The sequence below is a fragment of the Niallia sp. Kr1 genome (assembly GCF_050389805.1).
Classification (GTDB): Bacteria; Bacillota; Bacilli; order Bacillales; family Cytobacillaceae; genus Bacillus_BD.
Genome location: NZ_CP130945.1, coordinates 1523701 through 1567500, shown reverse-complemented (window position 1 = coordinate 1567500; position 43800 = coordinate 1523701). Strand labels below are relative to the sequence as shown.

General features: G+C 36.6%; 48 protein-coding genes and 3 pseudogenes (1 of these 51 only partly in view). 17 read left to right on the top strand and 34 right to left on the bottom strand.

Features of this window, described 5'->3' with window-relative positions:
• Positions 1 to 218, bottom strand: partial view of a hypothetical protein gene (locus Q5760_RS07885; RefSeq protein ID WP_428911649.1) — the 5' portion only. The gene continues 454 nt to the left of window position 1, outside the view; the window shows 218 of its 672 coding nt (coding positions 1-218); it begins with the start codon at positions 216 to 218; its stop codon lies off the left edge, out of view.
• A 468-nt stretch (positions 219 to 686) separates the two neighbouring features.
• On the opposite strand from Q5760_RS07885, the gene Q5760_RS07880 reads away from it, so the two are divergent.
• Positions 687 to 959, top strand: coding sequence for a hypothetical protein (locus Q5760_RS07880; RefSeq protein WP_428911648.1), 273 nt, complete (start codon positions 687 to 689; stop codon positions 957 to 959).
• 257 nt (positions 960 to 1216) lie between these two features.
• A complete protein-coding gene (locus Q5760_RS07875) occupies positions 1217 to 1750 on the top strand; it encodes a hypothetical protein (protein ID WP_428911647.1) in 534 nt (177 codons plus the stop codon).
• 108 nt (positions 1751 to 1858) lie between these two features.
• Here Q5760_RS07875 and Q5760_RS07870 read toward each other — a convergent pair whose 3' ends face one another.
• The 4 genes and pseudogenes from Q5760_RS07870 to Q5760_RS07855 all read right to left on the bottom strand — a co-directional run bounded on the left by Q5760_RS07870 (position 1859) and on the right by Q5760_RS07855 (position 6559).
• Entirely contained in the window at positions 1859 to 2947 is a 1089-nt protein-coding gene (locus tag Q5760_RS07870) for a UvrB/UvrC motif-containing protein (RefSeq protein WP_428911646.1), read from the bottom strand.
• Positions 2948 to 3343: 396 nt separating this feature from the next.
• Positions 3344 to 3950 (bottom strand): annotated as a pseudogene (locus Q5760_RS07865) (peroxiredoxin).
• 236 nt (positions 3951 to 4186) lie between these two features.
• Positions 4187 to 5086 (bottom strand): hypothetical protein, encoded by a 900-nt coding sequence (locus tag Q5760_RS07860; protein ID WP_428911645.1) that lies wholly within the window; start codon positions 5084 to 5086, stop codon positions 4187 to 4189.
• Between the two features lie 24 nt (positions 5087 to 5110).
• The gene (locus Q5760_RS07855) at positions 5111 to 6559 is read right to left on the bottom strand and encodes an OmpA family protein (protein ID WP_428911644.1); all 1449 of its coding nucleotides are present in this window, start codon (positions 6557 to 6559) and stop codon (positions 5111 to 5113) included.
• Positions 6560 to 6978: 419 nt separating this feature from the next.
• Between Q5760_RS07855 and Q5760_RS07850 the strand changes: the two genes are divergently transcribed.
• Both Q5760_RS07850 and Q5760_RS07845 read left to right on the top strand, forming a co-directional pair.
• Complete coding sequence (locus Q5760_RS07850; protein WP_428911643.1) at positions 6979 to 7167, top strand: hypothetical protein; 189 nt, start codon at positions 6979 to 6981, stop codon at positions 7165 to 7167.
• A 143-nt stretch (positions 7168 to 7310) separates the two neighbouring features.
• Positions 7311 to 8540, top strand: coding sequence for a translocation protein TolB (locus tag Q5760_RS07845; protein ID WP_428911642.1), 1230 nt, complete (start codon positions 7311 to 7313; stop codon positions 8538 to 8540).
• A gap of 338 nt (positions 8541 to 8878) precedes the next feature.
• Here the strand turns inward: Q5760_RS07845 and Q5760_RS07840 are convergent, their stop codons facing one another.
• The 9 genes from Q5760_RS07840 to Q5760_RS07800 all read right to left on the bottom strand — a co-directional run bounded on the left by Q5760_RS07840 (position 8879) and on the right by Q5760_RS07800 (position 14266).
• Positions 8879 to 9079 carry a cold-shock protein gene (locus Q5760_RS07840; RefSeq protein WP_338473001.1) on the bottom strand — a complete coding sequence of 67 codons (201 nt, stop codon included), beginning with the start codon at positions 9077 to 9079 and terminating at the stop codon, positions 8879 to 8881.
• A 606-nt stretch (positions 9080 to 9685) separates the two neighbouring features.
• A complete protein-coding gene (locus tag Q5760_RS07835; RefSeq protein WP_428911641.1) occupies positions 9686 to 10150 on the bottom strand; it encodes a hypothetical protein in 465 nt (154 codons plus the stop codon).
• Positions 10151 to 10203: 53 nt separating this feature from the next.
• Complete coding sequence (locus Q5760_RS07830) at positions 10204 to 10653, bottom strand: DUF5412 family protein (RefSeq protein WP_428911640.1); 450 nt, start codon at positions 10651 to 10653, stop codon at positions 10204 to 10206.
• A gap of 55 nt (positions 10654 to 10708) precedes the next feature.
• Positions 10709 to 11098: a thiol-disulfide oxidoreductase DCC family protein gene (locus tag Q5760_RS07825; protein WP_428912523.1), complete on the bottom strand. Its 390-nt coding sequence runs from the start codon at positions 11096 to 11098 to the stop codon at positions 10709 to 10711.
• A gap of 127 nt (positions 11099 to 11225) precedes the next feature.
• Positions 11226 to 11525: a hypothetical protein gene (locus Q5760_RS07820; RefSeq protein WP_428911639.1), complete on the bottom strand. Its 300-nt coding sequence runs from the start codon at positions 11523 to 11525 to the stop codon at positions 11226 to 11228.
• 45 nt (positions 11526 to 11570) lie between these two features.
• A complete protein-coding gene (locus Q5760_RS07815) occupies positions 11571 to 12200 on the bottom strand; it encodes a class I SAM-dependent methyltransferase (protein ID WP_428911638.1) in 630 nt (209 codons plus the stop codon).
• 60 nt (positions 12201 to 12260) lie between these two features.
• Positions 12261 to 12632, bottom strand: a complete 372-nt coding sequence (locus Q5760_RS07810) for an iron chaperone (protein WP_428911637.1) — start codon at positions 12630 to 12632, stop codon at positions 12261 to 12263.
• A 109-nt stretch (positions 12633 to 12741) separates the two neighbouring features.
• On the bottom strand, positions 12742 to 13446 hold the full coding sequence (locus Q5760_RS07805; protein WP_428911636.1) for a hypothetical protein: 705 nt from the start codon (positions 13444 to 13446) through the stop codon (positions 12742 to 12744).
• A 4-nt stretch (positions 13447 to 13450) separates the two neighbouring features.
• Positions 13451 to 14266 carry an ATP-binding cassette domain-containing protein gene (locus tag Q5760_RS07800; protein ID WP_428911635.1) on the bottom strand — a complete coding sequence of 272 codons (816 nt, stop codon included), beginning with the start codon at positions 14264 to 14266 and terminating at the stop codon, positions 13451 to 13453.
• 302 nt (positions 14267 to 14568) lie between these two features.
• On the opposite strand from Q5760_RS07800, the pseudogene Q5760_RS07795 reads away from it, so the two are divergent.
• The 4 genes and pseudogenes from Q5760_RS07795 to ndk all read left to right on the top strand — a co-directional run.
• Positions 14569 to 15036, top strand: a pseudogene (locus tag Q5760_RS07795) (CBO0543 family protein); the annotation flags it as partial.
• A 72-nt stretch (positions 15037 to 15108) separates the two neighbouring features.
• A complete protein-coding gene (locus tag Q5760_RS07790; protein WP_428911634.1) occupies positions 15109 to 16209 on the top strand; it encodes an NAD(P)-binding protein in 1101 nt (366 codons plus the stop codon).
• 104 nt (positions 16210 to 16313) lie between these two features.
• A pseudogene (locus tag Q5760_RS07785) lies at positions 16314 to 16562 on the top strand (DUF3231 family protein); the annotation flags it as partial.
• Positions 16563 to 16852: 290 nt separating this feature from the next.
• Positions 16853 to 17314, top strand: coding sequence for a nucleoside-diphosphate kinase (gene ndk, locus Q5760_RS07780; protein WP_428911633.1), 462 nt, complete (start codon positions 16853 to 16855; stop codon positions 17312 to 17314).
• A 491-nt stretch (positions 17315 to 17805) separates the two neighbouring features.
• Here the strand turns inward: ndk and gerQ are convergent, their stop codons facing one another.
• Together gerQ and Q5760_RS07770 are read right to left on the bottom strand one after the other, a co-directional pair.
• On the bottom strand, positions 17806 to 18270 hold the full coding sequence (gene gerQ, locus Q5760_RS07775) for a spore coat protein GerQ (RefSeq protein ID WP_428911632.1): 465 nt from the start codon (positions 18268 to 18270) through the stop codon (positions 17806 to 17808).
• A 56-nt stretch (positions 18271 to 18326) separates the two neighbouring features.
• Entirely contained in the window at positions 18327 to 18749 is a 423-nt protein-coding gene (locus tag Q5760_RS07770) for a cell wall hydrolase (protein WP_428912522.1), read from the bottom strand.
• A 636-nt stretch (positions 18750 to 19385) separates the two neighbouring features.
• Here Q5760_RS07770 and Q5760_RS07765 point away from each other — a divergent pair.
• On the top strand, positions 19386 to 20369 hold the full coding sequence (locus tag Q5760_RS07765; protein ID WP_428912521.1) for an acyltransferase family protein: 984 nt from the start codon (positions 19386 to 19388) through the stop codon (positions 20367 to 20369).
• A gap of 46 nt (positions 20370 to 20415) precedes the next feature.
• On the opposite strand, the gene Q5760_RS07760 is transcribed toward Q5760_RS07765, so the two are convergent.
• From Q5760_RS07760 to Q5760_RS07750, 3 genes are read right to left on the bottom strand one after another with little or no spacing between them, the layout of a single operon-like run.
• Positions 20416 to 22470: a CocE/NonD family hydrolase gene (locus Q5760_RS07760; RefSeq protein ID WP_428911631.1), complete on the bottom strand. Its 2055-nt coding sequence runs from the start codon at positions 22468 to 22470 to the stop codon at positions 20416 to 20418.
• A gap of 16 nt (positions 22471 to 22486) precedes the next feature.
• Positions 22487 to 23182: a TetR/AcrR family transcriptional regulator gene (locus Q5760_RS07755; RefSeq protein WP_428911630.1), complete on the bottom strand. Its 696-nt coding sequence runs from the start codon at positions 23180 to 23182 to the stop codon at positions 22487 to 22489.
• Between the two features lie 17 nt (positions 23183 to 23199).
• The gene (locus tag Q5760_RS07750; protein WP_428911629.1) at positions 23200 to 24732 is read right to left on the bottom strand and encodes a BCCT family transporter; all 1533 of its coding nucleotides are present in this window, start codon (positions 24730 to 24732) and stop codon (positions 23200 to 23202) included.
• A gap of 644 nt (positions 24733 to 25376) precedes the next feature.
• Here Q5760_RS07750 and Q5760_RS07745 point away from each other — a divergent pair.
• The gene (locus Q5760_RS07745; RefSeq protein WP_428911628.1) at positions 25377 to 25679 is read left to right on the top strand and encodes a DUF2651 family protein; all 303 of its coding nucleotides are present in this window, start codon (positions 25377 to 25379) and stop codon (positions 25677 to 25679) included.
• Positions 25680 to 25732: 53 nt separating this feature from the next.
• On the opposite strand, the gene Q5760_RS07740 is transcribed toward Q5760_RS07745, so the two are convergent.
• From Q5760_RS07740 to Q5760_RS07725, 4 genes are all read right to left on the bottom strand, one after another.
• Complete coding sequence (locus Q5760_RS07740; protein ID WP_428911627.1) at positions 25733 to 25990, bottom strand: hypothetical protein; 258 nt, start codon at positions 25988 to 25990, stop codon at positions 25733 to 25735.
• A 38-nt stretch (positions 25991 to 26028) separates the two neighbouring features.
• On the bottom strand, positions 26029 to 26733 hold the full coding sequence (locus tag Q5760_RS07735) for a hypothetical protein (RefSeq protein WP_428911626.1): 705 nt from the start codon (positions 26731 to 26733) through the stop codon (positions 26029 to 26031).
• Positions 26734 to 26912: 179 nt separating this feature from the next.
• A complete protein-coding gene (locus Q5760_RS07730; RefSeq protein WP_428911625.1) occupies positions 26913 to 27539 on the bottom strand; it encodes a fumarylacetoacetate hydrolase family protein in 627 nt (208 codons plus the stop codon).
• 216 nt (positions 27540 to 27755) lie between these two features.
• Entirely contained in the window at positions 27756 to 28094 is a 339-nt protein-coding gene (locus Q5760_RS07725) for a hypothetical protein (protein ID WP_428911624.1), read from the bottom strand.
• A 641-nt stretch (positions 28095 to 28735) separates the two neighbouring features.
• Here Q5760_RS07725 and Q5760_RS07720 point away from each other — a divergent pair.
• From Q5760_RS07720 to Q5760_RS07710, 3 genes are all read left to right on the top strand, one after another.
• Positions 28736 to 29302, top strand: a complete 567-nt coding sequence (locus tag Q5760_RS07720; protein WP_428911623.1) for a permease — start codon at positions 28736 to 28738, stop codon at positions 29300 to 29302.
• 224 nt (positions 29303 to 29526) lie between these two features.
• Positions 29527 to 30456, top strand: a complete 930-nt coding sequence (locus tag Q5760_RS07715; RefSeq protein ID WP_428911622.1) for an ABC transporter ATP-binding protein — start codon at positions 29527 to 29529, stop codon at positions 30454 to 30456.
• A 2-nt stretch (positions 30457 to 30458) separates the two neighbouring features.
• Positions 30459 to 31571 (top strand): ABC transporter permease, encoded by a 1113-nt coding sequence (locus Q5760_RS07710; RefSeq protein WP_428911621.1) that lies wholly within the window; start codon positions 30459 to 30461, stop codon positions 31569 to 31571.
• Positions 31572 to 31616: 45 nt separating this feature from the next.
• Here the strand turns inward: Q5760_RS07710 and Q5760_RS07705 are convergent, their stop codons facing one another.
• From Q5760_RS07705 to Q5760_RS07675, 7 genes are all read right to left on the bottom strand, one after another.
• Complete coding sequence (locus Q5760_RS07705; protein ID WP_428911620.1) at positions 31617 to 32024, bottom strand: hypothetical protein; 408 nt, start codon at positions 32022 to 32024, stop codon at positions 31617 to 31619.
• Positions 32025 to 32533: 509 nt separating this feature from the next.
• Complete coding sequence (locus tag Q5760_RS07700; RefSeq protein ID WP_428911619.1) at positions 32534 to 32683, bottom strand: hypothetical protein; 150 nt, start codon at positions 32681 to 32683, stop codon at positions 32534 to 32536.
• 164 nt (positions 32684 to 32847) lie between these two features.
• Positions 32848 to 34275, bottom strand: a complete 1428-nt coding sequence (locus Q5760_RS07695; RefSeq protein WP_428911618.1) for a sensor histidine kinase — start codon at positions 34273 to 34275, stop codon at positions 32848 to 32850.
• Entirely contained in the window at positions 34272 to 34997 is a 726-nt protein-coding gene (locus Q5760_RS07690; RefSeq protein ID WP_428911617.1) for a response regulator transcription factor, read from the bottom strand. The genes Q5760_RS07695 and Q5760_RS07690 overlap by 4 nt, the downstream gene beginning before the upstream one ends.
• Positions 34998 to 35025: 28 nt before the next feature.
• Entirely contained in the window at positions 35026 to 35754 is a 729-nt protein-coding gene (locus Q5760_RS07685) for an ABC transporter permease (protein ID WP_428911616.1), read from the bottom strand.
• An 11-nt stretch (positions 35755 to 35765) separates the two neighbouring features.
• Positions 35766 to 36512, bottom strand: coding sequence for an ABC transporter permease (locus tag Q5760_RS07680; protein WP_428911615.1), 747 nt, complete (start codon positions 36510 to 36512; stop codon positions 35766 to 35768).
• Positions 36509 to 37423: an ABC transporter ATP-binding protein gene (locus Q5760_RS07675; protein ID WP_428911614.1), complete on the bottom strand. Its 915-nt coding sequence runs from the start codon at positions 37421 to 37423 to the stop codon at positions 36509 to 36511. The genes Q5760_RS07680 and Q5760_RS07675 overlap by 4 nt, the downstream gene beginning before the upstream one ends.
• A gap of 204 nt (positions 37424 to 37627) precedes the next feature.
• On the opposite strand from Q5760_RS07675, the gene Q5760_RS07670 reads away from it, so the two are divergent.
• Positions 37628 to 38209, top strand: coding sequence for a glucosaminidase domain-containing protein (locus Q5760_RS07670; RefSeq protein ID WP_428911613.1), 582 nt, complete (start codon positions 37628 to 37630; stop codon positions 38207 to 38209).
• A gap of 121 nt (positions 38210 to 38330) precedes the next feature.
• Here the strand turns inward: Q5760_RS07670 and Q5760_RS07665 are convergent, their stop codons facing one another.
• Together Q5760_RS07665 and yiaA are read right to left on the bottom strand one after the other, a co-directional pair.
• Complete coding sequence (locus Q5760_RS07665; RefSeq protein ID WP_428911612.1) at positions 38331 to 39170, bottom strand: YitT family protein; 840 nt, start codon at positions 39168 to 39170, stop codon at positions 38331 to 38333.
• Positions 39171 to 39608: 438 nt separating this feature from the next.
• Positions 39609 to 40079, bottom strand: coding sequence for an inner membrane protein YiaA (yiaA, locus tag Q5760_RS07660; protein WP_428911611.1), 471 nt, complete (start codon positions 40077 to 40079; stop codon positions 39609 to 39611).
• A 388-nt stretch (positions 40080 to 40467) separates the two neighbouring features.
• Between yiaA and Q5760_RS07655 the strand changes: the two genes are divergently transcribed.
• The 3 genes from Q5760_RS07655 (at position 40468) to Q5760_RS07645 (ending at position 41784) form a co-directional block, all read left to right on the top strand.
• Positions 40468 to 40575, top strand: a complete 108-nt coding sequence (locus tag Q5760_RS07655; RefSeq protein ID WP_428911610.1) for a YjcZ family sporulation protein — start codon at positions 40468 to 40470, stop codon at positions 40573 to 40575.
• Between the two features lie 311 nt (positions 40576 to 40886).
• Complete coding sequence (locus Q5760_RS07650) at positions 40887 to 41492, top strand: FUSC family protein (RefSeq protein ID WP_428911609.1); 606 nt, start codon at positions 40887 to 40889, stop codon at positions 41490 to 41492.
• Between the two features lies 1 nt (position 41493).
• Positions 41494 to 41784: a hypothetical protein gene (locus Q5760_RS07645; protein ID WP_428911608.1), complete on the top strand. Its 291-nt coding sequence runs from the start codon at positions 41494 to 41496 to the stop codon at positions 41782 to 41784.
• Between the two features lie 98 nt (positions 41785 to 41882).
• Here the strand turns inward: Q5760_RS07645 and Q5760_RS07640 are convergent, their stop codons facing one another.
• Positions 41883 to 42686, bottom strand: a complete 804-nt coding sequence (locus Q5760_RS07640) for a histidine phosphatase family protein (protein ID WP_428911607.1) — start codon at positions 42684 to 42686, stop codon at positions 41883 to 41885.
• A 154-nt stretch (positions 42687 to 42840) separates the two neighbouring features.
• On the bottom strand, positions 42841 to 43515 hold the full coding sequence (locus Q5760_RS07635; protein ID WP_428911606.1) for a TerC family protein: 675 nt from the start codon (positions 43513 to 43515) through the stop codon (positions 42841 to 42843).
• Between the last annotated feature and the right edge of the window lie 285 nt (positions 43516 to 43800).

Here is a 43800-nt window from a genome sequence, read left to right as displayed (position 1 = left end):
AGCGCCCATTTTTCATTTCTTTTCATTTTAATAAAAGTTCCAATTCTCAGGTCCAGCTCATCATATACTTTTTCGTTTGTATCTACGGTTCGCGAGATATAATGGATTTTTTCTTCTTCTAACTTTTTAAACCAGCCATAAACTGTGTTCATATGTAATTTTTCTTCATTTAACGTTTTCTTAATTTCTTCAACAAAATCACTTATTTTCCAATACAAAATGTCACCCCTCATATAGAACATATATGGATCACACTATCCATGCGGACTACAATATGTTGAGTATATGTAGTTAACATTCTACATATGGAGCTCATTTCCTTTTATAAAAACACATTTAAAAGAAGTTCCGAATGACATCAACATTTATTTATTATTCTTTTTAAACTACAAATGACCTTGGTTTTTTATAGTTCCCAACTGGGTACGACTACTAGATTCAGAAAATAAAAGAAGTCGAATGTTACCTAAATGTCTAAAATTTCGTACATAGCTATTATTAATTCATTTTATACATTAATTCAAATGATTTCTTACGCAAAAGGATATTCATTATTTAAAATAACAACACCGTTTTTTGTTAACCTTCCTTTAAGGAAAGTTGACTTAAGTTTTATTTTATGGTAAAGTAAAAATTTAATGTAAAATTCACCCAATAAATATTTACAAGAAATAGGGGGTATGAAAATGAAAATAACTGAATACTGTGGCAACATTGAATTTTCTATTCTGCATTTCATATTTTCCTTAACTGATGAAATAAGCGAGAAAATTGCCCAAAAGAAGTTATTTTATAAAGAGCAAATTAAACGCTATATTCGGAAACAAATTGATTTCTTCTTCAGAGCATTCAAGTTAAAAAAAGCTCTTTTATACACTTACAAGTACGAAACGTATAACACGATTATGTTTAAATTAAAAAGCACTTTAAAAGAACATAACGTCTTCCAATGTGTATAAAATTAGGTAATCCTACAAAAAACGAAAAATATCCACTTCAAATTTATCCCTAATAAGTATCATGAATTTTATAACGAAAATGTTAATCAGAATCCATGCTTCGTCAGAAGAGTGGATTCTTTCCTTTAGATGGTTAATCGTGTTATGTTCACTCGTAAAGTTAGGTTCTTTTTTCTAAGATGTTTTCTTTCACCTTTTATCTAGCCATCTTATCTGGCAAAGAGGTACAATATACCTAAAACAAAGAGGCGATTCTTATGGGATATTTCATATTCATTTTAGTTGTTATTGCACTCATTTACTTAATAAAAAGATTTGATCAGACAGATCCTATCATTATGGAAAATGAAAAGCCCGGATTACCTACCGAACTAGAATCTAACGGTACATCAGTAATCACATCTCCAATTGTTGTTCCAAATTCTATCACTTCACATCCTCAAAGATATGAGGACAGAAGATTAATAGAAAGACGACGCATCCATCATAATCGTAAAGAGTTGCATAAGGTAACACAAATCAAAAATTATGAGAGAAAGAAGGATGAGTGTGTAGTTGGAACCCCATATTTTTCTGGACTTTATCTTAAATCGAGGCATGATGAGTCGTTGGACGGGTTAGAAGAGAAGTGGGATTTCAACCGTTATGAAAACGAAAGAAATTCTACTAGTTTCGATGATATCGATTGTTTTGAATATGACAAAGATTCCCGTGTTTCTGACTATGATTATTGTGAACAGGATCGTTTTGAATATGAAGATACTATTTATCAGGATAGGGATAACTATTAAATATTTAGCAGACCAAAACCACAAGAACCTTTTCTTGTGGTTTTGGTCTGATTAATCCTTAATCGTCAGGAACTCAATATAAGTAGGTTAGAAGAGGAAAGTTCCCCATCATACACTCGCAGTCAAAGAACTCACAAGACGCAAGACCGCCTGCTCCATCTTATTCATCCTTTTTGAATTCAGCCATTGGTCAGGAATGATGATACATTCACGATCATGGCTATTCATATAACGATAAATAATGGCTGCCTCGTCAATTTCATCTTTCTTAATCTTCTTCATAGACTGTTTAGGCTGTGAAAAATAGGAAAGAATCTCCGATTTTATTTGTTGAACTAATTTTTCCAAGTTGGTATGGTCTAATCCATATACTTTAGAAAACAATATCTGATTACGTCTTATGAGGAACATTTTTACGCGATTGTCCCCAATATATTCCATCATGACGATATTTTGATCTTCTTCGATAAATCGAATCACTTGTTCTTTTTTCAATAAAGATTGGACCCATTCGATTCGATCTCTAACCTTAGCTGCCTCTTCAAAGTCAAACTGACTAGAAGCCTGAATCATCCTTTGCTCCATTTCCTCAAGGAGGCTACTATCGGTTCCCTCTAGCAATCCAATGATTCTATCAATCATATGATGGTATTGTTTTAGGGCTGAAGGATCAAAACACATTCCCATACACAAACCTAATGAGTAATTTAGACATGGGCTGTTCTTTGTAGTCGATTGATTGCAATCTAGTTTAAACATTTCTTTCAAGCCTTGAATGGCTTTTTCCGTTGTCCCTATGCTTGAAAAGGGACCAAAATATAGATGACGATCCCCTTCCTCCATCTCATGGACGAATTCAATACGTCGGTAGCTTTGATCCCTTTTGACGCTTATATAGCTATAAGATCGAGGATTTTTCATCATCCGATTATAAAGAGGTTGAATGTCTTTTATTAGCTTGCACTCTAGCATAAAAGCTTCAAATTCTGTATCCGTATGAATAATGTCAAAATCCTTTAAATGATGAACCAGTTTAATCACCTTATTGGAATGTTGACTAGAATGTTGAAAATAAGAGCTTACTCGACTTTTAAGATTTTTCGATTTACCCACATAGATAATGCTGCCATGGGAATCTTTCATTAAATACACACCAGGGGTTGATGGAAGTTGTTTGGCTTTATCTATCAGATTCAACGATGTCACCCCTATCACTTTTTCACACTTGTCTTCATTATACCTCACTCTCTCCTTTTAGAGGGGGTGGTATTTTTCGACATGAATCAATCTTAGTACCATTCACAAAAAACTCTCAGCACATAACCCAATTATTTACAATCCCCTTTTAAATAATCATGATATTTCTGCAGATGGGATAAATCTCTACTTTTAATACGAACGATATTAACCATCGTATTTACTTAAAAACAGTCATGATTCCTGTAAGATCAATGCAGATGGTGTTTTTTAAAAAAAAAGATGTAGGAGACACTCATAATGTTTAGCAGTATTGGGGACTATGGAGATTCACACCATTACACTAGCACTAACGAAGAAAAATCCACCTATAGTAAGTGGATTCTGATATTAGTATTAGAACGACAGAACTTTAATTCTACCAATGTACTTCGGATCGCGAACAATTCTAGGTTGACCCGGTAACCAATTGGCAGTGATTCCTTCTCCAGTTCCTCTACTATATTGGATGCCTTGAACGACTCTTACGATTTCATAAACATTTCGCCCTACTTCCGGAGGATTTACAAACCTTGAAACAATTGTACCTTCCGGATCGATTATGATGGTTGCTCTATATGTTGCCCCGTTTTTTCATTTAGCACCCTATACGCTTTGCTAATCTGTTGGGTTCGGTCACTTAATAGAGGAAACATCACTTGGGATTCAGAAGGAGAAATTTTAGTAAAAATTTTATGGGCATATACACTATCTGTACTTATGGCAAGTACTTCTATATTATTAGACCTTAGTTGCGGATAAATAGCAGCGACCGCTGCCAACTCTGTCGGTCAAACAAACGTAAAATCACTACCATAAAAAAATAAAATCACCCATTTTCCACGAAAACTTTCTAAGCGAATCTCCTTCATTTTCTTTTCCACATTGTCGAAAGCTTCCGCCACAAAAGCGGTGCTTTATCATTTGTTTGTGCGCAAAATGGTTGCAAACAGTCATCACACATATACATTTGTCCTCCGTTCAAAAAGTTCAACACATTTATCCATATGTGTTACAGGAAAAGTTTGTGTTAAGTTTTTGTATCCTTAGTGCAGAAGACTTAAAAAATTGGGAGAGACGATTGAAATGATGTCAAACTAGTAAAAGGAAATAACTTGTCCAGCTCATTAAACCATTTATGACACATAGTCCATTCTTTCGCAAAAAAAGAACGCCAAAATTTCAGCGTTCTTTAATAAGTTATTCGTTTTCCCAAGGAATGATCTTTTCGATTGTTTGATTTTTCGAGTATTGATTCGTTACTACAAGATCTCCAACGAGTTTTTGACCTTCACTACCGTAAGCTTCTTGAATTTCGTCCCATTGATATTGCGGATTAAAGGTAATCTCAAAATCTTCGTTTTCTTTGTATCGATACTTGATTTTCAAATCAAATGTACCATCTGGTTTAATTTGCGTTTTCTCTGTATTTGAAGCAAAGGACCCTTTAATCTCAGCCCCTTCTAGAAGATTACTTTTCCCGCTAAGGTAATAAAATTCACCATCTTCCGTAATCTCATCGACTTCAATCCAAACTCGAGGTTCCCCGTAATCTTCAGGACGTTTTTCCCATTGTGGCTCTTTAAATACAAGATCTGTTTCTTCATCTGGATGATACGTTAAGCTAACTTCAGCTTTTTTATTGATATCTCCTAGTACTTCATGTTTATAGATGTACGGCCCTTTCAGCTTTTGCCCTCTTTCTCCATAATGTCTTTTAATCGGATCATCTTGAGCGGATTCAAAATCAAAGCGGACTACAAATGTTGCTTCCCCATATTGATGGTGGTCAAGTTCCATTGTAAAGCTGCCATCTTCTTCGACCAATTCGGTTGTATCCGTATATAGTTCATCCTTAGATACCCATAATTCTCCTACCACTCTCGAACCTGGAATCAAGTTACTCTTACCTTCAATTACAAACTTATCATCCTGTTCATCAATTTCTCCACCAAGCACAATCTGGTAATCTCCTAATTCACTTTTGGACTTTATCTCTTGCTTCGTTTCTGTTGAAGCTGCTTCATTCTCCCCGCTTCCGCATCCTGTCAAGAGCAGCCCTAAAGATAACCCACACGCGATCCAAACCTTTTTCTTCATGGTTTTCTCCTTCCCCCTTATCCTTTATTTCTTTAAATCGATAACAATTTCGACTCGTCTGTTTTTGGCTTGTCCAGTTTCATCGTCATTAGACGCAATCGGCTTTGTCATTCCGTATCCTTTTGTTGTGATTTGAACCTTAGAAAAATCACCTTGTGTGGTTAAGAAGTTTTTCACTTCATCTGCTCTTTTTTGTGACAATTCTAGATTATATTGCTTGTCACCTACATTATCCGTATGTCCATTGATTTCAATATGAATATCTTTCTCATACGATTGAATTGTTTGAGCAATATCTTGCAACATGGTCTTTGATTCTTCTTTTAACTGATACTGGTCAAAATCAAACATCAAATGATCCGGAACAAGCATAGTAACCTCTGTTCCTTCAATTTTTACCTCAACATTGTCAGGAACTTTGATTTCAGTAGAGTTTAGCTTTTCTACCTTTTCAATATACAAATTATCGGAATAACGATTTTGGACAACGAGGTCCCCGACTAGCTTTTGACCTTTTTCCCCGTAGGTTTCCTTAATAACATTCCATTGATAATAGAGGGACGGATCAAATTTTAACTCAAATTCAGCATTTTCCTTGTATTCATACTTAAATTTCATATTAAACGATCCGTCTGGAAGAACGCTTGCTTGGTCATTATCAAATACAAAGCTCCCATGTAAGATACTGCCTTCAAGTAGATTACTTCTTCCATGCAGATAGTAGTAATTTTCATCATTTTTAATCTCTTCGATTTCAATCCAAACCCGTGGCTCTCCCATATCCTCTGGAATCTGATACCAGCTCGGTTCAGAAAATTGCCGGACCGCCATTTCTTCACCCTGATCAAAGGTTACTTCCGTTTTCGCCATTTTATATATGTTTTGTGGATCTCCTCCACCTACTTTTCCTTTATGAGTATAAATATAATTGCCTGTTAATTTCTGACCACGTTCTCCGTAATTTCTTTTGATCGAATCATCTTGTTGACCATCAAAGTGGAATTTAAGAGCAACCTTTGTGGTTTCATCCAAGTCATGATGATCAATCTCCATTGTGAAAGATCCATCTTCTTGTACGATTTCAGTCGTATCAGCAAAGAACTTTTCATCGTCCACTAACACTTCTCCTACGACTCGTGAACCAGGAAGTAAGTTACTTTCTCCCTTAATTGTAATTTTCCCTTCTGTTTCAATCATCTCTCCACCAAGAAAAACATTGTAATCCCCTAAAGTGACTCCATTACTCTTTTCTTCTGAGCTACTTTTGGCTATTTTTTTCTGTTCTTCCTCAGAAGAATTAGTCTGCTCGGTATCCTTCACTTGAGTTTCATCCTTCTTTTCTCCCTCAGTCTTTTTCTCTGATTCTTCTACTTGGGATGATTCCTCTGCATTATTGTTCGTTTCTTGATTACATCCTACTAGTAAAAATAAACAAAGAATAAAAGCCATCATACTTAAGGTTTTCCCTTTCACCGATCGTACCTCCTCTTTTCGTAATCAAAACAAACCTGTCTTTATGTCACATTTAGGACATAATTCACCAATCCTAATGCTAACAAAGACCGAAAATTTGAAAAGTGTAAATTTTCCTACACCGATGAAGTCAAAAATTGACCCGTAATCATCGATTGGGGTTAAAAAACATTCATTTTTTAGGAAGAAACTCCTCTATACAAAAAAACAACACATTCTTTAGAACTATCTATAATGGACTAAGGTTTCGTTCGTCGTTCTACAAAAAAAGGATCTAATACCCAAAAGTAACTAAAATAAGTAGTTTGATATAGCATTTTTTTCCAATTTATGGGTGGTGCCTGTCACCCAGGTTTCATATAATAGATTGAGAAAGGATGATGGTAATGGAACGGATTATATTTTGGGTTTTCTTCGTTGTGATAGTAGGGACTATCTTAATCGGAGTCTTCCGTCAAAATAAACACACACACACTCGCAGTTCTGATGCCTCGAATGATCAAAGTAGTTGGTGGTGGTTTCTCAGTGCCTCCGACTCAGGAGATCATAGTAATAATTATTCTAGTGGTAGCGACAGTGGTGGAGATGGCGGTGGTGGCGGAGATTAATAAGTTTTGTGAAATTAATTCCTGCCTAAAAAGTACTCATTCTACTTGAATAGGACCTTTCCCTCTAGTTTGAAGAAGTATTACCTTGTTCAAAGGATGATCTAGAATCTTTTAGGAGAATCTAATGAGTAGGAGGGAATGCCGTGCCTAAAAAAGTTTTACTATTTATATTACTTTTCTTTTTTCCGTTTATTCCTGTGACAAAAGCAGAACTTCCCTTGACAGCAGCGTTTGTTCGTGACCATCAATTATGGATCAAAGAGGGAGATCAAGAAATACAATTGACAAAAGATCAATATGTATCCTCTCCCAAATGGTCCTTTGATGGACGATTTATTGCCTATATCGACGGCGATGAGCAGGGAGAAAAATCGAATCTATGGATTTATGATACAAAGAGGCAAGAAAACTATGAACCATACTCTAGCATTGATACTTCTTCTTTTAGTTGGTCCCCTGTCGCAAATGAACTGGCTTATACTTCTGGGTGGGTTTTAAATGTGACAAAGACGAAGGATGGCAAACCTTATGGGTTTGAAAATGTGGCATTAGGTGTTAGTAGCTTTGAATGGTATCCAAATGGAAAAGATCTTATAGTGTCTGCGACCTCAAACCGAATACCTACAGGCTGGGAGCCGATCAAATTGTTTCGTATTCCAAAGGATATGAATCTTAATGAAAACAAAGCGAAGCTACTATACTCCATCCCCATCGATGAAAATGATTTATTTGCTGTTACTGTTGGTGACTTTAAGTGGAGCTATGACGGCAAATGGGTCAGTTTTCTTGGAACCCCAACACCTTCTTGGGCAATGGACAGTAATCCTTTATGTGTTTTATCTTCAGATGGAAAAGTGTTCAAGGACCTCGGTAGAATGTTAGGCTATCGTGACTGGTTCAAATGGGCTCCGCAAGCCGACCAACTAGCTTACATTTCAGGAGAAGGACGATTCTTTGTTGAAAATAAGATAATGAAGATTGCGGATTTAGAGGTATCTACCAAGCAGGTAGAATATACACCGAAAGGATATGTTGATCTAGATTTGGAATGGGTGTCACCTTCCAAAGTGATTGTCGCACGGTCACTGGAAAATAAATCCTGGAAAGAAGGACCAGTTCCAACCATGCACACCTCTCTATATGAGATCGATTTGGGCTCAAGCACACAGACTCCAATCACATTTCCAAAAGAAAATGAATTAGATGTTGATCCTCAGGTCACTGGACCTTATCTCACATGGGTGCGTAAACAAGTAGAAACGAACAAAGGTGATGTATGGATTAAACAAGATAAGCAACAAGAGGCAACCATATGGATTGAAGATGTAGACGTTGCACCTGTTTTATTGTATAAAGGGAAAATCACGAATTGAGACCCTTTACTTTGTTACATAAGAAATACTGTAAAGAACCTTAAAACGTAGGATAAGCACAAAAGATATCCATTTTTAATTGTAGAAGAAAAAAACATAAAAATGTTTAACTAGGAATTACTACTACTGTGTGCTATATTTAGTCTACCATTTGTACGATTACTGTTTGTGTTTCATGGTTATTACAGAAGCCCTATTCTTTTTTTGAATAGGGCTTCATTCATTTTGTTGATAAAGGTATCATCTTGAATGGGTAATCCTACTGTCCCTTCATACAGATAAAATCAATTTAGGCACAAAAAAACAGACCCTCTATTAGGGTCTGCCTCTAGCCATTATTAAGCTTTTTGAACGTTTGCAGCTTGTGGTCCACGTTGACCTTGTTCAACTTCAAAAGTTACACTTTGACCTTCGTCTAAAGATTTGAAGCCTTCGCCTTGGATAGCTGAGAAATGTACGAATACGTCTTCTCCTGCTTCACGCTCGATGAATCCAAAACCTTTTTCTGCATTAAACCACTTAACTTTACCTTGTTCCATAATTGTTGCCTCCTCGTGTGGGTTTTCCACACATTATGTTACTATCCTTGCTCAAATACCTTAGACGAAAACCAAAATCTATTCTCAATCTGAAAAAAGAACAAAAATAATTCTTCCTAAGAATAACAGATCTATCATAAAAAAGCAAATGGTATAAATTTTATTGTTCTTGAAGACGTTTTTATCTCATATTATTGTGCACAATATGACCTGATTGTTTAATAAGGTAAACAGATCAAACCTCAACAGAACTGCTTTTTCGTTGAATCTTTAAAAGAAACAAGAACAATTACCATGACGGTTCCTGTTGTTGTGTAACTAATGCAGTTAGCTCAATAAGGATTTTTTGAATATAGATATAAATAAACGAAAGATATCATTGCAATTAATATAAGAACAGTTGCAGATGATACTATCCATGTTTTAATTTTCTTTGCTATTCCGTTTCTTATTCCCATTAATGCAGCTATCGAAAGAATAATAAACAGAACCATACCACTTCACTCCATTATTTAAAAAGTAATGTTAAAGGAATGTCTTTTTCTACAAAGTCATTGGAGAACTTTTGAAGTGACTCCTTCTTCCGTTTTTTCAAGTAGTACAAAATTACTTAATAACAACATTCCCTACATATTGAGCACTGCCGGCTGAATTAATAAATTCAACTTCTAAAAAATAATTCCCTTTGTCTGTTGGAAAATGAAATCCTCTAGTTTCATCCAATACAAGCTCGGTTCTTTCTCCATTCTTTAGTAAGGCAACGGTGATCTTTGGATTAGTCCAAATATCCCCACCATTATCTTCGTTCTCTTTAAATTCCAAGAACACTTTTTGACCTGAAAAAACCTGTATTTCATCAAGTGATGATGCGTATTTTTCAATATCTTTTATTGAATTCTGCACATCTTCACTTTCGGTATTCCAACGAATATTCGCTTCAGTTAATTGCACCGATGAAGTATCGAGAGATATGTGAGCTGTTGGAACTCCTACATCGTAATCTTCGCCAATACAACCAGTTAGTGCAAAAGCAAAGATCAAGACTATAAATATTTTAAAAAATATTTTCATATCACACCTCATTTATTTTATCTTTCACTTTACTATCATTAATTGATCAAGAATTATTCGTTTTGATAACAAGTTTCAAACTCGTTCTTCATGATCCAACTATCACAAACCCGTCCACTCTCATCATAAACTTCCTTCCCAATTTCTAACTCTATACTTCTATCAGAATCTGGATATTCCGGACCCTCGTCATTTCTAATATAGATGACGTTATCATCCTTCCATTCCATAGAAAAGTTGCTTTTCCCGTTGCTATAATAGATATTTCGAGCTTCGCTGTTCTCGTTATTCGTTATTTCTACCCAGATATGAGCACCTCCAGTTGCACCGCCCCACGTTTTATAATAAGAATCTGCCGTATATTTTCCATTTGGAGAATATACAGGTCCTTTGTAATAGATTCCTTGACCGAGATGTTCAAGCGTAAAGAAATATTTTTTATATCCCATTACCAATAGAACTGTAATGAAAATTAGTATGAGTAATTGATATCTCTTCTTCAAATCATCATCCTCACTTGATTAGTTATAACAACTATTTATATGTATATCGTCCATATTATAAAAACCTTTTTCTTTCCTCTGGAGAAAGCAACTTACAACTTTCTTTTTTTCCAAACCATTTATATCTATTTTTGGCGATAAACTCATAAAATAGGTCTCTGAAAGATTTTGGAATAACAAATAGGATATACAGCAACTTCCACGCTCCGGTTAAGTTTCTACAAACTCGAAGGGCTGCTGAAGACTTAACATAACAATGATTACCTTCTATAAGTACGAAACTATCGAGGTCCTCTGCAACATGATGCTTATTCAATAATTCTTTACCCATATCACTTTGCAGGGAAGCGAATTTAAAATGTCCAATCGGGTCTCTTTTAATGATGAATTGCACGCTTCGGTCGCAAAAATTACAATCTCCATCAAATAGAACAATTCTTTCTATTCCAATCGCACCTTTCTTTTTATTATCGTAAAACTCCTAATCTGCTTAAGTAGAATAAAGACCGCCATTTTGAATCTTTTAGCATCCTAAATTGAATTTCCATGAAATACTTTAATTGACTTCTCCATTATTTTGGGAGATCCTTTTTTAAAATAAAGGGATAGTTTAAAATAAGGATAGATAGACCAAAGACCAATAAAAACAGATTAAATGACACTGGGTCCCCCACCATATTATTTTCATCCGCTGTAATCCCTATATCCCACATGGTTTTTGCAGAAGTGATGGTGCAAATTAAAGACATCATACTCATCGCTACCCCAATAATGAATTTGTGTTTCCCTTTATAAAAAATAGAAACGAACAAACAAACAAATAAAAAGACAATAAACGTAAATAAAATAGGTCTAAAATCATCAACGATCATCAAGTTCCCCTCCCTTAAAATTTAATTCCTAAAAAAAGTGGTTATTCATGCTCCCTCTTTCTTACATGTCACCATCAAAAATTTTATGGATGGTTTGTTCTTCTTGTCCTTACTTGGCTCGTCTATTTCTGAAACGTCTACAAGTCCATATTTTCCAAAGTCTTGTTTGATTGTGTCTTCATCATAAAAAAACATTTTGACGCCTTCCAAGGTCTCATAATAATCCGTATCCAATTGCTTTCCCTTCCCATACATGGGAGCTTCTTTTGACACGGTTGTCAAAATCATATATCCATTTGGTTTTAACTGATTATAGCAATCATGAATAAACTTCTCTCTCTCATGATGATCTAACAAGTGAAGAAGGGCATGTGAAAAGACTCCGTCATAAAGCTTTTGTTCAAAAGGCATGTCAGCTACGGAACCATGAAAAATATCTATATCCAGTCCATTCTTCCTCGCCAACTCAATTGCTGTTTTTGAAATCTCAATACCTGTCACATCTATACCATTGTCAAGAAATACCTTTGCATTTCTACCATATCCAATGCCTGGTATGAGGATATCATTTATATTCTTTTCGAGAAAAAAATCCTTTGTTAAGATGGCGGAGTCTGTAGGTTCGAATCCCCACATCGTTTGTTTTTCACTAAAACTTGATTCCCAAAATTCCATAGTATTTCTTCTCCCTTTTGCTTAATTCCTTATGATGCTACGATTTATGAAAATAAATGATTACTTTTTATTTTTTTCTTCTGCTTTCCTTTTATTTTCTTCAACCCTAAACTTGACAATTTGACTGATTAAATCATAGGGAAGTGGTTTGTCTATAGGAAATTGAACAGCTCCTTTTGACGTTTTGTATCCCGCTAATTCTTGTTTAAACATGTCGATTCCACTTGGAGTCGGATAAAATCCGATATGTTTTTTATATGCCGCAAAATGGACCAAATTTCTATGGTAAACAAAAGTAGGCATTCCATAACTGATTTTTTCCTCAGCCTCAGGTGCAGCCTCTTTAATCACATGTCTTAAGTTCGTCAGGACTTGTTGCACATCAAGTGGAAATTGTTGAATATATTCATCTATTAATGGTTCAGAACCCATTCGGTTTCTCCTTTCACAACTATAATCTACTTTTGAATTTTGCTTCTAAACAAGGATTCCCATTCATGAAAAATCGTATGTATTGGATCTGTTTCCTTTCATTTGGTTGCTAACTTTCCTTTTTTAAATAAAGAAATACTAAGATGGCAGCACCGATGATTACATAAAAGACTACAAGAGCATTATCAATTACGAAAGCTGAATGGATGAGTACATGATCATCGGCTTCCATATACTCAATCACCTTGAACACTGGCGGGAAGATCCATAAGATCCATTTAAACCACATAGAAATTTCGATTATGGATTTTGAGGCAAGCGAAACAACGATGACAAATACCGCCGATAACCAGGCATACTTTTTTGTTGCCAGTTTAGTAGCCGAAAACAAGTTCCCTACTAATATCCCAAAAACCGAAAAAATCACATGACTGTAAAACGCAAAAGCATATAGCGTAATTGACACTCCCTCTTTGAAGCTATCTGTGATAATGGGGAAAAAGATCGCAAACAAAAGCAATGGAATCATCACGACTAAAATTGTTAGCCATTTGCCAAATAAGTACTTCACTTTTTTTCCAAGATGGGCCATTAATATATGCTTTTCGCTTTCTTCATCTTGAGTAAAAATTGACATGGTGATCCAAGTCATGGTTAAGTACAAGGCAATTGAAGATACGGCATAACTACTAAGAATTGGCACATTTTTGTAAGCGTATAAAATAAACACCCATGCCAAAAATAGAAATACGGGTGGAATAAATTTTAATGATCGAATATGGCTAATGCATTGATAACGGACAAAAGCTGTCACCTTCCTACCTCTTCTCTATTAATTCTAATACGGAACATTTTCTTTCAAGCAACATGATCAAAACCCGATCAGACTCTCTAGCGGAAACGGTTATTTCCACAATATCCTCCTCTACCCATTTATGTCTAACGGATGGAATCTCACCCATCATCTCTTTTCTTGGGATTTTAGCTTTTATCGTTCTCTCTTTCTCTTTTTTGGTTGTTGCAACATCAGAAACAATTCTCCCACTCTCGATTGTTAATACTCTATTAGCCAAGCCTTCAATAAGCAGCGGATCATGCGCAGTAAAAATTATCGTCTGATCCCGGTCGAGTGAATGTAGCGTATTTAAAAGTTCCTTTTTCGACTTGTCATCTAACCCAGTAAGCGGCTCGTCTAATAGAAATAAATCGGGATTCTGTAGCAAGACCTGAATAATTCCAACTTTCTGCTTTGTCCCTTTTGAACATTTTTTTAAAGGAGTATGTAGAAATTCTGAAATCGCAAACCCTTCTGTGTAATCCTCCATTCTTTTTAACCATTTTGGATCCGTATGGGAAGACATGTTTCCCAATAACCTTAAATATTCAGAGACAGTAAATCGAATATTTTCCGGAAAGAGTTCTGGGACATAGCCTATTTTTACTTGAGCTCGTTTTACCTGCCCTTCCGTTTCTCTATAAATACCCCCAATCAGTTTCAACAGGCTACTTTTCCCTGAACCATTTTTTCCAGTGATCGCCATTTTTTCTCCCTTGGCAATATGGATCGAAACGTCTTTAATAAGCATTTTACCATTCATTTTCTTACAAGCATGATTTGCCTCAAATATGTTCATGAAAACCTCTTCCATTGTTTTAAAATAAATTCTAGTGAATAAGCAACTTCGTATTTTATCTATTATACAATAATTCCAATTTTTTCTTTTGTCTTTACGATGAGATTATTTAATGATAGTAGAAAATTAGGGAATCTTAATTTTTAAATATTAAACCATTTATAGAGGTCCATCATGATTCGAAAACATAAGAAAATCAGAATGTGGCACATCATCATATTTCTGATCACGATTTTAATGAGCCTTAACTCGTGGCGTGGGATCCCCCAATTTTATAAAAATATGATTATTCAACTTCCTTTAATACTCTTTATTATGTACTGTGTAGAAGACATTTGGTTTGGGAATTTGTCCCTGCTGGCATTCATTGGAAGTTCATCCGGTTCCTGTATGTGGTCGTTGTAACGCCATTATTAACTCTTACCTTTTTATCCAAATACCCTAAGCACCTTTTGAATCAGATTGTATATATGATTCAATGGGTCGCCACCGCTTCTTCCTTTGAATATGTCGCACATAAGAAGAAGTTAATTCGCTATGCCCATGGTTGGAATGGGTATTGGTCAAGTGTCATCTATACATTGATGTTTACCTTTAGTATCCTCATTACGAAAAAAACGATTATTACGCTGTTTTTATCTCTGTGTTCAACTGTCTTTTTTATCGTTATATTTAAAGTTCCCATGAAGCGAAAACATCTTTCCAGCAAAGTAGAACCGCTTGTGGACCTTTACTACCATACCTTTTTGAAAAATCTATATATCCGTTAAAAAAGTCAGTACATAGATTGTATTGCCCAAGCGAATACTCCTGTTGTAGAACATGTAGAAAGAAGGTTAAAAATGGACATTGCGATTATGGGGGCGGGATTATCTGGTTTAGCCTGTGCGATTACGCTGGAGAAAAATGGAATTACCCCGAAAATATTCGAAAAACGAGGAAGAGTTGGAGATCGGTTTGTAAATGGTGAGGTTCTGTTATCAATCTTTTCAAGACCCGTTCATGACTGTATTGCCTCCCTGTCAGAAGACTTTGGCATTTACCTCAAACCCGCTTCCAACATCCAAAAAATGGAACTTTTTTCAAAAAACGAAAAAGCGATTCTCGAGGGTCAACTTGGTTTTACCAATATTCGCGGCAGGGAACAGGATTCATTTGAGTCCCAATTACATCGACAGGTTCAGTCACCGATCCATTTTCATTCCGAACATACATATGAACAGCTGCTGAGTCAATTTTCGCATGTTGTTATGGCCACTGGGGACGGAGCCTACGCTAAAGAGACGAGGAACTTCAGAGAAGATTTAACCGTTTCAATTAAAGGAACCACAGTGGAAGGTCAGTTTGATCGATATACGATCATGGCTTGGGTTGATTATACAATTGCACCCTATGGGTATGGTTTTCTCATTCCTTATTCAGAAAAAGAAGCCGTGATCTCCATAGCGATACCAGACTATCCGAATATAGGGCATTCAATGGACCAACTATGGGATCTTTTTTATCAAAAAGTTCGTCATCAGTTAAATCAAGATTTACCGGTAACGGATCAGTTTCAAATAACGGAGTATCCCATTGGCATCTGTCGGTCGGCACGAATAGGTAATACATTTTATGTAGGAAATTGTTTTGGAAGCATGATGCCGTTCATGGGCTTTGGACAGTATGCCGCTCTTTTAAGCGGCGTGTATGCGGCGTACGATCTATGCGGTTTGGGAAAATATGAGGAGTTAATGGAACCCTTGCGTCAAAGCTATGACCATTCACTTGTTTTACGAAGGGCAATCGAGCAACTATCCGATGAAGGAATTGATCGAATTGTACGAGCCATGCAAGGTTATTGGGGTGAAAAATTATTCCAAACGAAAACCGTTAATCCATTAAAAGTGGCAAGCTATTTACTTCGACCTTATGTAAAAATAAAAAAAGGAGTTACGTCATAATGAGAAATCAAAAGTCCATTGCCGTTACAGCATCCGAACTTGGTTATCTTTGGACTGGCTATACCATTAATCAAATGTCCCAATGGTATTAAACCGCTTTTCAGGAACAAACAAGGGACAAAGACATTAAAACTTTATATGGCTACGTCTTGCAACAGAATACGGAAATTATAAATAAACGAAAAAAGATACTAAGTGACGAAGTATATCCGACTCCAGTTGGATTTTCCGAAGAGGATATCCAGACTCCCCCACCTGCTTTGTTTTCTTATCGTTTCTTATTATATTTTCTTCATATTGGAGCTCGAATCGGAATAGAGTTCCACGTCAAATCGTTGGCTTCTGCAATTTAACTTCAAGAAGGTTTCCTGAACTATAAAGTCCCTTTCCAAAACTAACACGGACATTTTTATGGAACGAACGTGAATAAAAATCTACTCCCTTTCATCTGACTTTCGGAAAAACATGTTTCTTTTGAAAAGAAAAATGTTTTCAACTTAAACATTTTTAATGTTACTTGGTTTGAAATTTATCATATTTTGCCATAATGGACAATGTTAGTATCAACCTTTTAAAAAGAGTTCATCAAATCCTGGTATTGGTGACCTTATTGAAACAAATTATTTTAGCTAGAGGTGATTGTATGACTTTACAACGAACGTTTATCATGGTCAAACCTGATGGTGTAAGACGAGGGTTAATCGGAGAAATTATCAAACGCTTTGAGCAAAAGGGTTTTACTTTATTAAATGCAGAGCTTATGATCATTGACCGTTCTAAAGCTGAGTATCATTATATAGAGCATCAGAACAAGCCGTTTTTCGGTGAATTAGTGGATTTTATTACATCAGGTCCTGTGTTTGCCATGGTTTGGGAAGGGGAAAATATCATTGAGATTTCTAGACTTATGATTGGAAAGACAAGTCCATCGGAAGCCATGCCAGGTACAATTCGTGGTGACTTTGCATTTACAAAGGAAGAGAATGTCATCCATGGTTCAGATTCTCTCTTAAGTGCAGAACGAGAAATTGAGAATTTCTTTGGTCTTATGAAAAAGCATATCTCAGAAGACGATTTTCCATTCGAAGATCGACAATCTAGTTAGACTGTTTTAGTCAATCCCCTTGACATATTCGTGCTAAGGGGATTGACTTTTAACGGATCTTAGTACTTTGTATATAGTTCGTGATTACTTCTTAGTCCATGTATCACAAATCATATCCTTTAATGACACCTACTTAGTCAAATTGAAACACTTAGCAAGTATGTATACATCCGGCTTCGATCGATTTCATAGTAATTATACTACTTAATACCAGTGGAACCGAATCCGCCTTCATCACCCTCTTACCGTTGGGCTACGCACTTCTCACGCTTGAAGAGAGAGACTTCTTTCGGAGATCCGTCTCTATGAAAATTTAACGATAAACAAACAGAACACCGTTCACAAGTGGAGCGGTGTTCAAGAAATAATTGTTTAATTTTTTATTAATACTCATTTTCCTCAAAAAACCATCATAGAATCATTTAAAAACTTATTTTGAGACCCATACCTAACTTGAATATATTTGCATTTTAGCGATAACTTCTACAAACTCATTCCGATGTCGTCATGGACGCCTGGACTTCCGGACTAATTTCTTCCACAGGATAGTTAATTTGTTCATCAAATTCTACCCAGTCAAGATTTGACATCAGTAGCAGGTAGCGTTTGCCGCTAGACGGGTCACTGATAATGATGTGGTCACGACCAGCCGTTTCTACGCGCCCGCGGTAAACCATCGCATTCCATTTGTTGTTACCTTGGTAAGTAAAGTAGAATGTACCAATCTTACCTTTGTTGAAACGTATGATATTTTCGATAAATGATTCTTGCCTCACACCTCCCAACGGGACCGTCGGGACGGCATACGAGGGTCCGGAATGCATAGCCATCGGGAAGCCGGCAGGTTGTACTCCAGCGGGTATCGTCGACGGGAAGCCGCCGACAGGTTGTTGTGCGCTCCGCATCATGGAATCTGGATAATAACCAGGAAAATAATTCGTTGAATAATAATTCATTGGATGATAATAATTAGAGTCTTCGCAAATCATGTGTAGATCCACTCCTTTTTCATTTATCTATAAAACTCTGGGCAGTAGCCCGGTACAGCGACATAAAAGCAATGATTCCTGTGTGCAAAATCGAACTGTGTCATGGGTGATCTTGGCATCGTGGGGCTACAAGGAGCTCGGTACCTTTTCCCCGGACTAGGGTTAAAAAACCACAAATTCATTCTGGACCGAGGTTCTCTATCGCCATGCAACAAATTCCTAGCCCTCTGGAGGTCAGCTTCTTTGGGACGTTGTGTATATAATGATCCATTTAAGACGGGCTCAAAGTGGGGAATGTCAGTTCCAGGTATGGTTTGATAAATCGCATGTCTGATATTGCGCAACCCTTTGAAGTCAGGAGCACAGTCAGCCTCGACCCGATTGGCCACAACTGTTCCTACCATGTTCATCCCTTCGACTCCTTCACCGATCGCTTCCGCCAGCATGAGCCTCGCTAACTCCTCAACGTCACGTGAAGTATGTTTTATTCGTCTCCCCATGTTCTCACTCCCTTCGGCTTATACAAGTAACTTATTACTTATAGCTGGTTTTGGTAACTTGCCTATCAGCCCAATTACTGCACTTCCATCCGCTGATCATATTACATATGCATCCGCCCAAAATATATAAATGTTTATCAATCCATAGACTATGAATTCTATTTACTAGAGTTTTCTTTCTGATTTTGATATCACATCAAGATTTACAAATACATCAATGATCGAAGTAGCTTATTGGCACTAAAAAAATTACATTAGGTTTTTACTTACTTCTATTTCAACGACATCTCCGTCTTTCATAAGGTCTTGCGGGCAACAGACGGCTTAGGTGTCTTTAATTTAGCCAGGCTTATTGAAATGGTGAAAGAAAATGCCAACCGCATAACTGATTTAATATCAGAACCAATATAGGAATGAGCGCCAGCATCCTTCTAGAAACCGCAAGTCTCCTGGCGCTCTTTACAATGAGTTAACATCTAACTAACATTTCATTACAAAACGGTTAAAACCCTTTCCTTAATACTTGGGACCAGTTATAAATGAAGATGACATTCATTATGTTACAGAGTCCATATGGAAAGGGTGAAAATCTTGAAAACAAGAGATGCCTATTATGATAACGCCAAGTTTTTACTAATTTTTCTAGTCGTATTGGGTCATTTCATTCAATCCTATATTCACGACAGTAAATTTATTTTTACCCTATATACTACGATTTATCTCTTTCACATGCCGGCCTTTATTCTGATTTCTGGATATTTTGCTAAAGGTTTTCGCCGGAAAGGGTATTTAACGAATATTACCAAAAAATTGATTGGTCCCTATCTCATTTTTCAAGGGATCTACTCGTTTTATTATTATTTTATACAAGGTAAAGACGTTGCGAGTTTAGATCCATTAAATCCCCAATGGTCCCTTTGGTTTTTATTAAGTTTATTTTCATGGAACTTATTACTATTCCTCTTTACAAAATGGAACGTGAAAACGAGTATGCTCTTAGCATTTGCTCTCGGTATTTTAGTCGGGTATATAAACTTCATTGATTCTTATTTAAGCTTATCAAGAACCATTGTCTTTTTCCCTTTGTTTCTTTTGGGCTTTTATTTTAAGAAAGAACATTTCGTGAAGCTTCGAACTCATAAGGTCCAATTTCTGTCACTTTTATTTTTCATTAGTTTCTTCATCATTATCTACTTGTTACCAGAAATTGAATATAAATGGCTCTTTGGTTCAAAGCCATATGAAGTGCTAGATCAAGAAGGTTTGAAGGCTGGAATGATTCGTTTGGCGGTTTATAGTTTGACTTTAGTAGCAACGGTCGGATTCCTAGCGCTTGTACCTAAAAAGAATGTATTTTTCACAAAGTGGGGTACAAGATCAATATACATCTATCTCCTACATGGATTTTTCATTCAATATTTTAGAAATAGCGAATGGGTCAATGCGTTAAATGAACCATGGCAATTCTCTTTACTCATCCTTGCCTCCTTCTTATTAACAGCCTTCTTAGCGAGTAATCTCATTAAAACTCTCACACAACCGTTGATTGAATTTAAAAAGGGGTGACAGACTTCTTCCAGAAACTGGAAGGTGCCTGTCACCCTCTTTTCATTTATACATGATCTCGATCAATATCAGCTTTCCATGTTTTGTGAAAGACTTTCTTCTCACCCTCATAGGCGGTTAGTGTGTTGACTAAGTAGAACTTGGTTTCATCACTCCACATTTCGCTATCGGTTTCAAGTCGTACTGACCAATCCTCTCGAGCTAAAGTTAATTCCCATTCGGATTTGGTCCGTGCAGATAATGGATCATTTTCTTTAATGGTCCATGTATTTTTATTTTTACTTCCGTATTGAATCCCATTTGAAGGCAAGCGACGTTCCCCTTCATCTGAGAAATCCGCGAGCGTCCAAACGCCAGTAATGGGATTATGAATGACTTCACGCGTTCTTTCTTCTTTACGAATGATTTCTCGCTCCATAACTTGTGCAGTTTCTGGAATTTCAAACTTCCCACACTTTTCATCTTCAGCTTGCGGAGTCCGCACAGGCAGCTCCATAAATGTATGTTCTCCCATACTAATGGTCAAATCAACCGATTTTGGTGAAGGCCATGCCGCAGGCCAATAGGTTGGTGAAAGCGCCACTTCCAAACGATGTCCTTCTGGAATTTCCTGCCCAAGCGAATCTAATTTCACTTGGATTTGATATTTCTTCCCTGGCACTAATTTTTCAGGATGCTCATGGGAATTTCGATGAGTTAAATTGAGCATTCCCCAGCTAATTAACGTAGACTCCCCTGTTGGCGCTTTATCCATTAATCGTACGGCAATAAGCGCATCTTCTTGATTGGCTGAAAGTTCAGCATGAAATACAGGGTGACCCAGTAGTTCAATCTTTTCTTTTAATGGCTTTGATGTAAAGACGACAGCTTTCCCATTTTCCAATCGTTGATCTGCAGGCAAGTCCCCTGGCTGTCCGAATGGACAGAATACACCAGAATAAAAGCCATGTTCTTGTACGCTAGGAATAAGGACCTCTTCCCCTGTCTCTGGAGGATCAGTTTGTAATTGCCCGTCTTGTAACCACCAGTTCTGTGACTTTACATATGGGGATGGCCATGAAGGATCGCCTACCCATTTTCCTGGTCGTTCATCATAACTGACAGCAGGCTTTTCACTATTTTGAATATAGGAAATCAACTTAGGCTCGTCCATGATTCCTGTATCAATTCCTTTTAACCATTGATCATACCAACGCAACGCTTCTTGTAAAAATCCGATGGCTGGTTCAGGAGTAGCTACTTCTGGATATTCATGTGCCCATGGACCAATCAAACCTTTACTTTCTTTTGGTAAATGTTCTAACAGACGAAAAACAGAATCCGTATAACCATCTTGCCAACCACTTACCGCAAAAACAGGGATTTGGATATCATCATAATTTTCACAAATGGAACCATGTTTCCAATAATCATCACGACGCTGATGACGAACCCATTCTTCTACAAATGGTGGTGTGTTTTCTAAACGGTCCAGCCAATTCTCCTTCCAACGCTCCCCTACAACTGCCGGATCCTGCGGTCTTGCATTGTAAGCGAACATTGTTGATGCCCACCACACCATATCGGAAGCGAGGATGTTTCCACCACGGTAATGCACATCATCGGCATAACGATCATCTGTGGAACAAAGCGTGATAATGGTCTTGAGTGCTGGATGGTTTCTGGCTGCAACTTGTAATCCGTTAAAGCCACCCCATGATTTTCCGATCATGCCAATAGCACCTGTACACCAAGGTTGCTCCGCTAGCCAACTTAATACATCTAGTGCATCATCCTGCTCTTGTTTTAAATACTCATCTAACAAAATTCCATCTGAATCCCCAGCCCCGCGAATATCCACACGAATCCCCGCATATCCGTGACCGGCAAAATAAGGATGACGCACAGAATCACGAATCGCAGTAAAATCATTTTTTCGATAAGGCAAATACTCTAAAATTGCGGGTACAGGATTTTCCTCTGCATCGACCGGAAGCCAAATACAAGCAGATAGTTTTGCACCATCTGACATTGGAATCCATACATGTTCAATCTTTTTCACTTCACGCGGAAAATCGGTTTTGATTCTCCGTCTTCCTGAATCTTTTATATTAAAAACCAAACCTTACCATCCTTTCCTAAAAACGATCAAAGTTAATTTCATTCCGTCTTTCCGGCTCTACGACATTCATGACACAATTGGTGACTAACTCTAGTGTTCGTTTGATCGCCTCTTCTTTCGAATACCCTCGACGTTTGTTCATATACGTATTCATCATGCCTTTCCAAATCATCAAGGTGGTGTCGGCAATCATTTGTACATCTTCTTCTTTCAAAAATCCTTCTTCAACAGCAGCTTGAATGTAAATCGCACTACGTTTAGAAAAATCATATTCCATTAAGATGGATTGAAGGTCCTCTGGTAGACCGGTCAAATCATGTTGATGGATCGCGTAATAATTATCAAATAACGCTTGTGGAGAAGATCCCAGATTGTCCATGAAAATAACCGAATACATCTCAGGTCTTTCAAAGGAATGCTTACAAAAGCATTCCCATGAATACAACCATCTTTCAACCGTATTATTGCCTAACTTTAAATAGTCCGGAAGTTCTTTAACATAATCTGACGTAAACCGCATAGCTGTGAAAAACTTCAAGTGAGAAAGATCCTTAAAATAATTGTACACAGTCGATGCAGTAAACCCTGCTCGATCAGCAATCTTCCGAATCGTCATATGTTCAATTCCTTCTTCTTCAATAATTTCCGTTGCTGCATCAAGAAAGTATTTCCACATACGTGCACGTTGAAGCCCTTTTCTCTCTTTAGCCAATTTTTTACGTCCTCCATTTACTCACTTTTTTTATTAACATAAATATGAATTTTTTCATTTTTCTTCAACCATTTGATTAAAGACATAGCCATTAAAATGTACATCAGTAATACTGGAACACTTACCAACACAGATGAAGTTTGAACAACATCCAGTCCACCTGTCATCGTAAGACTAATCGCAAGGGCAGATAAAACGATCCCCCATAGCAAGCGATGCCAGCGTGCGGGTTGTGCTTCCCCATCAAGTTCTTTTGTTGCTACACTTGCAATCACTAAACTTGCCGAGTCAAGGGATGTGGACAAGAAGATAAACCCGAGAATGACGAAGAAGATCGAAACAAGTGTTGACAGTGGAAGTGAATTAAGAACAGCAACGATTACTGAAGGATCTCCCATTGTCGCTTGAATTTCCGTTAACATGACTTTTCCTGTTAGTTCAAGATCCATGGCATATCCACCAAAAACGGCAAAATAGAGCCAACTACCTACAGATCCCCAAAGAAGGACATGGAAAACAAGTTCGCGAATCGTACGTCCTTTTGAAATTCGAGCAATAAAAATCCCTGCAAACGGAGCCGTAGCAGCAAACCAAGCCCAATAAAAAACGGTCCAAGCTTGCGGAAATCCGCCTTGATTAATAGGATCTGTGTAAAGACTCATTTTAAAGAATTGATCAAGCATTAACCCAAAGCTATTGGTAAAATAAGATAAGATAAATAAGGTAGGTCCAACAATAATCACAAATAGAGCCAGACCAAAAGCTAAATAGACATTAATATCACTTAATCTACGAATTCCTTTATATAAACCTAGGTATGAACTCGAAGTAAAGATAATCGTCCATAATATAATGATTGCAATATTTAATCCTAAAGAGGATTCGATGCCAAAAAGATCTCCGATAATAGCAGAAATCATCGGTACACCCAGACCAAGAGAAGTTCCTAGTCCTCCAATCATACTCCAAATGACTAAAATATCGATGACTTTTCCTACAAAGCCATCTGCATGTTTTCCAAGCACACCTCGACAGGCAGAACTGATTTTCAATGAAGGGTTTTTTAGCACATAAAAGCTATAGGCCATGACAACAGATGGCAAAGCATAAAGTGCCCATGCAGAAAGCCCCCAATGGAATAATCCGTAAGTTACCGCATATTCTGCAGCCTCTGCCGTTTTACCTTCGATTCCAAACGGCGGTCCCACATAGTAATATAGCGGTTCAACAATGGACCAGAACATAATACTGGTACCCATACTTGTTGTAAATAACATGCCTCCCCAACTGAGCTTGGAAAATTCAGGTCGATCATTTAATCCACCTAGCTTGACTTGACCAAATCGGCCAAACATTAACCATATTAATAGTATAAACAAACCAATGGTTAGAAACTCAAATGCCCAGTCTAGTTTAAACGTGATCGACGTCAACATCCCCGAAAGAACGGGACCTGCAGAGTCCTTAAAAATAACGAGTAAACCTGTAACCAAAATAATAAATAAGATTGACGGCCAAAATATTGACTTTTCTAGTTTTGAATCATTCATCGAACTTTACATTCCTCCCCAAATCATAGATTTATAACATGAACATGTTCATTTTAAGAACACATTCATTTTATGAACATGTTCATACTAACATACATATTCATAATAGGACAAGGTAAAATTCAGAAAAAAAGAAAAAAAGTAGTTACCATTTTCTGGAGGGTTCCTGTCACCCTCAATGAAACTCTTAAAATATTAAAATGCAAATGACTCCATTTCATGAAACAAAATCATTCGTCAATCCTATCACGCGTAAATGATTTTAAAGCGATCATTTTGCTAAGTTTAAGAGAGAATAAAATTTAAAAACAGGTGTAATAACCCAGTCATGATAAAGACTAGCCAGGAATCCCTAACATTACCATCAGTTTAAAACGTCAAAAGAAAGCTGAAGTTTAAAAAGGTTTATGTTGTTTTTTTAGATTTTTTCAAAAATAGACGGCATCTACAACACGCCATGATTTATGTAAAATATGAACAAAGTAGCGAATAAAATGAGTATGTGGAGTTTTAAGAAATAGTTAGGTTTTCAAAGCTAGGAATAAACTATATAAAACACATTTTAATTAGGGGATTGTCAAAATGGAATCTAATAGAATGAATACCAATATCCGTATTTAAAATTTGCTTATTATGCACAGCTATTGTTCGGAATCCTGATTATTGCATTCTTTATTCAAGGATTGGTACAAGGTGGTGTTTACAACCTATATGGGGAAAGTCTAACCTTCGGCCTCTTTATTTATCCGGCTATTGTTTTAGGAGTGTCCATTTACGGCACAAAAAAAACCGAAAAATGGTTTGTCATGCCCATCATTACGCTCATTATCTTACCTCCTTTTTTTGAAATCGTCACATATGATGATAGTATTCTCTTTCTAATTTATTTAATACTCTCCATTATAGGAAGTATAGGTACTCGATTAAGTGACAAAAGAATACAATGAAATAAAACAAGACATGAACCTACCAGATTCTTGAAGATGCAATGTCACTCTTCTTATCGAAGGAAAAATACCGTTATTGTCATATAAGCTATAGACATTAAACTAAGTAGGAAAATAAAAGAAGCAATAAATAAAATTTTAATCTTTTTATCCATGTCTCTACCATTCTCAAATATTGATGATGCGCCTAGTAACATCCCGCCTAAAATGGTGATTAATCCAAATAACGGATCCACCATGCTTCCCATCCATATTCCAGTTACAAAAAGCAGTAAAGCAAATACCGGATGAAAAAGAAAATTTACAATCATACGGACCTTCCCCTTTTTTATATAAATCTAAAATCCGATTATTTATTTTTATAATAATACGAATGAACAATTAGAGGAACAAGACATTCTGGACGGTTCTCTACCACATCCAATACTTGTACATTGCTCAACATATGGTTGCGTTTTAACGTACCCACTTCATCATCATCTTGAGATAAGGATATGATAGATGAAATTGACGTAGCAGAAGAGAGATAGGTTTGATCATCTATAACATATGTTATGGCTTCTTTAAATTTAGCTGTGTTTTTTAAATTTATCATCGTTTGTGCGAAGCCAATGGGGGTTCCATTTTTATAAATCCACCAATGATCCTGCTGATCAAACCATTTTTCCCGGTACCAGCGAACATCATATAGATCTTGGTCTATTTGGATTCTTAGGGACAAGTACCAGTTATAGCCCAAAATATCTCCTAAGGCATACTGCCATTTCTGTGGAAAATACCGTTTCACATAGCCTCTTCTCTCGTTCCCTTTAAAAAGCGGTTTTCGAATCATTAGCGATTTTTGAGCATTATAAAATGACCATGCTTCTATATCTTTCGGCTTATAAGCACGCTCTTTATCAGCAAGCTTTTTACTAATGAGGAAAATGACCAAAGCTGCAACCGGAAATAGAAAAATCATTGAGAACATCACTGGCTCAAACGCACCATATACAAGATAACGAGCAAGCGCAGTTAGTAATAACAAAACAAATAGTAAAATTGACTCAATCATTCCATCACCTCTGAATTCTTACGAATGGTTTCACTTGAATTTTCTTCATTCTCTATTATTTAATATTATTATCTAAATGGTAATCTATTAAATCTAATTTTAATAGAGATATTTGTGTCCTTCACCATGAAAGACGACAGACATTTTCTAGTAACAAGAGGTTATCTGTCGCCCTTTTCTTAAACTAGTCTTATAATACTTTGCCCGAGGGTTTCGCTTCCCCAGTGTAGGGTAAGGCTGTCCCCATCTTGAACAGGACCGACTCCTTCAGGGGTTCCGGTAAAAATAATGTCCCCTTCCCCTAACCCAAAATGCTTAGCTGAGAAATCGATGATAGTTTGCAGATCAAACAGTAAATTCGTGATATTGCCATTTTGAACTTGCTCCCCATTTTTGAACAAGGAGAAATTCTTCCTTTTACAAGCGGCTTCTCCTGGGAATTCAATAAATTTCGTAAGGAGTGCTGAATTCGGAAAACCTTTTGCTAGTAACCATGGATAACGTTTTTCTTTTAATTCGCTTTGTACATCTCTTAATGTAAAGTCAATTCCTAACGCCATTTTATCAACAAGTTCATCAACGTTCATTCCTTCTTTATAATCTTTTCCAATATGAAGAACAAGCTCGGTTTCAAAATGCACGGGCCCTTGATCCCCTGGTAAAACGACCTCTTGTCCATTTGCCTCAACTAAGGCATGGGTTGGTTTCGAAAATAAGAATGGAGATGTTGGTACTGCATTATTTAATTCCTTTGCATGTGAAACGTAATTTCTACCGACACAATAGATATTTTTAATTGGTTTCATTTTTTTACCTCATCATCTTTTTATCATTTATAAAAGAAAAGCGACTTTTTTTAGTAAGTATTATGAGGATTCATATCGAAGGTTAATTTATGAGATTAAGACCTACAAAAAATTAATACTTTTCTAAAAAGTTAGCTTTCTATTTTTAGAATAAAGGAATTATTAAATAAGGACAAGGAGAAAGACATGAACACTTTGTAGATAATGAGGAAAAGGTTAGCCAAAATACACTTGTACTTTACCTTCTTTTTTAGATGTTGTTAAACAGTTTTCAATAAACTCCGAGATTTGCCTAAGATCCCATGGCAATTTATCACGGTGATTAGATTTGGAAGAGTAGCCGTTTATTTTTAGCAGATGATTGAATTCTTCCATGGCCTTTTCACAATGTTGCATTGAAAAAGTTGTACTACCACCACTTCCACTAACTCCTGCATAATATTCTTCTGCATGAAGTACCTCGTAAAGGATAATCGAATTATAATTTCCCATACTAAATCGCGCATAAGCAATTTCTTCCCCCGCTCGATTAAAACCAAAAATATCGTGACCCATTATGATGTCCTCCTCTAAATGATAAATATATAAACTGGAATACGTTTATATCGCTTTTAAAAGAAAATAAATGATATCAAGATTAGAAAGATATATGGAATAATGAGAGTTGTAAATAGCAATAACGTGATGATTCAATGAAGATCAAAAACGTGGTAAATATTTGAATTTATTAAGATGATTGAATGGTATTTGAACAGAAATTCTTTATGGAAAAAATGATTGGCTCCTTTTTCGAGGTTTTGTTTGGAGTAAAACGGGATATCAAATCAAGATAGAATGGTATAGTGGAATACTTTCCTAGTAGAGTATAACATAATCAGAGATTGATAAAATCGAATGACTAGAATATTCACAAATCTGTAAAGATACAGATAAAAACAGAGGTCCACTAGTAGTAAATACGATTTATGATCGTTCTTAAATGGCGTTTTTACACTGTTGAATAACTTTATAAGCCTATGTGACAATAGTAACAATGACCTTTGACAGATAAATCATCTAAAGTATAAGGATAACTACATCCTCTTTTATTCTGAATTTACAAAATTTACAATACCTTTATGACTTTTATCCCTACCGATACTCTATAATGGAAATTGCAAAGGATTTAATAGAAACGTATATGAGGGGATGATTATATGTTTGCTGGACACTTCGGGGTTGCTACTGCGGTTAAAAGCAAAGTTCCAGAACTGCCGCTTTGGGCGCTATTGGTCAGTACACAATTAATAGATCTTGCGTTTATTCCATTTAATTTAGCCGGGCTAGAATGGATGGAGCCGATTGGTGAAGGCGGCTATGGAAAGATGATGATTTTTGCATTCTACACTCATTCATTCTTAGGTGCCTTTATTCTTAGCTTATTGGCAGGATTTCTGTCTGGTTGCTTTTGGGGAAGGAGATCAGGGATCATCATCGGTTCTGTGGCCTTTAGCCATTGGATTCTTGATTTACTTGTTCATCGACCTGATTTGCCCATTCTCCCTGGAAATGCAGGGAATCTACCACTCCTTGGTTTTGGCATATGGGAGTTTGTTTATGTAAGCATCCTGATCGAATTTCTTCTCCTTGCGGTTGGTTCCTTTATGTATATAAAGTACTTACTCAATACATCTGAATCGAATCATCGAACAAAATCCATTGTTACTGGTTGTACGGTCACGCTTTTTCTTTTCCTGTCATTAGGATTCGATGCTTTTTTATAAAAAGGGGATATTTGATTTTTCAAAAAAGTAGGGATGAATGTGACTTCTTCAAAATACAATGGTGGATGGAGAGAAAAAACGAATCAAATTTCCCATATCGATGTTGATACATATAGGAGTTAATGTTCACGAGACTACATTAAACCTGTACTCCCTATTTGTCTTTGTTTCTATACCAACATCCATTTCTTCTCATACCTTCTTTTATGAAAGTGAGGAATCCTATGTCTGTTTTAGAGGTTAAACATTTAAAGAAGTCTTTCGGAACTATTCGAGCCGTTCAGGACATTAGCTTTTCGGTCGATGGTGGTGAAGTTTTCACCATCATTGGTCCCAATGGTGCAGGAAAAACGACTACACTCGAAATGATTGAGGGATTGGTAACACCAGACCAAGGGGAGATCCATTTTGGAGATTGGAATTGGAATCGTGATGCAAACACGATCAAAAAAATGATTGGCGTTCAGCCGCAATCCAGTGCCATGTTTGACTTGTTAACCCCTGAGGAAAATTTACATCTTTTTTCTACCTTTTATAGCCATTCACGACCTACTGAAGAGATTTTGGAATTAATCAACCTAACAGATCATCGAAATAATCATGTCAAAAAACTTTCAGGTGGCCAACGCCAACGACTTGCGATTGGCCTTGCGATGATTAGTGATCCCGACATTATTTTTCTTGATGAACCCACAACTGGACTAGACCCTCAAGCACGCAGGAATATCTGGGATATTATTTTGGAACTAAGGAATCTCGGGAAAACCATTATTCTAACCACCCATTACATGGAGGAAGCGGAAAAATTAAGCGATCGCGTTTGTATCATCGACCAAGGGCTGATTGTTGCTGTTGATACGCCATCTGCCCTTATCGAACAGTTATCAAAAGAAAGAGAAGTCCGCTTATCTTTTCTTGACGGTGAAGAAGCTGCGATTGAAGGTGAATTATTTCTAAAAACGCTTGATTCTGTAAAAAAAATAGAACGGGATGATACATCATTAAAATTATGGACCTTACATCCTGAGGACACCCTTTATGATTTGTTTAAATTTACAAAAGAGAATGAATACAAAGTGGAACAGATTTCCATTCGCGAAAAAAGCCTTGAAGATGTCTTTATCTCCTTTACAGGAAAGGAATGGAGGGACTAAGGATGAGACAATTTAAACAAATGTTTCTAGCACAATTAAAATTAACCCTTCGAGAAAAACAAGCTTGGTTTTGGGGGATCTTCTTTCCTGTGATCTTGATGTCTATTTTTATGGTGATTTTCTCAGGAAATTCTGATGAAGAATTCCAAACAAGTATTGCAATTGTCAACGAAAAACCAAATGAAACCTCTGATCGAATGTTAGATCAGCTTAAACAAGTAACTGGTATGGAAATTAAATCAGAAAAACCAGTTAGTTTAGATGATGCAACGCAGTGGGTCGAAGAACAAGAAGTGGATGCTGCTATCATCTTACCAGATTCTGCACAGTCAACGGCTATTGAACTAGTGGTAAATAAAGAAAACGAACAAAATATGACGACTCAAGTCATCTTTGGAATCTTGGATCAATTTGTTCAACAATCGAATTTACAAATGGCTGGAGCCGAACCAATATATCAAGTAGAATACACATCCATTTCAGCCGGAGATCATTCACTAGACTATACAGACTTCCTTTTAACTGGAATGATTGCTTTGTCCATTGCACAGGGTGGATTGTTCGGAATGGTTGATCTCGTGGAGATGCGGAGAAAGGGATTAATTAAAAGACTGCGTATGACACCCGCCAATATGGGTATCTTCGGAATAAGTGATATGATCATGCGACTTCTTTTTAGCATCGTTCAAATCATTCTCTTATCTCTAATCGGAGTCTTTGTTTTTGGAGCAAACCTCTATATTAATTTTCTCAGTTTAATTGTGGTCTTTTTAGTGGGCGCGCTCTCCTTCAATGCTTTAGGTTATCTCATTTCATCGTTTAGCAAAACAACAGAGGCTTATATGGGCGTTGCCAATATTACAAGCTTTATTATGATGTTTTTGAGTGGTATCTTTTTCCCTATTGAATCGATGCCAGAGTGGCTTCACCCTGTATCGAACATTCTCCCCCTCACCTATTTTGCTGAAGGATTAAGGGATAGTATGGTCTATGAAACGAGCATCTTTACTAGTTCCATCTGGTTAGGATTCGGCAATATGGTCATTTGGGGCGTGATTTCCTTTATCTTCGGATCCTTGTTTTACAAAAGAAAATCGCTTGTTGCGACAAGGTAATGAAAAAAGATTGACATCTTCCGGTTTATGGGAGATGTCAATCTTTTATGAATGTGCTAATTCTTCTACCTTTTTCTCGCTTAATCCTGTTATTTCAGCAATCATTGAAAACGTCATACCTTGATTCAACTCATTATTAACAACTTTTTTAAGACTTAGTTCCATTCCTTGCGCTAAACCTTCTTGAATGCCTTCTTGTCTTCCTTCTTCTCTGCCCTCTTGCATTCCTTCTTCCCTTGCCCGTTTCTTTTCAGATAGTATCCATGCAAGCTCACCACGAAGAAACTTTAATCTCGCTTCATACAAAACTTTATTTTCTTTATTTCTGCTTATTGTTTCCCATTCAATTAAGGCTTCACGAATTTCTTGTTCTTTCATCGCAAATTCCTCCAGGTCTTGAATCATTTCTTCGTTTACCGTTTTATTTTGGATATTGGTTGCTGCTAACATCATCAGCCATGGATATTCAGATGACGATTTCTTTTTAACTCACGTCTTTACTTTTTCCATTTTAAAATGAATTGATATAGATTCTTGTGGGTTTTTGAGAAAAACGCAATTCCATTTAAATAAGATGTCTTGTCCTTAAACGAGAATCAGCGAAAGTAAATAAGCGGAAATTTTCCGGTTAGATATCAGAATACAGCTCGCTTCAGGGTATATAAGGGGAGATGTTCCGATTATGCAAAGCAGAATCTCCCCTTTGCGAACTTTTCGGGCCAATAGGCGGACTCTCTCTGTCTATTTAAGCTTTTTTTAATCATATTTTCTATTTAAGGGAAATTTTTCCGTATATTTATTTGGTCTCCCCTCTTGATTTTGATAAGAGAATCAGCAGCTTTTTAACGATCCGCTAAAAAATTAAAAAAATATTGTTCCCCAAGACAGCACTGCCAATAATGGTAGTTTTGACCCTTTTTTAATTGTATACTACCTATTGCGCACCATCAGAATGATGTCATCTATTCCTTTATCTTAACAGGTGTACAAACCGCATATAAGCTTTCTGTAGGGCTTGATACATTGACCTCAATGACCTTGAAATCATGATACCCTTCATATGTCTGGGTGTTTTCACCGTTCGTGGATGTTGTCACTAAATCTTTATTCATCGCCATTCTTCCTTCCTCTATATACTCACAGTAGCCACTATATGTCAGAAGGAAAATTAGGTGCTTAGCCCAATTTAATCATTTTTCTGCTTTACTCCCCTTACCCCAATTAAATGATAAGAAGGAAATACTGCCATATCTTAATCCTCAAACGCTATAACAAATTACAGGTCCCGACCCTTCTTTTCATCATTAAAAACAAGCTCAATCCTCGTCCCTTTCCCTAATTCACTCCCAACAAAAACCTCACCACCATGGACTTCCACCACTTGTTTACTAATCGCTAGTCCCAATCCGCTGCCTTTATGGCTTTCTCCGGTATTGGTTCCACGGTAATAACGAGTAAATAAATTTCCGAGGTCTTCTGCAGCAATGCCAACCCCATTGTCTTCAATCATGATCGAAAGTCGACCTTGTTTATTCTTGATTTCAACCTTTATCCTAGTATCTTTCGGATTATGAACAATCCCGTTGTAAATCAAATTCATAATCGCCCGTTGAATCAACGTTTTATCGCAAGAAAAGAAAAACTGTTCCATTTCTGTAGAAAATTCGATATTTCTTTCCTCGTATAATGGGTGATTCAAAATCTCTATAATTGATTCTCTTACGATTTCTACTAAATCCTCTTCCTTCCTTTTTAACGGAAAGAGCGTGCTTTTCAGCTGATAGGTAATGTTTAAATCATCAACAAGCTGATGGATATAATCCGATTTATTCAGGATGATGTCCACATATCGGTTCTTTTCGGTTTTATCCAGTTCGTATTCTCCAATTAATTCAGCATATCCCTTGATCGAAGAGAGTGGCGTTTTAATATCATGGGTAATATTTGTGACCCATTCTTCCCTTGTCTTCTCGATTTTTCTCCGTTCCGCCTCATTCACCTTAAGCACCCGTGACAAATCATTCAAATTTTGGAAAACATTTTTATAAATCCCCTTAGGATGATAATGATGTTGAAAATTTCCTTTCACTAAATGTTGGATTCCATCTACGATCTTCACAAGTGGTTTTGCTAATCGTTTACTAAAAAAGTAACCAAATAACAAAGCAATAAACGTAACGACTGTAACGACGGTTAAAACGACTATTAAGAAATCTCGCAGAAGCGTTTCTGTTCGATAATTAATCGTCGCCTTCCCAATCACGGCTTCAGGAAATCCCATGATATAACTATAATCTCGATTACCAAGTTCCAGCATCCCAATAAAAATGGTCGATTTAGCTAGTGCTCCCGTAAATTTATGATAATGAATCAATTGAGCAGGCGTATAGTGAACTGGTACTTTTTCCGGTTTAAATCGACTATAGATTTCAGTTCCATTTTCATCGAGAACCTGAATCCAAATATCACCTTCCTCAAGCTCAGCCAACCTAGCATCGGGAATGGTTACTTTTCCATCAGAAAGAACAATATGATCTGCAAAATCTAGCGTATACGTACTTGGATTCTGATAGGGCAAGATACGATCCTGTTTCCCAAAATTATTAAAAAAGAAAACAAAATTCAGGATAAGAAATACAAAAAAGGAAAGCAGTAAACTGAGAATCATATAAATCAGAAACTGCGTGGTGATTTTCCATTTCATGATTGGCTCCCTCGAACTTGCAGTTTATACCCAAGCCCTTTCACGGTGACAATCCATTTCGGTTTACTCGGATCCTCTTCGATTTTTTCTCGAAGACGTCGAATGTGGACCATGATGGTATTATCCATGCCGATTTCATCTTCTCCCCAAACCGCTTCACAAATTTTACTTTTGCTAAAAATTTGATTCGGATGGCTTGCAAGATAAATCAGCAACTGAAGCTCCTTTGCAGTCATTGAAATCAGTCGATCTCTTTTTCTCACTTCCCCTTTATTTGGAAATATCATCACATCACCAAATTCAATTTTGTCATCCTCGACACCACTTTGCACTAAATATGAATTTCTTCGCAACTGTGCCTTGATTCGAAAAACGACTTCTTTCGTACTAAACGGCTTAGTGACATAATCATCACCACCAATACCAAGACCAAGCAGTTTATCAATTTCTTCTGATTTTGCGGACAAGAAAATAATCGGGGCATACGTGATTTTTCGCATTCTCTGACAAACCTCATATCCCTCCATATCTGGAAGCATGATATCCAGGATAATAACATCCGGTTTATTATTTTCACAAAGTTGTAATCCTTCTTGTCCGGTAGTCGCCTTGTCAATCTTATGAAAGCCGTCTTTCTTAAGGACCGTTTCTAGCAAATTTAATAAATCGACTTCATCATCGACAAGCAAAATTCGTTTATTATTTAAACCCGTTAATGACATGATGTATGTGCCATCCTTTCTATTTCACCTAAAGAACATCTTTCGCTCGAAATCGAAAATACCCGATGAATACAGATAATAGAAAAATCGAAATCGAGACCAGTAACATGATGACATTTTTTCCACCAGTTTCAAACACATAACTCATGGATGATACAATAGGATAATCCCATGGATAGAAGATCCAATATTTCTCTGAATTCGCAACAAGCATCGATGGAAAAGCAAGTCCGGCACCAATGACCATAGGAACGCCAAAATGAGAAAACCGGTAACTACTATAAAAAATAATTCCCGTAATCGCGAAAGAAGACAGAAACAAGATACTATACCGCTCGAGCATCCATTCATGAGGAATTTTTTCAATGCCAAGCAAAAACGCAGCACTCAGCATCCCGACATAGAGTAACACATGACTGTATAACATGATTCCCATTCCAACGACTAGTTTAGATAGATAGACCTTTCCTCTTTCAACCGGCAACGCCAGCAACTGTTTCCAACTGTTATTGCTATGCTCCATACGCGCCATCATCGCCAGTACAACCGTGATGATTAAGGGAAGAACAAGCCAGCTGTAGACCGCCATTGTCCCTTGATATAAAAATCCTCTAAATACTTCATCTGCATTTTCTTCTATTCCCATTTTAGCAAAATCATAGCCCTGATAGAGAGCCAATAAGGTTAAAATCGTTGTCGTTAAGATGATTTTTGTACGCTTTAATTTATATAATTCTACTTGTAGCAGAACGTTCATGTTCCTCCCCCTTACAATATATCTTTTCTTTTAAAATGCCATGTGCCAAGTCCTAAAAATAGGAGCATCAGGATCACGCTGTTTCTAAACACCTCTGTTTGCTCCTGATAAACCAAACCATCTGTGAAAAACACAAAGGCATATGGGTATACCGTAGCTGTTTCTGGAAAACTAAAAATCACAAAAGACGATAAAATAACTCCTGCAAATCCGATCACAATCGGAATGATCATATTTTTAAAATAGGAGCTTAACCAATTATGAATACTTGCAACCGCGAGTATCATCAAAATTTGTTTTCCTACATAAGAGAAATACTTTCCCCACTCGATTTGTTCTGGAAAGTTCATGATCTTTCCAACTAAAAGAAGACCTAGCATATTCAACAAAATTAAAAGACTACTCAAAACGACACCAACAAGAAATTTTGAAACATAGACGCTCTCACGTTGGACAGGCAAAGAAAGGATTTTTTTCCAACTATTTTGCGATTCTTCCACCTGATATAAAAAGGCATAAATAATCCCAATAAACATCGGCACAAACAATCCCCACCCAAGGATTCGGTGATTTTCCAATAACAACAGATCCCATGAAGAGAATCCAGGTTGTGCCGTATCAAGAAGATAATCATAACGGATCGTGAAATCCAAAAACATCGCCAACGTGGTACCTGATGGGATAACCACTAAAAATAGCCAGATCCAACCCTTTTTCTGCTTATACAATTCAAGCCATAACAACGTTGTGATCTTCATTGGATGATTTCCCCCTTCCCTGTTGTCATCGATAAGAAGATTTCCTCTAGAGAATGCTTTTTCACCAGAACTTGATGTACCTCAAACCCATTCATAATCAACTCCCGATTGATTCTTGATGGTTGATAATTGGCATTTAAATAGAAATAATGATCATCTTTTTTATAGGGAATCCCAATCTCGTTTAAATAATCCTCAACCACTGCTTGTGGTTCCACCTCCAATGCAATCTCTGCTTTTTGCTTCGCTCGTAACTCATCCATTGTTCCCTGAAAGAGTAATTGTCCTTTGTTAATAATGCCTACATGGGTTGCCATTAGCTCGATTTCACTTAAAATGTGACTTGATAGTAAGACAGTCATTCCGTATTTTTCCGGAAGGCTTTTAATCAACTCCCGCATTTCAATAATCCCTGATGGATCGAGCCCATTTGTCGGTTCATCAAGTATCAACAGTTCGGGGCTACCTAAAAGAGCTTGGGCAATTCCAAGTCTTTGCTTCATCCCTAGGGAAAACTTTTTTACGACCTTATTCTGTACGTCCGTCAATTTTACAATCTCTAATACTCGGTTAATTTCCTTTTTCTCAATCCCTAAGATTTTTCTCGTCACTTCTAAATTTTCATAAGCTGATAGATGACCATAATAAGAAGGAGTTTCAACCATCGAACCCACTCTTTTCAAGATCTCCAACCGTTCTTCTTTTATCGATTTTCCAAATATATGGACCTGCCCGCCTGTTTCCTTCATCAACCCTAGCAGCATCCGAATCGTCGTCGATTTCCCTGCACCATTCGGTCCTAAAAACCCATAAATTCCACCCTTTGGAACCTGTAAATCTAATGAATCTACCGCCAAAAACTTACCAAACTTCTTCGTTAAATTCGTTGTTTCAATCACATTAGTCGCCATCATTTCTCCTCCAGTATCGTTCGTTCCCCCTATTCTAAACGTTCTACCTTAACTCTAAATGGGGTGAACCTTAACTCAACCTTAAAAATGGAAAAACGGTTCTTTTTTTCTTCTAAACGAATGAGAATTAACATTTAGACCTATACAAATTCATATGAATACCATATCGATAAAGAGATAAATTCTTAAATTTGGAGGAATGAGATGGTTCCCGAAAATAGTAGCAACAACTTTAATCAAGGAGGTCCAGCTGCTGGATATTCCATCCTAGGTCCAACTTATCTCTCGCCAGAGCAGATGGACCAGTTTATTAAAAGGATTAATCCTAACGCATTGGAGTTAGGCATATATTATTTAATCTTCGGGGAATATTACGGAATTCGAGGAGATGTCGCCTTTGCCCAAGCGATGCATGAAACCAATTATCTTCGCTTTACAGGAGTGGTGAATCCTGAACAAAATAACTTTTCAGGTATAGGGACAACAGGACCCGATCAGCCGGGCGCAGTCTTTCAATCACCAAGGGATGGGGTGCTTGCCCAAATTCAACACTTATTTGCTTATGCCACAACAAATTCTTTACCTGATCGATATCCATTGATGGATCCACGTTTTCATCTCGTCACTAGAGGGTCTGCAAGCAAATGGGTAGATCTAAACGGAAAGTGGGCAGTCCCTGGGACAACTTACGGGCAATCAATTTTAAATCTATACAACAACATGATTCTTGAAGCGAGACAAAATCTAAATCATATATTTATAGAAGTAAAAAACTCTCTTCACTAGTATTAATCTCTTCTTTCCATATAAAAAAGGAAAACCCATAAAATTAATAGGTTTTCCTTTTTTGCATTTCTTTTTATTTCAAGAACCCTAAGTTGAGAATCTAATTGCTATAAGTCCATCTTTAATTATCCGATATCCCTAAAAACCCTTCCCCAAATACATTCCGCACATCTTGAACGGTAATGAATGCCTTGGGATCCACTTCTAATATAATTTTTCTGAGTCGGGTAATTTCTTGTTTACTGACAATGATGTATAAAATATCCTTTTTCTGTTTCGTATAGTAACCGTAACCGGTTAGAACCGTTACCCCCCGATACATTTCTTCATTCACTTTCTCGGCGATACCCTGATAATTATTCGATACAATCGTGATCGCTCGTTTAGAAGATAAACCCTCTATCATATAATCCATCACTTTCGTAGCGATGTATAACATTAAAACGGTTAACATGGTTCCCTCTGTTCCAATGATAAACCAAGAAGCCATTACGACCAACAAATCAAAAAATAGCAATCCATAGCTAACATTCCAACGTAAATATTTATGAGTTATTTTGGCTAATATCGTCGTCCCTGCACTCGTTCCTCCTGCGCGTAAAATCATTCCTAAGCCAATGCCTGTAAGAACCCCGGCAAAAATACTATTTAAAATAAGTTCATCTGATTGAATCGTCCATCCTTTTGTCAAATCCAAGGCAATGGATAAACTAATCACACAAATAATCGTATAAATGGTCGTCGTTTTATTTAAAAACTTATACCCTACTAGAATTAACATGCCATTTAAGACGAAACTGGTGATACTGGGAGACCATCCAAATAAATAATAAAGGATGATCGTAATTCCCGTAACTCCACCCTCACCTAATTCATTCGGAATAATAAATACATTAACCGACATCGCAAAAAGAAAAGAACCGATAATAACCGCTAAGATTTCAAAAAATGTTTTTTTCATATAACTATCCCTTTCTCTCTATAAGCACAACGTAAACCTCAACCACTTGAATCATATAGTTATTTCCCCATAAAATCAATATTGAAAACACGGGGACAGTTCTAAGTGTTTCACCCCATTTTTCACTCTTTTCTACAAACAAAAAGGTGACAGGCACCTTCCAGAAACTGGAATATCCCCATCACCAATCACCCTTATTAGAACAGAAGTAACATCATTTCAAATTCATCACACAAGTCCGAGTGACAGCCTCTGTCCTAGTTACGAAAACAAAGCTTTATGATGTAAAATCAAAATAACATCTAGACCATATTTTAAAAGAGACCAAAAGTTCACTTTCCTTTTTTTGTAAATGAAAGAAAGTGCATACAAATAAGGAGGTTCCCAGACTTTAAGAACCTCCCCCATTTTTAATCACCCAGTAAGCCTACCCCATTATCAATCGATTTCTCTTGCCCTCTTTGTATCTCGAATATTTTTCTGAACGGTGATTGCTGCAAAGATACTTAGCACATAGGACATCCCGTAAAATCCTTTTTCACTTAGAACAATACTGCCTGCGTTGTATAAACCAATACCCATTAATGCAATTGAAATAATAAGGGCTAACCAGCTGATCCCATAATAAATCCCCGTAACCGGGACTCCTTCTTCCTTATCTCGTACTGCTTTTTGTAAAGAAACCGCTGCATAAAGTCCAAATACTAAAATAGCAAAATAATACCCTTTTTCATTCAGTTCCATGGTTGCGTTAAACAATCCGATTAAATAAGCTCCAACCCCTACAATCAGGGCTCCCCAAGATGCCCCTTTAAAAGCTGAAGTGGGTTCCCCTTCTTTTCTTTCCACTTTCGGCTTTGGCTCATTTGGTGTTCCATTCTCAAACAAAACCTCTTGATCATTAGACATTGATTCATTTCCCCCATCTCTTTTTTGTGAAATTGAAATACACTCCCACCCTATATTATAAAGATAATTCTAATAATTTAAAGAAAATTTACCTTTTGTTGGAAAACTTAGAAAACCATTAAAAATATTAAAGGATTTACTCTCTATTTTATTATTCACTTAGCAGAAAATGAACGATATCCAATGAATCGCTGTTCAAGTGTTAATCGTAAAAACCACTCTGCATGATTAAGCTTTTTGATTCCTTTTATTTAACCTTATCTTCAAATATGAATACCAACTTATTTAAATTTCTAAACATATAAAAAATCAGTGTCAATTACCTTGTTAGCACATAGTATGTATGGACCCATACTTATATCCTCCTAATTCTGAAGGAGGTGATTTTATGTCTGGAGCAGTTGGTTTCGGTGGCGGAGGTTTCGCCTTATTAATCGTATTATTTATTCTTTTAATCATCATTGGTGCTAGTTATTGGGGCGGAGGTTTCTATTAATCGATAAATCACCATTTTGTATAAATTAGCTTCACCAGAATAAAATCAAAGCCGATACCATTAGCGTTCGGCTTTTTTTTATTGAAAGTCTTTATGACATGTGTACCATCATTCTTTTCAAAGTTGCCTTTCCTGATAGCCAACTTCAATCTAACGTAAGTATAAATAAACATAACCAAAAGCAAACTAAGGGAGCATGATTTTTCAGCAGGGGGATTAAGGTGAATAAAATAAAGCTAACTGGGCTAGAGAAATGGATCCTCATCCTTAAAATGGTGATCGGTTCAGCCATTTCATAGGAATTGTCCATTTTGTTCGGCTCCAAATATCCATATTTAGGTCCTATATCACTTATTCTTCGTTTACAGGCCACTCTTTTTAAAAGCATTAGATTTGGTATAGCTAGAATTTTAGGAACAATCATCGGAGGTGTATCTGTATATTTTCTAGCATCTTCTTTACATGCCAACGGCTTATCTATAGCGGTTGTTATGTTAGTCAGTCTGATTATTCCATTTTTCTTAAGAGCCAACGGAACCACCCTTCATCAAATTGCCCTCAGTGTCTTACTTGTACTTGAATTTGAACATAAATTACACGGTTATGGATTTGATGGAATTCGAGATTCGCTTATTAGCGTAGGAGTAGCCCTTATTTTGCAATATGTATATCCACCCAATTTTACAAAAAGGGCTATTCAATACATTGACCCATTACCCCTTCAGTTTGCGGACAGCCTTAAATCCTTGTCTGCTTGGGTTAATATAGGAGCATCTCAACCAAACGAAATCCATCAACAATTTAATCACATCCATCAAAAGTTACTGGAATCAGAAAAACAAATCCAAAAAGCAAAATTAAGTTTGAAATTTAACCCATTTTGCACACAAAAGCCAATTTCAACTCCACAATGGTGAAATGCGGTTAAAAACATTGAATAAAATAAATGATGATATTCTTTTTTTATTTACGATAATCGATGAATGGAGTCAAACGGGTTCATTAACAACAGAATGCAGACAAGCCTGGGTCCAAAATTATTCCTTATTAGAAACTTCACTCCGTAATTGGAATGAAGGAATACATTTTCCCGAACTAAGTTTTATTGAAACTGCAATAAATTATAAATATCATATCCCGGCAATTTGGCATGCACAGCATCTGATCGAAACACTTAAAAAAAATTCACGCCCAGTCTTTTTTCCATAACCTTTTTAGCCCTTATCCTTGAATTATTTTTTGAGGATATTTTTCCAAAACAGTCAAGCTGTCAAAAAACCCCTGCGCAAATCACGCGCAAGGGTCAGTTATTGTGCATATTTCATTTCATTGACTTCTTTTACTTTCCAATCCTTCCCATCAAATTCAAGCTTTGACACACTGCCGTTTTTACAAATTTCCTTTGGCACTTTACTCTCATCTATTTTTTCAAGAATAGCGTTAATGGTAATCCCATGGGAAACCACCAAAATATCGCCACCGCCATTTTTATAGACCTGTTCCGCAATTTCGTTAAATCCTTTAAAGGTACGGTCTGTTAATTCCTGATAACTCTCCGCCTCACCTGATTCATCCAATTCTGAAAGAATTTTAATTAACTCTTTATAGGGATGATCGACTCTTGTGAAAAATTCCCGTTCATTTCTTAGTTCTAAATGATTTGCCGCCAACTTCCAAAGTACGCCCATTTTCTCTCCTTCAAATTTCCCGAAATAGACCTCACGTATCCCTTGGTTTTCAATAAGGTGCAAATCCTTTGCGTTCGTTTGATTTTCGCCTAAAATCAATTTTGCTGTTTGTCTCGCTCTCCCACTATCACTCGAATAAGCTCCAACAAACAATACATCTGTTAACCCTCTTCCTACTCTTTTAATTAACTCTTCACCAGAAGATGTGAGTGGTCCATCCGCCCACCCTTGGGCACGGTCATGAAGATTCAAAATGGTTTGACCATGACGTATCAGGTAAATGGTCACGATTCCAGAATCATTTTGATTAACTGCCGCTTTACTTATCGTTGTATCTCCATTTTTGGCATAAATCGGATTTACAAAGATAGTGAAGCAAAGCATCATGACAGACAGAAACGCAATAGGTAGCCTCTTTCTCAACTTGTATTCCAACTCCTTTTATAAGACAAACCCAATTAAGTAGTTAATAAATTTAGTTTGTTCAAAGTTAATAGAGTTATCCTATCCATACAAGCTTTTTATAAATACCTGCTTTAAAGACTAATATCCTATATTTTCAGAAGTACTTTTTCAATTATAAAGATGATCGGTTTTGCATCCTTCTTAATACCCCCATAATCATGATGATGATTGCCACGTCTAACGCAAAAACGTTTATCCAATTATTCATATGTATTTCTAAGTATTTTTCAATAAATACAAGTGGAGTTTTGGTGATCGGATCTTTAACAATGCTTAAAATAGCCATATGTGCTATTAATCCGCTGGCTATAACTTGTATCCATGAGGTGTTTCCTAACAAATCTGTGAACGATCTATATAGAATAAAAAGGGTTGAAACACTTAAACCAATTCCTATCGCTATAAAAGAAGGATTTGATGATAGCTCTGAAGTTATGATGACACTATCCAAACAAATCGAAAAATCAGTAGCCATTACAATCAACATCATTTGAAAAATCGATATGTTTGGAATGATTTTGACTCTTTTGTCCTTTTCAATGGACCATGCTAACCGAACGGCCAAACTTAGGATGATCATTCCTGTAACGAAGCGTAAACTTGGAAAATCCACTAACGAATGAATCACCAGTACATAAAGTGTTCGACTTAAGGTAAGACAGACCACAATATAAATAAATAATGTTTTTACCGTATAACCATATTTGCGAATGACCGTAGTAATAATTAGAAGGTTATCAAGATCGTTAATGAAGTTCATGAAAAAAATCTTTAAAATATCAGTCAAAACAAATCCTCCTGAATGAAGATAGCTTCCCTTTCTCTTTAGCAGAAAGGAAATGCACTTAATTATTCCCGATAACCACCCCAAGCCATTTAAAAAGTTATTCTAAAAAAAACAGACTTCTACCAGAAATAATGTTCCTTTTCTAGTAGAAGTCATGAGTGTCTCGATAATTTTGGCAAACTCCCTCGCCCATTCCATTTGTTTACATTAACTATATACAGGTTCTTTTAAGAATATGTCCTAAACGTAACTATCCTAGTGATCTTATATACCCATTCTCATTCA

Coding starts and splice junctions, on each gene's coding strand:
- Q5760_RS07880 (WP_428911648.1), top strand. CDS start 687: ATGAAAATAACTGAATACTGTGGCAACATTGAATTTTCTATTCTGCAT.
- Q5760_RS07875 (WP_428911647.1), top strand. CDS start 1,217: ATGGGATATTTCATATTCATTTTAGTTGTTATTGCACTCATTTACTTA.
- Q5760_RS07860 (WP_428911645.1), bottom strand. CDS start 5,086: ATGAAGAAAAAGGTTTGGATCGCGTGTGGGTTATCTTTAGGGCTGCTC.
- Q5760_RS07840 (WP_338473001.1), bottom strand. CDS start 9,079: ATGGAACAAGGTAAAGTTAAGTGGTTTAATGCAGAAAAAGGTTTTGGA.
- Q5760_RS07835 (WP_428911641.1), bottom strand. CDS start 10,150: ATGAAAATATTTTTTAAAATATTTATAGTCTTGATCTTTGCTTTTGCA.
- Q5760_RS07820 (WP_428911639.1), bottom strand. CDS start 11,525: ATGATCGTTGATGATTTTAGACCTATTTTATTTACGTTTATTGTCTTT.
- Q5760_RS07815 (WP_428911638.1), bottom strand. CDS start 12,200: ATGGAATTTTGGGAATCAAGTTTTAGTGAAAAACAAACGATGTGGGGA.
- Q5760_RS07810 (WP_428911637.1), bottom strand. CDS start 12,632: ATGGGTTCTGAACCATTAATAGATGAATATATTCAACAATTTCCACTT.
- Q5760_RS07800 (WP_428911635.1), bottom strand. CDS start 14,266: ATGAACATATTTGAGGCAAATCATGCTTGTAAGAAAATGAATGGTAAA.
- Q5760_RS07790 (WP_428911634.1), top strand. CDS start 15,109: ATGGACATTGCGATTATGGGGGCGGGATTATCTGGTTTAGCCTGTGCG.
- ndk (WP_428911633.1), top strand. CDS start 16,853: ATGACTTTACAACGAACGTTTATCATGGTCAAACCTGATGGTGTAAGA.
- gerQ (WP_428911632.1), bottom strand. CDS start 18,270: ATGAATTATTATTCAACGAATTATTTTCCTGGTTATTATCCAGATTCC.
- Q5760_RS07770 (WP_428912522.1), bottom strand. CDS start 18,749: ATGCTGGCGGAAGCGATCGGTGAAGGAGTCGAAGGGATGAACATGGTA.
- Q5760_RS07750 (WP_428911629.1), bottom strand. CDS start 24,732: ATGAATGATTCAAAACTAGAAAAGTCAATATTTTGGCCGTCAATCTTA.
- Q5760_RS07740 (WP_428911627.1), bottom strand. CDS start 25,990: ATGATTGTAAATTTTCTTTTTCATCCGGTATTTGCTTTACTGCTTTTT.
- Q5760_RS07735 (WP_428911626.1), bottom strand. CDS start 26,733: ATGATTGAGTCAATTTTACTATTTGTTTTGTTATTACTAACTGCGCTT.
- Q5760_RS07730 (WP_428911625.1), bottom strand. CDS start 27,539: ATGAAACCAATTAAAAATATCTATTGTGTCGGTAGAAATTACGTTTCA.
- Q5760_RS07725 (WP_428911624.1), bottom strand. CDS start 28,094: ATGGGTCACGATATTTTTGGTTTTAATCGAGCGGGGGAAGAAATTGCT.
- Q5760_RS07720 (WP_428911623.1), top strand. CDS start 28,736: ATGTTTGCTGGACACTTCGGGGTTGCTACTGCGGTTAAAAGCAAAGTT.
- Q5760_RS07715 (WP_428911622.1), top strand. CDS start 29,527: ATGTCTGTTTTAGAGGTTAAACATTTAAAGAAGTCTTTCGGAACTATT.
- Q5760_RS07710 (WP_428911621.1), top strand. CDS start 30,459: ATGAGACAATTTAAACAAATGTTTCTAGCACAATTAAAATTAACCCTT.
- Q5760_RS07705 (WP_428911620.1), bottom strand. CDS start 32,024: ATGATGTTAGCAGCAACCAATATCCAAAATAAAACGGTAAACGAAGAA.
- Q5760_RS07700 (WP_428911619.1), bottom strand. CDS start 32,683: ATGAATAAAGATTTAGTGACAACATCCACGAACGGTGAAAACACCCAG.
- Q5760_RS07695 (WP_428911618.1), bottom strand. CDS start 34,275: ATGAAATGGAAAATCACCACGCAGTTTCTGATTTATATGATTCTCAGT.
- Q5760_RS07690 (WP_428911617.1), bottom strand. CDS start 34,997: ATGTCATTAACGGGTTTAAATAATAAACGAATTTTGCTTGTCGATGAT.
- Q5760_RS07685 (WP_428911616.1), bottom strand. CDS start 35,754: ATGAACGTTCTGCTACAAGTAGAATTATATAAATTAAAGCGTACAAAA.
- Q5760_RS07680 (WP_428911615.1), bottom strand. CDS start 36,512: ATGAAGATCACAACGTTGTTATGGCTTGAATTGTATAAGCAGAAAAAG.
- Q5760_RS07675 (WP_428911614.1), bottom strand. CDS start 37,423: ATGGCGACTAATGTGATTGAAACAACGAATTTAACGAAGAAGTTTGGT.
- Q5760_RS07670 (WP_428911613.1), top strand. CDS start 37,628: ATGGTTCCCGAAAATAGTAGCAACAACTTTAATCAAGGAGGTCCAGCT.
- Q5760_RS07665 (WP_428911612.1), bottom strand. CDS start 39,170: ATGAAAAAAACATTTTTTGAAATCTTAGCGGTTATTATCGGTTCTTTT.
- yiaA (WP_428911611.1), bottom strand. CDS start 40,079: ATGTCTAATGATCAAGAGGTTTTGTTTGAGAATGGAACACCAAATGAG.
- Q5760_RS07655 (WP_428911610.1), top strand. CDS start 40,468: ATGTCTGGAGCAGTTGGTTTCGGTGGCGGAGGTTTCGCCTTATTAATC.
- Q5760_RS07645 (WP_428911608.1), top strand. CDS start 41,494: ATGCGGTTAAAAACATTGAATAAAATAAATGATGATATTCTTTTTTTA.